Origin of the sequence: Mesorhizobium sp. M1348 (assembly GCF_040317925.1) — a bacterium.
In the GTDB taxonomy this organism is placed as follows: Bacteria; Pseudomonadota; Alphaproteobacteria; order Rhizobiales; family Rhizobiaceae; genus Mesorhizobium.
Genome location: NZ_JAMYLH010000018.1, coordinates 57,672 through 113,409 on the forward strand (window position 1 = coordinate 57,672; position 55,738 = coordinate 113,409).

Annotated in this window: 52 protein-coding genes, 2 tRNA genes and 7 pseudogenes (2 of these 61 only partly in view); 29 read left to right on the plus strand and 32 right to left on the minus strand. The window is 61.7% G+C overall.

The features are described 5' to 3' along the window. Positions 1-435 carry the 3' end of a TM0106 family RecB-like putative nuclease gene (locus NKH13_RS24745; protein ID WP_352719195.1) on the plus strand. The gene continues 2,958 nt to the left of window position 1, outside the view, so 435 of the gene's 3,393 nt are visible here — the last part of the coding sequence; its start codon lies beyond the left edge, outside the window; the stop codon is at positions 433-435. Positions 436-731: 296 nt separating this feature from the next. Next, a tRNA-Arg gene (locus NKH13_RS24750) sits at positions 732-834 on the plus strand. 303 nt (positions 835-1,137) lie between these two features. Here the strand turns inward: NKH13_RS24750 and NKH13_RS24755 are convergent. Beyond that, positions 1,138-1,473 (minus strand): hypothetical protein, encoded by a 336-nt coding sequence (locus NKH13_RS24755; RefSeq protein WP_352719196.1) that lies wholly within the window; start codon positions 1,471-1,473, stop codon positions 1,138-1,140. A gap of 524 nt (positions 1,474-1,997) precedes the next feature. On the opposite strand from NKH13_RS24755, the gene NKH13_RS24760 reads away from it, so the two are divergent. Genes NKH13_RS24760 through NKH13_RS24775 form a run of 4 tightly spaced genes read left to right on the plus strand, consistent with a single transcriptional unit; the run spans position 1,998 to position 6,719 of the window. After that, positions 1,998-2,219 carry a hypothetical protein gene (locus tag NKH13_RS24760; protein WP_352719197.1) on the plus strand — a complete coding sequence of 74 codons (222 nt, stop codon included), beginning with the start codon at positions 1,998-2,000 and terminating at the stop codon, positions 2,217-2,219. Between the two features lie 15 nt (positions 2,220-2,234). Then, positions 2,235-2,966, plus strand: a complete 732-nt coding sequence (locus NKH13_RS24765) for a lasso peptide biosynthesis B2 protein (protein ID WP_352678637.1) — start codon at positions 2,235-2,237, stop codon at positions 2,964-2,966. Beyond that, positions 2,959-4,833 carry an asparagine synthase-related protein gene (locus NKH13_RS24770; protein ID WP_352719198.1) on the plus strand — a complete coding sequence of 625 codons (1,875 nt, stop codon included), beginning with the start codon at positions 2,959-2,961 and terminating at the stop codon, positions 4,831-4,833. The genes NKH13_RS24765 and NKH13_RS24770 overlap by 8 nt, the downstream gene beginning before the upstream one ends. Beyond that, positions 4,830-6,719, plus strand: a complete 1,890-nt coding sequence (locus NKH13_RS24775; protein WP_352719199.1) for a RiPP maturation radical SAM C-methyltransferase — start codon at positions 4,830-4,832, stop codon at positions 6,717-6,719. The genes NKH13_RS24770 and NKH13_RS24775 overlap by 4 nt, the downstream gene beginning before the upstream one ends. A 159-nt stretch (positions 6,720-6,878) precedes the next feature. Here the strand turns inward: NKH13_RS24775 and NKH13_RS24780 are convergent, their stop codons facing one another. The 4 genes and pseudogenes from NKH13_RS24780 to NKH13_RS24795 form a co-directional block, all read right to left on the minus strand. Further along, positions 6,879-7,187, minus strand: coding sequence for a hypothetical protein (locus NKH13_RS24780; protein WP_352719200.1), 309 nt, complete (start codon positions 7,185-7,187; stop codon positions 6,879-6,881). 7 nt (positions 7,188-7,194) lie between these two features. Continuing rightward, positions 7,195-8,619 (minus strand): nucleotidyl transferase AbiEii/AbiGii toxin family protein, encoded by a 1,425-nt coding sequence (locus NKH13_RS24785; RefSeq protein WP_352719201.1) that lies wholly within the window; start codon positions 8,617-8,619, stop codon positions 7,195-7,197. Then, complete coding sequence (locus NKH13_RS24790; protein WP_352719202.1) at positions 8,609-9,487, minus strand: type IV toxin-antitoxin system AbiEi family antitoxin domain-containing protein; 879 nt, start codon at positions 9,485-9,487, stop codon at positions 8,609-8,611. Before NKH13_RS24790 ends, NKH13_RS24785 begins: the two co-directional genes overlap by 11 nt. 157 nt (positions 9,488-9,644) lie before the next feature. Next, a pseudogene (locus NKH13_RS24795) lies at positions 9,645-9,809 on the minus strand (JAB domain-containing protein); the annotation flags it as partial. Between the two features lie 943 nt (positions 9,810-10,752). Between NKH13_RS24795 and NKH13_RS24800 the strand changes: the two are divergent. Continuing rightward, positions 10,753-12,417: a DUF8508 domain-containing protein gene (locus NKH13_RS24800; RefSeq protein WP_352719203.1), complete on the plus strand. Its 1,665-nt coding sequence runs from the start codon at positions 10,753-10,755 to the stop codon at positions 12,415-12,417. A gap of 49 nt (positions 12,418-12,466) precedes the next feature. On the opposite strand, the gene NKH13_RS24805 is transcribed toward NKH13_RS24800, so the two are convergent. From NKH13_RS24805 to NKH13_RS24835, 7 genes are all read right to left on the minus strand, one after another. Beyond that, entirely contained in the window at positions 12,467-12,682 is a 216-nt protein-coding gene (locus tag NKH13_RS24805; protein WP_352719204.1) for a helix-turn-helix domain-containing protein, read from the minus strand. Positions 12,683-12,946: 264 nt separating this feature from the next. Further along, positions 12,947-13,285, minus strand: a complete 339-nt coding sequence (locus NKH13_RS24810; protein ID WP_352719205.1) for an NIPSNAP family protein — start codon at positions 13,283-13,285, stop codon at positions 12,947-12,949. Then, a complete protein-coding gene (lhgD, locus tag NKH13_RS24815) occupies positions 13,285-14,508 on the minus strand; it encodes an L-2-hydroxyglutarate dehydrogenase (RefSeq protein WP_352915017.1) in 1,224 nt (407 codons plus the stop codon). The genes NKH13_RS24810 and lhgD overlap by 1 nt, the downstream gene beginning before the upstream one ends. Before the next feature lie 69 nt (positions 14,509-14,577). Beyond that, on the minus strand, positions 14,578-15,495 hold the full coding sequence (locus tag NKH13_RS24820; protein WP_352719207.1) for a polysaccharide deacetylase family protein: 918 nt from the start codon (positions 15,493-15,495) through the stop codon (positions 14,578-14,580). A 65-nt stretch (positions 15,496-15,560) separates the two neighbouring features. Then, positions 15,561-16,679 carry a substrate-binding domain-containing protein gene (locus NKH13_RS24825; protein WP_352719208.1) on the minus strand — a complete coding sequence of 373 codons (1,119 nt, stop codon included), beginning with the start codon at positions 16,677-16,679 and terminating at the stop codon, positions 15,561-15,563. A gap of 31 nt (positions 16,680-16,710) precedes the next feature. After that, positions 16,711-17,763, minus strand: a complete 1,053-nt coding sequence (locus tag NKH13_RS24830) for an ABC transporter permease (protein ID WP_352719209.1) — start codon at positions 17,761-17,763, stop codon at positions 16,711-16,713. Positions 17,764-17,784: 21 nt separating this feature from the next. Then, entirely contained in the window at positions 17,785-19,305 is a 1,521-nt protein-coding gene (locus tag NKH13_RS24835) for a sugar ABC transporter ATP-binding protein (RefSeq protein ID WP_352719210.1), read from the minus strand. A gap of 140 nt (positions 19,306-19,445) precedes the next feature. Between NKH13_RS24835 and NKH13_RS24840 the strand changes: the two genes are divergently transcribed. After that, complete coding sequence (locus tag NKH13_RS24840) at positions 19,446-20,300, plus strand: helix-turn-helix transcriptional regulator (RefSeq protein WP_352915022.1); 855 nt, start codon at positions 19,446-19,448, stop codon at positions 20,298-20,300. Between the two features lie 22 nt (positions 20,301-20,322). Here NKH13_RS24840 and NKH13_RS24845 read toward each other — a convergent pair whose 3' ends face one another. Then, positions 20,323-21,222, minus strand: a complete 900-nt coding sequence (locus NKH13_RS24845; RefSeq protein WP_352719213.1) for a LysR family transcriptional regulator — start codon at positions 21,220-21,222, stop codon at positions 20,323-20,325. A 98-nt stretch (positions 21,223-21,320) separates the two neighbouring features. Between NKH13_RS24845 and NKH13_RS24850 the strand changes: the two are divergent. Further along, positions 21,321-21,998: pseudogene (locus NKH13_RS24850) on the plus strand (SDR family oxidoreductase); the annotation flags it as partial. Here the strand turns inward: NKH13_RS24850 and trbF are convergent. The 4 pseudogenes from trbF to NKH13_RS24870 all read right to left on the minus strand — a co-directional run. Beyond that, positions 21,999-22,367, minus strand: a pseudogene (gene trbF / locus NKH13_RS24855) (conjugal transfer protein TrbF); the annotation flags it as partial. Further along, positions 22,367-23,026, minus strand: a pseudogene (locus NKH13_RS24860) (TrbL/VirB6 family protein); the annotation flags it as partial. The pseudogenes trbF and NKH13_RS24860, both read right to left, overlap by 1 nt. Continuing rightward, positions 23,010-23,588: pseudogene (locus tag NKH13_RS24865) on the minus strand (site-specific integrase); the annotation flags it as partial. The pseudogenes NKH13_RS24860 and NKH13_RS24865, both read right to left, overlap by 17 nt. Before the next feature lie 175 nt (positions 23,589-23,763). Further along, positions 23,764-23,973, minus strand: a pseudogene (locus tag NKH13_RS24870) (JAB domain-containing protein); the annotation flags it as partial. Between the two features lie 62 nt (positions 23,974-24,035). Between NKH13_RS24870 and NKH13_RS24875 the strand changes: the two are divergent. The 3 genes from NKH13_RS24875 to NKH13_RS24885 all read left to right on the plus strand — a co-directional run bounded on the left by NKH13_RS24875 (position 24,036) and on the right by NKH13_RS24885 (position 25,313). After that, positions 24,036-24,434, plus strand: a complete 399-nt coding sequence (locus NKH13_RS24875) for a hypothetical protein (RefSeq protein ID WP_352719214.1) — start codon at positions 24,036-24,038, stop codon at positions 24,432-24,434. 74 nt (positions 24,435-24,508) lie between these two features. After that, a complete protein-coding gene (locus NKH13_RS24880) occupies positions 24,509-25,084 on the plus strand; it encodes a hypothetical protein (RefSeq protein WP_352719216.1) in 576 nt (191 codons plus the stop codon). Further along, entirely contained in the window at positions 25,077-25,313 is a 237-nt protein-coding gene (locus tag NKH13_RS24885; RefSeq protein WP_352719217.1) for a hypothetical protein, read from the plus strand. The genes NKH13_RS24880 and NKH13_RS24885 overlap by 8 nt, the downstream gene beginning before the upstream one ends. 47 nt (positions 25,314-25,360) lie before the next feature. Here NKH13_RS24885 and NKH13_RS24890 read toward each other — a convergent pair whose 3' ends face one another. Continuing rightward, positions 25,361-26,323, minus strand: a complete 963-nt coding sequence (locus tag NKH13_RS24890; protein WP_352719218.1) for an IS1595 family transposase — start codon at positions 26,321-26,323, stop codon at positions 25,361-25,363. A gap of 102 nt (positions 26,324-26,425) precedes the next feature. Between NKH13_RS24890 and NKH13_RS24895 the strand changes: the two genes are divergently transcribed. Both NKH13_RS24895 and NKH13_RS24900 read left to right on the plus strand, forming a co-directional pair. Beyond that, the gene (locus tag NKH13_RS24895) at positions 26,426-26,662 is read left to right on the plus strand and encodes a DUF6471 domain-containing protein (protein WP_352719219.1); all 237 of its coding nucleotides are present in this window, start codon (positions 26,426-26,428) and stop codon (positions 26,660-26,662) included. A 2-nt stretch (positions 26,663-26,664) separates the two neighbouring features. Beyond that, complete coding sequence (locus NKH13_RS24900; protein WP_352719220.1) at positions 26,665-27,522, plus strand: hypothetical protein; 858 nt, start codon at positions 26,665-26,667, stop codon at positions 27,520-27,522. Positions 27,523-27,552: 30 nt separating this feature from the next. On the opposite strand, the pseudogene NKH13_RS24905 reads toward NKH13_RS24900, so the two are convergent. Both NKH13_RS24905 and map read right to left on the minus strand, forming a co-directional pair. Further along, positions 27,553-28,002, minus strand: a pseudogene (locus NKH13_RS24905) (UPF0758 domain-containing protein); the annotation flags it as partial. 53 nt (positions 28,003-28,055) lie between these two features. Next, positions 28,056-28,883, minus strand: coding sequence for a type I methionyl aminopeptidase (gene map / locus NKH13_RS24910; protein WP_352466984.1), 828 nt, complete (start codon positions 28,881-28,883; stop codon positions 28,056-28,058). Between the two features lie 298 nt (positions 28,884-29,181). Here map and NKH13_RS24915 point away from each other — a divergent pair, with 298 nt between their 5' ends. After that, on the plus strand, positions 29,182-29,478 hold the full coding sequence (locus NKH13_RS24915) for a DUF982 domain-containing protein (protein ID WP_023678889.1): 297 nt from the start codon (positions 29,182-29,184) through the stop codon (positions 29,476-29,478). 126 nt (positions 29,479-29,604) lie between these two features. Here the strand turns inward: NKH13_RS24915 and NKH13_RS24920 are convergent. The 3 genes from NKH13_RS24920 to phaC form a co-directional block, all read right to left on the minus strand. Then, positions 29,605-29,679 (minus strand) — tRNA-Glu (locus tag NKH13_RS24920). A gap of 176 nt (positions 29,680-29,855) precedes the next feature. After that, positions 29,856-30,974 carry a YcbK family protein gene (locus NKH13_RS24925; RefSeq protein WP_352719251.1) on the minus strand — a complete coding sequence of 373 codons (1,119 nt, stop codon included), beginning with the start codon at positions 30,972-30,974 and terminating at the stop codon, positions 29,856-29,858. Between the two features lie 327 nt (positions 30,975-31,301). After that, entirely contained in the window at positions 31,302-33,137 is a 1,836-nt protein-coding gene (phaC, locus tag NKH13_RS24930) for a class I poly(R)-hydroxyalkanoic acid synthase (protein WP_352719221.1), read from the minus strand. 151 nt (positions 33,138-33,288) lie between these two features. Here phaC and NKH13_RS24935 point away from each other — a divergent pair, with 151 nt between their 5' ends. The 5 genes from NKH13_RS24935 to recJ all read left to right on the plus strand — a co-directional run bounded on the left by NKH13_RS24935 (position 33,289) and on the right by recJ (position 39,205). After that, complete coding sequence (locus NKH13_RS24935; protein WP_352719222.1) at positions 33,289-33,621, plus strand: hypothetical protein; 333 nt, start codon at positions 33,289-33,291, stop codon at positions 33,619-33,621. 40 nt (positions 33,622-33,661) lie between these two features. After that, the gene (locus tag NKH13_RS24940; protein WP_023678886.1) at positions 33,662-34,879 is read left to right on the plus strand and encodes an LL-diaminopimelate aminotransferase; all 1,218 of its coding nucleotides are present in this window, start codon (positions 33,662-33,664) and stop codon (positions 34,877-34,879) included. Positions 34,880-34,920: 41 nt separating this feature from the next. Next, complete coding sequence (locus NKH13_RS24945; RefSeq protein WP_352719223.1) at positions 34,921-36,234, plus strand: homoserine dehydrogenase; 1,314 nt, start codon at positions 34,921-34,923, stop codon at positions 36,232-36,234. 142 nt (positions 36,235-36,376) lie between these two features. Further along, positions 36,377-37,360 (plus strand): class II fructose-bisphosphatase, encoded by a 984-nt coding sequence (glpX, locus tag NKH13_RS24950; protein WP_352915031.1) that lies wholly within the window; start codon positions 36,377-36,379, stop codon positions 37,358-37,360. 60 nt (positions 37,361-37,420) lie between these two features. After that, positions 37,421-39,205, plus strand: coding sequence for a single-stranded-DNA-specific exonuclease RecJ (gene recJ / locus NKH13_RS24955; RefSeq protein WP_352719225.1), 1,785 nt, complete (start codon positions 37,421-37,423; stop codon positions 39,203-39,205). 20 nt (positions 39,206-39,225) lie between these two features. Here recJ and NKH13_RS24960 read toward each other — a convergent pair whose 3' ends face one another. From NKH13_RS24960 to folE, 3 genes are all read right to left on the minus strand, one after another. After that, a complete protein-coding gene (locus tag NKH13_RS24960; protein ID WP_352466977.1) occupies positions 39,226-40,197 on the minus strand; it encodes a patatin family protein in 972 nt (323 codons plus the stop codon). A gap of 84 nt (positions 40,198-40,281) precedes the next feature. Continuing rightward, positions 40,282-40,752 carry a phosphoribosyl-AMP cyclohydrolase gene (gene hisI, locus NKH13_RS24965; RefSeq protein WP_352915035.1) on the minus strand — a complete coding sequence of 157 codons (471 nt, stop codon included), beginning with the start codon at positions 40,750-40,752 and terminating at the stop codon, positions 40,282-40,284. A 35-nt stretch (positions 40,753-40,787) separates the two neighbouring features. Beyond that, positions 40,788-41,423, minus strand: coding sequence for a GTP cyclohydrolase I FolE (gene folE / locus NKH13_RS24970; RefSeq protein WP_292660173.1), 636 nt, complete (start codon positions 41,421-41,423; stop codon positions 40,788-40,790). A 240-nt stretch (positions 41,424-41,663) separates the two neighbouring features. Here folE and NKH13_RS24975 point away from each other — a divergent pair, with 240 nt between their 5' ends. After that, positions 41,664-42,110, plus strand: a complete 447-nt coding sequence (locus NKH13_RS24975) for an iron-sulfur cluster assembly scaffold protein (protein WP_352915038.1) — start codon at positions 41,664-41,666, stop codon at positions 42,108-42,110. Here the strand turns inward: NKH13_RS24975 and NKH13_RS24980 are convergent. Further along, the gene (locus NKH13_RS24980; protein ID WP_352915041.1) at positions 42,107-43,021 is read right to left on the minus strand and encodes a LysR substrate-binding domain-containing protein; all 915 of its coding nucleotides are present in this window, start codon (positions 43,019-43,021) and stop codon (positions 42,107-42,109) included. The two genes, NKH13_RS24975 and NKH13_RS24980, sit on opposite strands and share 4 nt — an antisense overlap. Before the next feature lie 91 nt (positions 43,022-43,112). On the opposite strand from NKH13_RS24980, the gene NKH13_RS24985 reads away from it, so the two are divergent. The 5 genes from NKH13_RS24985 (at position 43,113) to NKH13_RS25005 (ending at position 47,844) form a co-directional block, all read left to right on the plus strand. Beyond that, the gene (locus NKH13_RS24985) at positions 43,113-43,280 is read left to right on the plus strand and encodes a hypothetical protein (RefSeq protein WP_352915044.1); all 168 of its coding nucleotides are present in this window, start codon (positions 43,113-43,115) and stop codon (positions 43,278-43,280) included. Positions 43,281-43,358: 78 nt separating this feature from the next. Next, the gene (gene yidD, locus NKH13_RS24990) at positions 43,359-43,733 is read left to right on the plus strand and encodes a membrane protein insertion efficiency factor YidD (protein ID WP_352915046.1); all 375 of its coding nucleotides are present in this window, start codon (positions 43,359-43,361) and stop codon (positions 43,731-43,733) included. 145 nt (positions 43,734-43,878) lie between these two features. After that, positions 43,879-44,679, plus strand: a complete 801-nt coding sequence (blaOXA, locus tag NKH13_RS24995; protein ID WP_352915049.1) for a class D beta-lactamase — start codon at positions 43,879-43,881, stop codon at positions 44,677-44,679. A 168-nt stretch (positions 44,680-44,847) separates the two neighbouring features. Beyond that, complete coding sequence (thrS, locus tag NKH13_RS25000) at positions 44,848-46,821, plus strand: threonine--tRNA ligase (protein ID WP_352915052.1); 1,974 nt, start codon at positions 44,848-44,850, stop codon at positions 46,819-46,821. An 84-nt stretch (positions 46,822-46,905) separates the two neighbouring features. Then, a complete protein-coding gene (locus NKH13_RS25005) occupies positions 46,906-47,844 on the plus strand; it encodes a lysophospholipid acyltransferase family protein (RefSeq protein WP_352915055.1) in 939 nt (312 codons plus the stop codon). 11 nt (positions 47,845-47,855) lie between these two features. Here the strand turns inward: NKH13_RS25005 and NKH13_RS25010 are convergent, their stop codons facing one another. Beyond that, a complete protein-coding gene (locus tag NKH13_RS25010; RefSeq protein WP_352719232.1) occupies positions 47,856-48,821 on the minus strand; it encodes an RgsD C-terminal domain-containing protein in 966 nt (321 codons plus the stop codon). A 32-nt stretch (positions 48,822-48,853) separates the two neighbouring features. Further along, the gene (locus tag NKH13_RS25015; RefSeq protein ID WP_352915058.1) at positions 48,854-48,994 is read right to left on the minus strand and encodes a hypothetical protein; all 141 of its coding nucleotides are present in this window, start codon (positions 48,992-48,994) and stop codon (positions 48,854-48,856) included. On the opposite strand from NKH13_RS25015, the gene NKH13_RS25020 reads away from it, so the two are divergent. Then, entirely contained in the window at positions 48,978-49,562 is a 585-nt protein-coding gene (locus tag NKH13_RS25020; RefSeq protein WP_352719233.1) for a nitroreductase family protein, read from the plus strand. The genes NKH13_RS25015 and NKH13_RS25020 overlap by 17 nt on opposite strands. 20 nt (positions 49,563-49,582) lie before the next feature. Here NKH13_RS25020 and NKH13_RS25025 read toward each other — a convergent pair whose 3' ends face one another. Further along, positions 49,583-50,464: an HpcH/HpaI aldolase/citrate lyase family protein gene (locus NKH13_RS25025; protein WP_352915061.1), complete on the minus strand. Its 882-nt coding sequence runs from the start codon at positions 50,462-50,464 to the stop codon at positions 49,583-49,585. A gap of 3 nt (positions 50,465-50,467) precedes the next feature. Then, on the minus strand, positions 50,468-50,959 hold the full coding sequence (locus tag NKH13_RS25030; protein ID WP_502908456.1) for a MaoC family dehydratase: 492 nt from the start codon (positions 50,957-50,959) through the stop codon (positions 50,468-50,470). A 110-nt stretch (positions 50,960-51,069) separates the two neighbouring features. Between NKH13_RS25030 and NKH13_RS25035 the strand changes: the two genes are divergently transcribed. Next, positions 51,070-52,191, plus strand: a complete 1,122-nt coding sequence (locus tag NKH13_RS25035) for a DUF2336 domain-containing protein (RefSeq protein WP_352719236.1) — start codon at positions 51,070-51,072, stop codon at positions 52,189-52,191. Positions 52,192-52,380: 189 nt separating this feature from the next. On the opposite strand, the gene parE is transcribed toward NKH13_RS25035, so the two are convergent. Beyond that, positions 52,381-54,432, minus strand: a complete 2,052-nt coding sequence (gene parE / locus NKH13_RS25040) for a DNA topoisomerase IV subunit B (protein ID WP_352719237.1) — start codon at positions 54,430-54,432, stop codon at positions 52,381-52,383. 274 nt (positions 54,433-54,706) lie between these two features. Here parE and NKH13_RS25045 point away from each other — a divergent pair, with 274 nt between their 5' ends. Further along, positions 54,707-55,738 carry the 5' portion of a GGDEF domain-containing protein gene (locus NKH13_RS25045; RefSeq protein WP_352719238.1) on the plus strand. The gene runs 138 nt beyond the window's last position, so only the first 1,032 of its 1,170 coding nucleotides appear in the window; the start codon lies at positions 54,707-54,709; its stop codon lies off the right edge, out of view.

Below are 55,738 nucleotides of genomic sequence, written 5' to 3' on the forward strand. Positions count from 1 at the left end.
GAGGAAGCCGACCGTATCCGCAATATTGTGCTGGGGATCCTTGCGTCAGGTGCAGGTTTGCGCGACCGCGAGGGCAACGAGGCGTCGCTCACCCTGGAAGACATCCTGGTTATCGCGCCCTACAACGCCCAGGTCTTTGAAATCCAGGCGCGCCTCCCCGGCGCGCGGGTAGGGACGGTTGACAAGTTCCAGGGGCAGGAGGCGCCCATCGTGTTCTATTCCATCACGACATCCAGTCATGCCGACGCCCCGCGTGGCATGGAGTTCCTCTACAGCGCGAACCGCCTCAATGTCGCCACCTCCCGCGCCAAGGCCCTGTGCATTCTCGTGGCCAATCCGGATGTATTCGAGCCAGAATGTCGTACCCCGCGGCAGATGCAGCTCGCCAACGGCTTCTGCCGCTATCTAGAGATGGCCGAGGTGGTCGATCCATAAGTTCCCTGTAAAGATGATGGATTGGACAGATAGGTTATAAAAAACAAGTAGTTAGATTGCGACGTGCACACGCGGTGCACGCAAGTTTTCCCCTTTCTTTCGTTTCTGTTTCGGCGAAGAGGTGCGCCAGGGCATGCTGGCAACCGACGATTAACGAGGTCGTAGCCGCCTTTGGCCCCGCGACCGCCTGAGTTCGTGGCAAGACGCCAAGGCGCGACAGGGGATGAGGCCTGCTAGGTGTCGGAGAGATTGCTTCTTAAGGCTTGGGCAATAGGGCAGGGGTGCCTGAAGCTGCCGCGCTCCGAAGGCGAAGGCTCCGCGGTCTAATCGCGGCGGGTGCGCCAAGCCTCCAAACTACGAATCTGGGGGTCAGGAGTTCGAATCTCTTCGGGCGCGCCATTCCATCCAATTGAACTCGTTAGTGATTTTTGCAGTAAGCCGACTGCGGCACCGGCTTAATTTTGAGAATTCAGCCGGTTTTTCAGCCGGTTTTGGAGGAACGGACACTCCTTCGAGCCATGTAGCGGCATGGCGCACGCGCGGCCGGGAGGGATGAGGAGTTCAATACGAGCCCAGCATTGTGCGGCTGTCTCCGCCATTCTACCTACTCTGCGTCACATGTCTCGTGGTCGTGGATGGGCTGCGGAAACCTTACCCTCGCGGCGGATATCGCCCACGCGGCGGTGCGCCCTATTTTTCAGATCATGTGCCAGGAGCACCCGTTTCGTAAAGGTCGGCATCCCAGATCTCTGGTTCAGACACCCACGACTCGATTTCTTTCACGGCTGTCTCGAACATCGTTCTATCGAGAGGGAGCACTTTGCCACCCTTCGCCTTAATGATTGTCGCAACCTGCTGGGGCGTCTCTTTCACGTATTGAACCTTGTTCCCAATCAACACCGCAGCATTGGCTTTGGGCGGTAGATCAAACTTGGCACCGTGATATGGCCCGGCCGCCGCGCCGGCATTGAGCCAAATCGGGTTGTCATCCAGCATAGTGAATTGCACGATCTTGTCATTTTCCTTGGTGACCAGCATCGCAGCATCCGCCGGTTGCTCTTGCACAAAATCCAATTCAGTCCAATCAACGCGGCTGTTCCTGCCAGCCATTGGGCGGTGACTAGGAGTACCGTCCGGCTCTGAGTGATCAAGTATTGGAATGTATCGCCGGATCCGGAGCACATCTGCGCTCGTTACCTCGATCCCTTGGCCGACATCTAACGTTAGGCTAGCCATATTGCGTTCTCCTCACCATTGCTCGCGCCTAATTTTGTCTTTCGAAGCGATCAAACGTCACACGCCACGGCGACTGGTTTGACGACCGCCTGCAAAATGTCAGTGCTATCGTTTCAGAAGGATCGAGCAGCATACTGCACCTGTATGTTTGGGATAACAAGAATTTTGGCTTCGGCCTTTGCCTATGCCCTGCGGCGTGGTGGCTAGGGCCGTGAGCCCTAGCAGCGGAAATAAACCTTGCAGTTACTGAAGCCGATGTTACTTTGTAATCGTAGCAGAACGCCGGTAAATGAGCCGCTTTTGAAGCGGGAATGGGGGAGTTGATCATGACTGGTACTGACTCAACGGATACGCCAAGGTACACGAAGCCTGTGGCTTTCCGTGTGGAAAGCGCAGCGAGCCTTATCAACGCCAAACCCGAGGGGGGCGCCACCGACTCGATCAACCTTAAGAAAAAGGTCGTAGCGAGTGTCGGCAAGTCGAGTTCCAAGGCGCCTAAGAAACCTGAGGCGAAGACCAAAACTAAGGCCCCAGTGAAGAAGAAGTAACGCTGGACGGTCTCGATGGCCTTGCTCGAGACCGATGCCATCGATTTCCGTCTAAAAGACAGCGTGATCGTTATTCTGGCCGCCGATGGCAGCGGACGCCTGCTCGATCTCGATGGCGACTTCATAGCCGTCAATCGCACTGCCATGGAGCTGGTCGACTTGGCCGTGCGCGATGGTCCGCGCCACGCGGTAACAAGCATTGCGCGGCACTATCGCCTGAGCGAAGTAGAGGTCGCCGAGGATTTCCGGGCGCTGGTCGAGTTGATGCGCACGCATCGCCTGCTGAGCGGGACTGAGTCCCGGCGCACAGTTTGGGCTCGTGGACTCGCAGGACTGGTCAGCGGCTTGGTTGGTGGCTTGCGGCACAGCCGGCTGCCACTCGACCTGACAATCTGGCTATTGCTCAGCCTAGCGCGTCTGTCGTTCAGACGGCTGAGCTGGGCTCAAGCTATAGATGCCTGGCATCGACATGGCGTAGCGAGCACGGCATTTCTTAGCCGCGACATCAATACGTTGGAGGTTTCGGTGACTACGATCGCGGCCCGCCACCCGATGCGGCCGGACTGCAAGGAAATCGCGTTTTGCTGCTGGGTGCTAGCGGCGTGGACGGGCTCGCCATCCTCACTGGTGCTGGGGGTCAGCCTGAGCCCTCTAGCCGGCCATTGTTGGTGCGTGCGTGACGGCCGCATTGTGTCTGACAGTGTCGAGCGCTGCCGCTCCTACCGCGAGGTTCGGCGCTATGATTGAGGCTGAAGGCAGCCCCGCCTTCCGCCTCGTTGTCGGCGACGAGTCAGTCCGCACGGAACTGGGGGCCGCTACAAGCCTCCTGAATTGCTATGCGGACACAGAGACCGTCGTCCTTGTCCTTGGGCGCATATACTACCGCCAAGCTCTCATGCGCCGTCTGCCGGCATCAACAGTTTCGCGCCTGGTCAACGCAGATCCTGCGCGCCTCGTGGCCGCCGTTTATAGCGAAACCAGTGAGCGCGGCTTAGGCGAAATCGAGGGCGATTTTTGTTTGATCATCTACGACCGCCGCGCCGACATCGTACTTGCAGCCCGCGACCCCTTCGGTGGCTATCCTCTGTACTGGGCGGACACACCGGCCGGGCTGGTTTTCAGCTCGACGGTCGCTGGCGTCGTGCAGATGCTGCCCTGTGCGGAGGTTGACGACGAGTATCTCGCCGACATGATTATGGCGCCAGGAGGCGTTTTCGAGGAAGCGCACAGCGATAGGTGCGCTTACCGCGGAGTGACGCGGGTCCGCGCAGGGGCCAGGGTGCGAATCGAGTGCGACAATGGAAAGGTCGCCACGGCTCGCCGCGACTGGCTCGACCACATTGTCGAGCCAGTCCCTGACGAGCCGCAAGAGGTCTCCGAGCACTTTGCCGCGCTATTGTCGGCGGCTGTTAGCGAACGGGTTCAGGGTGAAACCGCCTGCCATCTATCGGGCGGTTTCGACTCGACCACGATTACGCTGCTCAGCCAGCGCCGCCAGCGCCAGATCGGGGGTCCGCCGATCCACACGCTATCGCTGGTCTTCGACAAGCTCGCTACGCTGCGCTACGAGAGGCCGTTTATCGATGCTGTCCTACATGCTCATCCCGACTTGATACCCCACCCGATTGCGGCCGACGGCTTCGGGGCCTACGTTTCCTATCCAGCGCATGACGAGCCCTGGCCGGCGTTGTTCTGGTCGCGCGCCGAGCTGGCAATGGTCGAGGCGGCAGCAGCGGCCGGCGCAACGACTATCCTCACCGGGCTGGGCGCCGACGAGCAGATCGATATGGAGCCTTACTCAATCGCCGACGCCCTGCGCGGCCTGCGCCTGAGCGAGGCCTGGAGCACCGCGCGCGACTGGGCCGACTCCACCGGGGTCAACATGTGGTCGCTGCTATCCACCTACGGCGTCGCCCAATTACTGCCAGTATCGTTAGTGGCTGGCTTGGGCGAGGAGCCGCGCGCGCGCGTTCCCTCCTGGATCAGGCCGGAGTTCGCGCGGCGCCACGACTTGGTTGGTCGCGGTCGCGCGGTAGTCCGCCGCATCTACCGTAGCCATCGCTCACCGGCGCTGTCGTTGGCTCTGTACGGCATGGAATGCCGCCAGGGTGATCTCAGTCGGTGGTACATGGCGGCGCCCAGGGGCATCCATGAAGCCCATCCCTTCCTCGATCCGCGCGTTGCTGGGCTAGGGCTGGGCATCCAGTGGCGCATGGCGGCCGATCCGCGAGTCTCCAAGCCCATAATTCGCCAGGGCTTCGCCGAGTTGCTGCCCGAGGCCATCCTCGAACGGGCCGACACAGGCCACTTCAATGAATACGTGTTCGCGGCACTGGCGCGCGAGGAGGGCCGGCTGCGCGAGTTAGTGGTCGGTCTCGACAGCGCGTGCCAGGAGATCTTTGATGTCGAGGCGCTATTGTTGGCACTGCAACGCGCTAGCCTCGGGGCCGTGAAGAACGTGTCCAGTCTCGATCGGTTGGTCGTTTCACTTTCGGTGGTCGTCTGGATGACGCATCACCAGGCGTGGTTGGCGCGGCCGATCGTACTTCGTGACGGGCCGTCTCTGACGCGACCACGCGCTGCGGCGCGATTGCCTGCCAAGGCGCTGCCATGAGAACGTCGACGACCACCGTCGCGCTTGTGACCATGCCTTTCGCCTCGATCGGCCCATCGCTGCAGGTTGGGCTGTTAAAGGCGGCGGCGCGGAAGGCGGGCTTCGAGGTCGACGGGTTCCATCTCAATATCGATTTCGCCTGTCAACTCGGCCTCGAACAATACGAAACGCTAGCCGAGCATCGCGGGATCCTGCTTGGCGAATGGCTATTCGCGGCTGCCGCCTTCCGTGACCAAGCGCCGTTGGCAGGCGACCGCTTTATCCACGAGTTTCGCGCGGAACTCGCCGACGTCGCCACCGAGATCGGCATGCCAACCGCCGAGCTTGCGCGTCTGCGCGACGTTGCAGTGCCAGCTTATCTCGACCGTCTAATGGCGGTAGTGGACTGGACACGCTTCGACGTTGTCGGCTTCTCATCCACCTTCCAGCAGAACACGGCTTCGTTCGCACTTGCCCGGCGGATCAAGGAAGCCCATCCAGGAGCGATCATCGTTTTCGGCGGCGCGAATTTCGACGGCGACATGGGGCTGGCATGGCTTGAAGCAATCCATTGGATCGATTTCGCCATTGCTGGCGAGGCTGACGAAGCGTTCCCACGTTTCCTTGCAGCGCTAGCTGATGGGGGCGACCCGCTCTCGGTGCCGGGTGTGCTGGGCCGACTGCGAGGCCGCGCGGTGCAACAGGCTGGCCGTGGTTTCGTCTCCAACCTAGACCAGGTGCCGCTTGCCGATTTCAGCGACTACATCGCGCGCGCCCGCACGCTGGTTACTGAGCCGCCGCTTGAAACGGTGCGGCCGGCGCTGCCTTTTGAAAGTTCGCGCGGCTGCTGGTGGGGGCAGCGCCACCATTGCACTTTCTGCGGCCTCAATGGTCAGTCCATGGGCTTTCGCAGCAAGTCGGCGGACCGCATCCTGGCCGAGCTAGCGCACTATTCGCGGGAATTCGGCGCGTTGCGCTTCGAGGCTACCGACAACATTCTCGATCACCGCTACTTTGATTCAGTGCTCGCGGCTCTAGCCGAGGCCGGCGCGCCATACGATTTGTTCTACGAGGTGAAGTCAAACCTCGACCGGACGGACATCGCACGGCTGCTTGCTGCTGGCGTAACGTCAATCCAGCCCGGCATTGAGTCACTGAGCTCTGCGGTGCTGAAACTAATGCGCAAGGGCGTGCGGGGCATCGACAACGTCAACGCACTGCGCTGGGCCCGCTACTATGGACTTGATGTGAGTTGGAACATTCTATTCGGCTTTCCGGAAGAACGGCAGAAGGACTACGACGCACAATTTGAGATCCTCAGGCGGCTCGGCCATCTTCAACCGCCTATCGGTGCGAGTCGCATCTGGCTCGAACGGTTCAGTCCGCTTTACCAAGTGGCGCGAGCCGACCCTGCATGCCGCGTACGGCCGGAGGCGAGCTACGCGTACGTATATCCTGCTTCCTGCGATTTAGATCGCATTGCATATTTTTTTGATTGGGACGCACCGGCGACGTTACCAGACGAATCGCACGCGGCGATGCAGCGTTGGGTCTGCCGATGGCAGAAAGCGTGGCGTCGCGGCGGATCGAGCCTAGTGTTTTGGGCCGAGGCGGCAGATCGTGTGATCGTGTACGACCGACGCTTCGGCCGCAAGGCGCGTGAGCATTTGCTCGAAGGTCTCGCAGCCGAGCTACATACGTGGTGCAGTGAGCGGCCCGAGAGCGCAGCGCGGTTACGCAAGCGTCTGCCGGCTTCATCGGCTAGCGCCATCTTGGACGGTCTATCGGGCCTGGTTGACGCCGAACTGATGATCCAAGAAAACGACTTGTTCCTCACCCTCGCCTTGCCACATCGTCAGCCGGAAATAATGGAGGCTGGCCTCTGTGCTGAAAGCGCCTCGAGATAATCCGGCTTTACTAAGACTTCTGGCCGTCTTGGTTGCTCAGAGGCCATTAGCCCGCAAAACAAACTCGGCCCTTTTGGGCCTACGGCATGATCTCAGCCGGCTACGTCGCGATTGAGAAGCCGGCAGTCCGCTCGACACCGTGATCGTCTCGCTCGGGTATCAAGGTGCGCGGTTGAACACCATGGCGCCTCTCTCGTCTCCGATCTTAAATCTAAGATCGGATCGGTCCCGGGCATCGTGGTCCGTCATTACCTCATCAATCTCAAGGCCACTGACCTTCGCGACTTCCTCGAACAGTTCGGGCGGGAGCGGCACCGCCGAAGCCTTCAGCTTCTCACGCAAGGCTGCTTCGCGTGACAGCCGCCGGTCATGCGCTTGTGCCACGGCTGCTCGCAGGATTGCCGGGTCGCCGGAAATTCGAGGGTCAGTCATTTGCTTTTTGTTCTGCGGCGGAGATGGCTCGGTCATTACGAACTCAATACTGCGTATCCATCAGATAGCCGGTGCGCCCGCTGCAGGCGTAGCCGGCAGGCGACTGGTGCGGTTTCAGGGAACTGTCGCGCGTCTGACGACGGAATTTTTTCTGACAGACAGGGCACTGATAGACATATGTCGGGCCACTCGACGCGCGGGCCCGCGCCCTGACGGGCTGAGGGCGGTTGACGGTGATGCCCCCGAACGCCCCGCCGCCACGGGCGGGCGGAATGCTTACCGGACCTGACGGTGTAAGTTCCACTGCGTAGCGCGGCACGAACGTTTCGCTCGTCGCGCGCGCTCCGGTGATCCGGTCCACCCGGTAGCTGCGGTGCTCGTTCTTGTCGAGATTGAAGGCATGGAGGACTATGTTCCCCTCGCTCGTGCGACGCAGGGAATAGGGCTCAATGCGCCTCGTCGTGCCTTGATATTCAAGGAGGACGCGTAGCCTGTTTCCGCCGGCAAACCGGATGATCTCAAGATGCGTCTGCGCTGCGTTCGGAATATCCAGCCCGAACGTGCGCCCGTGAATGACAGACTCGCCCGCGGCCAGCGCGTACGCCGGCAGCACGATGGGCGCCTCGCCCCCGGCGAGCCAGGCAAAGAAGTCAGGCAGGACGTCCCAGAAATCGGCGACTGGCGGCAGCGCGGGCAATTGATGCGCCAGCATGTTCTCCCAGCCGCCTTCGAGTCCGTCGCGGTGGGCCGCAAGGTCTTCCAGCTTCGGAACGGCAATGCCCTTGAATTCACATTTCTGGCGCAGGACGTCGAGGAGCGCGGCCGCCTGTGGGCGCGCCTCGCTGTTCCGGAACAGGTTCACGACGTCATAGAGATCGCGCGGCCTCGTTCGCTCGGCGAGGGCCCGTACCTTCTCGCCGAAGGCCTCCTCGTAGCTGTAGGCCAACACCTCAAAGCTGGCTTCCTGCGCGTCGCTATACGCGTGAAACAAGGGCACCCTGACGGGCGGCAGGACGATCCGCTCGTCGGCTGTCAGATCGAGCTTGATGCGGGGCAGGCGGATCACGGCGACGTTTGGAGAGACCGGCCCCTTGTAGCTGAGCTTGCCCTGGCACGAGACGTTGCCGCGCGGATTCTTGAAAAGATCGAAGCTCTGCCCTTCGGTTGGCATTTCGAGGCCCGACCGCTCGTAGACCCACTCGCCGATCTCGGCGAAAACCCGTTTGAGGAATGCCTCGTCAAGGTGCGCCGCATCCGCCAGAGTAAAATCGAGATCCTCCGAAAAGCGATAGGTCTCGAAGTAACATTTCTTAAGGCACGTCCCGCCTTTGAAGACCCATTTCTCCCGCAGTTCGTCGTGAGCAGAGATCCCCGCGAGCGTCCAGCCAAGGACATAATCCTTTTCGACGACGTCCGGCCGCAGGCCGACCTTGGCCGCCGTCTCCAGAATCTCGGCCTTACTGATCATCGCCGGACACTCCGATCCAGTCTGACGGAACCCGAAGCTTCCACCGTGTCACGACGCGTTCGCAGGTCAGCGCAGGGTCGAGTTTGGCGTAGCCCTTCGTCAGGCGAGATCTGCATGCGAGCACCAGCGCCCCCCCGAGCGGATGTCGCTCCGCCAGGAAACCCAGCCTTTTGAATACAGCGCCGTTGGCAAGCTGATCGGCATAGATGATCAACTGATCCGGCTTGCTCTCGTCCTTGCGCAGGTATCGATCAAGACATTCCGTCACATGCTGAATACCGCCGCCGCTTGCCGGATCGTCCAACATGTCCAGCATGGTGCGGTCAACGTCGGAGACGCTGACTTTCGTGTGGCCGCGCCAGACAGCCTTTGTGCCGAATATCCGGGCCTCGGGGATTTGACGCAGCGTGAACAGCGCGCCGCCGCTTTCCTTCGAGCGTTCGCGTATGGGACGCGCGGTGTAGACAACAATGTCGCGGAAAAGCTGCTCGGTCAGATCCCAATATTCGGCGGCTGTGCGGCCCCCAATGTAACCGGGCCCGAACAGCGACGGAACCAAAAGCCACGCATCTGCTACAGCCTGATCGCTGCCGCGCATGTCCAGAGAAACAGGGGCATATAGACCGCTGCCGACCCGCTGCAGCCAACCCTGCGCAGCCCATGCTGACAGGGTTTTGGCTGCCTTGTCCCGGGAAACGGCGAGCACGCGCGCGGCGTCGTCGATGTGAATGACATCGCCAGCGGCTCGTATGACGGCTGTCAGCTTAGGCTGTTTCATAGTACACTGTTGATGCTGTTTTTCAGCTAATAGGCGAATTTCGACATTCTCAGTATACCACAATTGCGACGCAAAGTAACTGCCGAACACTGTAAGCGCAAAAATTCGCGAAAAAACGGAAAAATCGTTACCATAATATACCGACAGGCAGCCTTCGGCGCTTGAGGGCAGGCGTCAGCCGAGTATGGCCCGACGGGCGGAAGGCACGGCACGCGGCGCGCGGTCGCGGCGATGCAGACATTCGCGGTCAGATCAGCATCAGGCCCTTCATGCTGGCGTTTCCCTTGCGCCCGATGATGATGTGGTCATGCACGGCGATGCCCAGCCGCTTGGCCGCGTCGATGATCTCCCTCGTCATCTCGATGTCGGCCCGCGATGGCGTCGGGTCGCCCGACCGATGATGCATCACAACACTGCGACAATAATCATGCTATTTTTCAAATACTTGTGATTCATTCTTAGAACGTTGGTGCCGTTAATGGGACATGTATTGAGTGACCGCCTGTGATATTCCACGTGCCGGCATGATTGCAGTTGCTCAGTACTCCGACGTCCCGATCAACCATGGATTCCGAACGCTCATCTTGCTGGCCAACGCACCTAGGAACGGCTGATCTCCGCGCCGGCGACTGCCGGCGCTCTAAGGAAAGAACGGCGTATAAACCGCAACCCTGCGTGCGTCCGCAACAGCGGACGATTGTCGCGCGCGGGATGGAGGAAATTCGCCTCCGCCGCGGACGGTGAACGGGACAGCCGTAGGAGCGTCAGCATAGCGCCAGCCGCAGGACGGGACGCGGGACCGACTGTCCCCGTCCGCGGTGGTCCGCATGCTGCATCAGGGATGGAAGCCGCCCGGCCGAGACCGGATGCGGGCTCGGTTTACGACAGCCCGGCCACCGATCGGCGGCGATGCTCACTGGTTGCGACCCTTCGCTAAGACACTTCGGCACGGCTCCCGCATCGGCGAGCCTGAACGCAATTTGGCTAAAGAACTCGACAACGCGCCCCAAACTGGGATGGCTAGGCGCTCAATCTTCGTTATTCCTGCCGAAGCTACGCTGCCGTAGTCTCGCGCCCCAGCCGGCGCTTGCCGCCGCGACATAGATCATCGGTCACAAGACCGTAGTAATTCAACGGCAGATTGCGTTTCGTCGCTAGCAACAATATCGTGGCGTCGCTGGACTGAATTTCGCGAGGGGTCGAGAATGTATTTCCGTCTACGTTCTCTCGGTTTAGCCATTGCTGGTGCCACAACAGCTGCGTTTCTTGTCTCGACAATGGCGGTGGCTCAGGAAACGCCGGTGTCCGCGGTACAGGGCGCTGACCACAGATCCCCCGTCGCAGGCGGAGGGGTTTTGACCGTATCAGGCGCGGTGACAGAGCTGTTCGGCGACGGTTTCTTCCTTCAGTCCACGGCACCCGACAACGATCCAGCCACCTCGGATGGCCTCTATGTCTTCCTGCGCAACGTCGCGGGCTTCCCAGCCCATGACGTCGGGAGCCTCGTCACGGTGACGGGACGCCCCGTCGAATTCCAGCCCTTCACCGAAGGCTTTCCGCCCAACCGCACCGTGGTTGCCTGCGGGACGATTGAAACGTCGACCATCCCAAACGAAGACCGAAAGTCTTACCTCACGATTACCGAACTTACCAATGTCACGGCGATGACCGTAAACGGCACCGCTGCCGTTCCCGCGCCGGTGCCGCTCATGCCGCCGGGGGCAACGGCCTCCATCGCTTTTGCTGACATTCCGAACACGCCGTTCGATCCGGCAAATCATCCCCGTGACTACTTTGAATCCCTCGAGGGCATGCGCGTCAGTATCGATGATGCGTTGGCCGTGTCCGCGCGGGACAACAAGATCGTCTATGTCGCTGCACGCGCGAACCTGCAGCCAGGCGAACTGACCGTCGACGGCCTGCCTATCAGTATCCCCGGCCACGTCTTTCCTGAAATCATGCGCGTTCGCTTGCCGGCGACTCAACCAACGATCGTCGTCGATCCTGGAACGCGCCTTGGCGACCTCACGGGCGTCGTCACCTACGAAAATGGCGAGTACATGGTGGCACTCGACCACGTCATCGATCCGGCATCCCTAACACAGCCTGCCGCGCCCGAAGCGCCGCCCGCCCCCGTGCAGGGTTTGCGCATCGCGACGTTCAATGCCGAGAATCTCGACGCGAATGACCCGCCGTCGCGCTTCGCTGGCATTGCTGAGCAGATCGTGGGATCGCTCGGCGCGCCGGATATCCTTGCCCTGCAAGAAGTCCAGGACGACGATGGTGTTGGTGTCACGATGACGGTCACCGCGGGTGCCACCCTCGCGAAGCTAATTGCCGCGATCGGGGCCGCTAATGGCCCTGCTTACGAGATTGTTGCGCTCGATCCACTGGTGCCCAATGCCGATGGTGGTCAGCCTGGTGGCAACATCCGCAACGTCTATCTCGTCAAGAGCGGGGCTGGCGTTGTGGTCGGGGCAGTCGAGCGCCTGTTCGACACAGCCGACCGGTGTGAGGAGGATGTAAATCCGTTCTATCAGTCGAGAAAGCCGCTGCTGGCGACACTCACAGTGAACGGGACGCCCTACGTCTTGCTAAATGTCCACCTGAGCTCGAAGGTCGGGGACCAGGGGCTCTACTCGAATGCGGAAGATCCCGTGCCGCAGTCGTCGGCAGGGCGACGCGCGCAGGCGAAAGCCATCGTCGCTGAGTTGGAGTCACGTTTTGGCACGAACCCGCCCCGGATTATTATCCTCGGCGACTTCAACGATGTCACAGAGGCCGCCACGCTTGCTCCCTTCGAGGCGGGCAGCCTTGGCCTTACTATGCTCCCGGACAGCCGGGGCGAGAACTACACCTTCTCGTCGCAGTTCCACGGCCTGCGGGAGGCTATCGACCACATAGTCGTGGGCGGTAGCCTGTCGTCGAGCGACGTCACCTCGATCACCTACCTGAACCTCAATGCCGACTTCCGTGACCAAACGAGCGACCACAATCCGGTCGTCTTGACGCTCAACTAGCCGCCCGTGTTTGGGGGCCATTCTGTGTGCTCCTGCGTGATCATCGCGCTCACTCACTCGCGTCCATCGTGAGTTGCTTCGATGCACGGCACACCACGATATTTTTGTTGTCCCACCTCTCAAGTTCCTCGATCGGATACAGTACCGCTTTTCCGATTTTGACGTAGGCCGGGCCGATCCTCATGGCTCGCCAGTTTCTCAGCGTCCCAACAGAGATGCTACCGCGGTAGCGTTCCGAGACTTCCTCAACCGTCAGATATTTCATCGGGGCCTCCAAATGTTCGCCGGAGGCTGCACCGCTGGTGGCATCCCAACCGCTGCCTGCGAGCAGGCTCGGGCACGCTCCCGAACCATTGATCATACAGTCGCAAGGCTATGACTGAGGTCTCTGCACGAGAAATGGAAGGCTCGGAGGAGGGGAGTAGTCACAACGGATATGGCCGGATAGAAATCGGATGGCCTGCTGACCAAAATCGAAAGCCGTGAGGCTCGGTCGCGTCGGCTCAGGCTTAACGCGCAACTGCGCTCATTATGGTTTGGACGGATAGGGTATAGGAAACCAGAACCCTGCCGGTTTCAATAGCATGTTGGTCTGCTCGGTTTGATAGCCAAGCTCGGCGCTGCGGGTGCGATAGGCTAGCCAGGCCGGATCCTTATACAGCGCGGCCCGCCGCCTTTCCCGGTCGGCTGCGTCTTCATATCGCCAGATATGCACGTAGGAGTTCACGTCGCCGGTCTCGACGGTGCCATAGAACATCGGTTCGCCGAGATAGCGACTTTGCGTCGGATGGCCGTTGCGCTCGTAATGCTCGAGCTGACCGGCAAGCGTTCCCGGTCGTACACGATAGGTGCGCAGGTCGAACAGCATCAGGCTTTAGCTCCAGGCGCCGGCAGGTCAAACGCGACCGTTGCCTGCTCGGCGATGTGGTTTGCGATCGGCATCGCCGAAGTGGCCGCCGGCGAAGGCGCGTTGCAGACGTGAATGGTGCGTGCGGTCTGCCGGATGAGGAAGTCGTGTATCATGGTGCCATCAGCCATCACAGCCTGGGCCCGTATGCCCGGGCGATAAGGCGTCAAGTCGGACAATTCTAGCTCGGGGCAGTATTTGCGGCAGAGCTCTAGATAGCCGCGGCGGTAGAAGGAATTGCGCATCTCGGTCAGGCCTGACTTCATATTCGCCACGATCAGACGCCGGAAACCCGAGAAGCGTAACATTTCGGCCAGATCGCCGGGGCTGATGTCGGTGCGGGCATAACCATTGCGCGCCAGCGCCAGCACAGCGTTGGGGCCGACGGTGACGTAACCGCCTATCATCCTTGTCAGGTGCACGCCCAGGAAGGGTAGCGCCGGATCGGGGATCGGGTAAATCAGATGCCTGACGATATCGTCCTTGTCCTTCCTCAGCCGGTAGTACTCGCCGCGGAACGGCACAATCTGGAAATCGACAGCCATGCCGCACAGCCGGGCCAGCCGATCGGCCATGACGCCGGCGCAGACGATAACATTCTTGGCGTGAATGATGGTGTCCTTGGCGCCGACCTCGACGCCGTTTGCGACTTCGCGCAGATGATCGACCTCGAAGGAGCGACGCACTTCGCCACCGGCCTCGCCAAAGAGTTCGGCCAGGCGGCGGGTGATCGCGCCATAGTCGACGATGCCGGTGGTGGGCGTGAACAAGGCGCCGACACCGGCGATGCGCGGCTCGCGGCGCTTCAGCTCCGTGGCGTCAAGACGCTCGATTGCGATGCCGTTCTGTTTGCACCGCTCTTCCAGAGCGTTCATCCGCTCAAGTTCCATGGCATCGGTGGCCACAAGCAACTTGCCACACTGCTCGTAGGCGAGCCCGTGATCGCGGCAGAACCCGATCGTGGCATCCACACCCGCCTTACAGAATCGCGCCTTCAGGCTGTCGGGCTGGTAATAGACGCCTGCATGAATCACGCCGCTGTTGCGCCCGGTCTGATGCTGGGCCAGCTCGGGCTCTTTCTCGAGAAGTACCACCGTCATGCCGGGATAGCGCCGCGTCATCTCCAACGCGGTTGCAACACCGACGATGCCGCCGCCGATGAAGGCAAGATCGTATTTGTTCATGCTCCGGCTCATTTCAAAAAAAAGCGCCGGTGACGCACAGGAGCGCGCCACCGGCAGTCTGGGAGGTCGTCAGGCGATGGGCTTGATCTTCTGCTTGCCGTTCTTGCGTTCCCACTCCGCCCACGCATCGTGCTCGTTGATGTCACGCAGCGGGTTGGGGTCAGAATAGATGATGTCGGCAATTGCGTCCTTGCGCAGGAAGGCCACGCCGGGATGCTTGGCCGCGTATTCCAGAAAGCGCCCGAGGGAACGGACGCGATAGGGCCGGCCCTGGATGCGGTCATGTGTCGAGATCGCCATCATACGGCGACGGCCTGCGGCCTCCTCGTAAAGCTGGTCGAACTCGTCCTTGAGCTGAAGCTCGAAGGCCTGCGTCGAGAACCGGTAGGCCTCGAACTGGATGATGTCGTTGAGGTTCAGCGAATAGGGCACGATCGCCATGTCGCGGTCGCGAACCTTGATCAGGAACGGCTCGTCGCGGCTCACGTCGTCGATGAAGTACTTGAAGCCCAGTTCCTGCAGGATTTTGAGCGTGTTGATGGTGCCGCGCATGGCCGCGCCATTGTAGCCGATCGGCGTCTTGCCGGTCGCGCGCTTCACGCTGTCGATATTGTCCTGGATGAACTTCTTCTCGGCCTCGTAGTCGAGATCGTACTGCTGGACCCAGTCGCGCCCGTGCGCCGCCGCCTCATGGCCGCGGTCGACGATTTCCTTGGCGACTTCGGGCGCGCGGTCGACAGCCGATCCCACCATGTGGGACGTGACCTTGATGCCGTACTTGTCCCACAGGTCAAGCATGCGCTGGATGCCTTCCCGATAGCCGTACTTGTACCACGACTTGGTCGGGAAATCCGGATAGGCCGGATCCATGTCGATAAAGCCGGAGAACGGTCCACCCGGCCCGTACGGGGCTTCGCCCCCGGCCTCCATTTGCATCGAAATCGAGATAACCAGACGGATTCCATCCGGCCAAAAGGTGTTGGACATTTTTGTCTCCATGCTTGCTGCAAGCGCGAGAGGCGGCGTTCACCCCCTCTCGCAAAGAAAGACTGTTACTGGATGCCCCAGATCTTCTTGTAGGCGTCGCGGTAACCGTTATCGGGATCGTAGGTGTTCTTCGGACCACCGTCGGAGCCGATATTATCCTTGGTGACCAGGTGCACCGGCGCCACGAAGCCCGACCACTTCTCGCCGGCCAGCGCGCGGTTGATCTCGTCGACAACTTCCCAGCCATGCAAGTTCAGCGGCTCCGCCACCGTCGCGGCTTGGTAGAAATTGTCACGGATGCGCTGGAAAGCCGCTTCGCTGCCGTCGCCGGCAGAGATATTCTGCGGGATGCTGTCCTGAGCGATGCCAGCCGACTGCAGCGACGCCGACATGAAGTCGAAGGTCAGGTCGTTGATGCTCAGCGAGTAGGTCCAGTCGGCGCCGAAGCGCTGCAGCAGCGACGTGGTGAGCTGCGGCATGCGCGTGCTCGCTTCCGCCAGCGGGGTGTCCTCGACCGACAGGAGCTTGCAGCCGCCGCAGGCCTTGATCACTTCGGCCATGGCGTCGGACTTGGCGATGGCGATCGCGTAGACCGAGTCGGTGAAGATGACGACGCCGGCCTTGCCGTCCGACTGCGCGACGGCGTAGGACGCCGCTGCCTTGGCGACATTGGTCGCTTCCGTGGTGATGTTGGCGAACAGGGTGAACTCGTCAGCCGGCCCGGGGGTCGCGGTCGAATGCCAGCCGACGATCTTGATGCCGGCAGCCGAGATCTGCTTCAGCAATTCGGCCTGCTCCTTGGCGTCGATGCCGCCGAGCACAATGCCCTGCGGCTGCAACGCGATGGCCTGCTGCAGAGCCGACGAACGGCCCGAAACCGTGCCCTGCCCGTCGAGGGTACGAACCTGCCAACCGAGCGCGCCGGCCGCCTCTTCGACACCGAGGCCGACGCCACGCATGCCGCCGTTGCGCTGGTCGGCGGAGACGTAGACGATGAACTTGTCTTTCTGAGCGGCCGGGCCGGTGGTCGGGCCGGTCCACGGCGCGTTCGACTTCGCGGCGTCGGCGACGATGGCCTTCGCGGCCTCGACGCCGGCATCCTGCGCCATCACGGCCACGGGAGCGAATATGGCCGTCGACAAGGCAAGCGCCATCAGCCGACGTGAGAGCTTCAGTCTGGTCATTGCAGTTTCCTCCGTTTTGATTTGGTGGTCGCTAGTCTTTCTTCGGCCGCTGCGTGGTTTTGTAGGCAGAACCGAAGGTGCGGCGTCGTTGGGCGTACCCGGCCAGGCCGATGGCCACGAGGAGGGTCGCCCCATTGAAGAGCGGCTCGACATAGAACGCGCCGCCGAATTGCTGGATGCCGGAGATGCCGACGGCGAGGATGATCACGCCGACAACGGTGCCCCAGACGTTAACCCGGCCGGGTCTGATGGTGGTCGAGCCGAGGAAGGCGCCGACAAGCGCCGGCAGCAGGAATTCAAGACCCACGCTGGCCTGGCCGATCCTGAGCTTCGCGGCCAGGATGATGCCGGCAAAGGCGCCTATCAGGCCCGAGGTGACGAAAGCGCCGATGACGAACCGGCGGGTGCGGATGCCGTTGAGCGCAGCGGCTCTTTGATTGGCGCCGATCGCATAGAGCATGCGGCCGATTGGCAGGTATTCAGCGACGATCCACAGCGCCACCGAGATGATCAGCACGTAGAACGCCGCGATTGGCAGCCCGAACAGGTTGGTGGCGTAGATCGAGGTGAATTCCGGCGCCAGCGCGCCGATGACCTGCCGGCCATCCGTGTGCCAAAGCGCCAGGGCGTAAAGCAGCGTGCCGGTGCCCAGCGTGGCGATGAACGAGTCGATCTGGGCGATCTCAACCAGGAAGCCGTTCAGCGCGCCGAGGGCGGCGCCGCAGGCCAGCACGATCAGGCAGGCGGTGAGCCAGTCGAAGCCGAAAGTGGTCTGCAGGCTGATCGCCAGCACGTGCCACATGACGATGCCGTAGCCGACCGTCAGGTCGATACGGCCCGCCATCATTGGCACCATCGCGGCGAGAGCCAGCAGGGCAATGATCGACTTGTCGCCCAGAACGGACCGCAGATTGAGCAACGTCGGAAAGGTGCGCGGCAGGAGTAGCGAGAAGAGGATGATCAGCAACACGGTCAGGATGGGCAGACCGTAGACGGGCACCAGACGGCCGGTGCGCTGCAGAGAACTAAGGCCCGCCAGTTCGCGCGGCGTCGGTTCGAGCGCAGTCGATTTGATCGATTCCATTTCTTCCTCCCGTCTGCTTGACTATGCCGCGGCCGAAAGCGACGCCGCGTTTACCAGTGCCTCGACAGACAGTTGTGATGACTGCATTCCAGCAATGATGCGGCCACTGACAAAGACATGGACACGGTGGCAGATTGCCGTGACCTCCTCGAAGTCCGTGGAAATCAGCAGCACGCCGAGACCGCGGTCGGTTGCCTCACCGATCAGCCGATAGATTTCCGCCTTAGCGCCGACGTCGACGCCGGCGGTTGGGTCTTCTAGGATCAAGAGGCGACCGCCGATGCGCATCCACCGCGCCATAACGACCTTTTGCTGATTGCCACCCGACAGCGTCTCGATGTGAGCGGACGGTTCATTCGGTCTCAACCTCACATTGGCGCCTAGGCGCCGCGCTTCCTCGACTTCCGTACCGGGTGCGCGGAACTCCATCAGACCGCGCCCCGAGGCGGAGGGGTTGAGGAACATGTTTTCGCGGACGCTCATGCCGTGGGCTACGGATTCGGCGTTGCGGTCGCCGGCAACCATCAGCACTCCTGAGCGGATCGCCTCAAGCGGATCGCGCGCTGAATAATCTTGGCCGTCCAGCGTGACCTCTCCGTCGTCGCGGTGTGCAACACCGAAAAGCACCCTGCCGATGGCGTCCTGTCCGGCGCCGCGCAGGCCGACTAAACCGACGATCTCGCCCTTGCCGACAGTGAAGCTTACCGGGCCGACTTCGCCGGCGGTCATGCTCCGCACGTCGAGAACGGTTCCGGGAGAAACAGGAGCATCTGGCCTTACGAACACCTGGTCGTGCGGTCGACCAATGATGGCCTGCACGAGATCTTTCGAATCAAAACCCTTGGTATTGCGGTTGGCGGCCACACGGCCGTCGCGCAGGACCACGACACGGTCGGTCAGCGCATAGACCTCGTCGAGGCGATGCGAGACGTAGATTATGCCGACCCCCCTCGAACGCAACCGGCGGAGCACCTCATGCAGGCGGTCGACCTCCGGCTGCGGTAGGCTGGCCGTCGGCTCGTCCAGCACAACCAGTTCAGCCTTGCTGGCCAGTGCCCTGCTGATTGCCACCAGCGAGCGCTCAGTTCGCGTCAGGTCGCCGACGCGGTCGTCGGCATGGATGTCGCCGCCGACAATGGCCAGCGCATTGGCAGCATCCGCCGCAGCGCCTTTCCAGTCGATAAGGCCGAAACGCCGCTTGTAGCTGGTGCCGAGCATGATGTTTTCAGAGACAGTCATCCACGGTATGAGGCCGAGATCCTGATGGATGAAGGCGATCCTGCCATGCGCCGCGGCGGTATTCAGGAGTTCGCCCTTGAAGCGCATCTCGCCGGCGTCGGCACGGAACACCCCGGCCATTATCTTGATCAGGGTGGATTTCCCCGCACCGTTCTCACCAAGCAACGCGGCAATTTCTCCAGAGTGGACATCGAACGATACGCCACCCAGCGCGATGGTACCGCCAAAGCTCTTCTTGATATCGCGTACCGAGAACAGCGCGCTTTGGCCGGCGTCGGTTAAAGCGTCAAAGCGCCCAGCCATTCCACTCTCCCTTGATGCCTTTCCCCACAGGGCTCTTTCGTCCCTTGCTAAGAATAAAGTGGCACGTTAAGGGAGTGGCCGTCTTTCGGAAAATGGCCATAGATTTGAGATAATCGGCCAAAATGCAGAAAGGTATAGGGATGAATATCGTTGCGCAGGACAACTGCCCGTTTGCGGCGGTTCCGTTCGAGCAGTTCGAAATCGGACCCAAGGATCCCGAGTTCGTCATCCCACTCGGCGCGCCTACGCACACGGTCTTTCTCTCGATGAGAAAGTTCGACGCTAGTTCAGAGGCAGAGCCCGGCGGAATGCTGGTTTGCGTCGAGCAGGGCGAGGTCAGGCTCCTAGGCCCGTCTGGTCGCTGGACGCTGCCTGCCGGCTTTATGGTCTACATTCCCACCATGCGGCCATATCGACTGGTCGCCGCCAATCCAGCAACTGTCACCCTGGTCAAGTTCACGGCTTCGGAAACGGACTGGCGCCATCCCGGCTGCTGGACCGTGCCGATCCCCGTGCTCGCCCGCGAGATGGTCGGTTACTCGCGCCGCTGGAACTGCTTGCGAGACCCTGCCGACGCCCTTGCGAACTCCTTCTATGAAGCCATCGGACGCCTCTTTGCCGACTGGTTCGATCGCAAGCGGGCGATGTGGACACCGTTCGGCAAAGCGCCCGAAATGCAACGTGCGATTTCGTTTGCTCGGGCGAATTTCGACAGCGTGTGCGTTGCTGAGGCGGCATCTGCCGCCGGTATGTCCGAGAGGACGCTTCGCCGACGTTTCAGGGATGAACTCGGTATAAGTTGGCGCGAATTCATAACCGAACTGAAAATGAACAAGGCGATGGAACTGCTGCGCAACAGACAAAGTGTTACTGAAACAGCCTTTGCGGTTGGATTTAGCAGTTCAGGTGCTTTTACCGTGGCATTCGAAGAGTATACTGGAATGCTTCCTAGCTTATTTTCCAAGAACGCTTGCCGCACGTTCCAGCATACCTAACGACCGTCTCACCATTGGGTGATCAAATACCTGCATGAGGCAAGCCGATTCTACGGAGCTTTTGCGCAAGGAAATCGACACATAGCCTTACCTTGGCGGCGGCATGGCGGCTATGCGGGTAAACCGCGTGGATTGGCGAGGCTGGGAGCGGGAACTGAGAAAGGACAGTCACAAGGCGACCGGTTCGCAGATCGTCCGCTACGTCCCAAATCGACTTCAAAATAAGTCCTGCGCCCTGTAGGGCCCAAGCATGTGCGGTTTCCCCGTCATTGCTAGTCAGCACGCCTTTGACCTTGATAGTTTCGCCATTGGCAAAGGTCCAGTGATCCAAGATTGGATTTCCGAATGCGATGCAGTCGTGACGGAGCAAATCTTCTACTGCTGCAGGGCGGCCGCACCGCTCAAGGTATGACGGCGCAGCGCAGATAATCCGGATATTGGGCGCCAGTTGTCGAGCGACAAGACTGGAATCGGGCAAGGCACCAAAGCGGACAGCAAGATCGTAGCCGGCGTCTACAATGTTCTCGATCGTATCGCTGGAATGAAGATGAATCTGAAGCCCCTCATGCATTCGCTGGAATTCGACCAGCAATGGCGCAAGAGTTCGTCGGCCGAAGGCTACAGTCGAGGTGACACGCAGCAAGCCGGACGCTGTCTCGCGGCCGCGCGTTACCTCCAGTTCAGCCTCTTCTATATCTGACAATATGCGCGCACACCGCGCATAAAATGCCGTCCCTTCGTCGGTCAATGAAAGCCGCCGAGTCGTTCGATTGACGAGCCGCATGCCGAGACGACTCTCAAGACGCGACAGGCGTCTGCTCACGACGGCAAGCGAGAGGCTAAGCTTGCGAGCCGCGGCCGAGAGGCTGCCTGTTTCCGCTATGCTGGCAAACGCAACCATATCGATGAGATCGCCAACCATTCTTGCAGATATGACAACAAACTCTGGCGGCCGCAACATATTATTGTGCAATCAGAAACGGGGTAGGTTCCGCGCAATAGGTCTAGGGAGCGAGACAGATGCAGTCCTTGAATAATCAGAAGATATTGATCGTTGGAGGTAGTTCGGGGATTGGCTTGGCAACAGCGCTTCGTGCCGCCGAAAGTGGTGGGGAAGTCACGGTGGCGTCACGCTCGCAAGAAAAACTTGACACTGCCGTTAACTCGAGCTCCGGTAAACTTCAGGCGGTCAAGCTCAATACCGGCGACAACGAGGCCGTCGAACGCTATTTGGACGTTACTTTGTGGGACCATGTCGTCGTCTCCGCAGCACAGACGCCGAGCGGCCCGGTGCGGGTTCTTCCGCTGCCAGACGCAACGAAGGCGATGGAAAGCAAGTTCTGGGGCGCCTACCGTGTCGCCCGCGCAGTAAAGATACGTGACGGCGGTTCGCTGACCTTCGTCTCGGGCTTCCTCAGTGTCCGTCCTTCGGCAACCTCCGTGCTTCAGGGCGCCATCAACGCCGCCCTCGAAGGCTTGGCACGCGGCCTTGCGCTGGAAATCGCGCCGGTGCGGGTCAACGCGGTTTCGCCGGGGCTAATTGCGACGCCGTTATGGTCTGGCCTCGATGCCGAGAAGCGGGAAGCGATGTTCAATGGCGTCGCGCAACGCCTGCCGGTGAAACGTATCGGCCAAGCAGATGACATTGCCAATGCCGTTCTCTTCCTAATGGCAACGCCCTTCGCCACCGGTTCGACTGAGCCAGTTCTGCCGAACGATGATTGCGTCGGCGGGGATCGATCGGACCTGTTCGATGAAGCGGGCGAGGTGCCAGGCGATCTGCGGATCGGTCGGGCGGTAATCGGTGACGGCTGGCTCGACCGCCTGGGCTTGGCCGAGCCGGTCGACTTGAACGACCCAGGGAACGACGGTGCCTCGCGCCGATTGCCAGACCAGCGCCGCCGCGAAGCCGCCGGCGAGCAGCAGCGAGCCAAACGCCATCAAGCGCCAGTTCTTAGCCTGGACACGGGCCGAGCCGATGCGCTCATCCCAGACCTGGGCCGCCTTTTGGTACGGCGTCTCGGGTTCGGGTGTCTTGCCGTAGTGGGTGGAAGGTCGTTTGAACATCAGCGGTCCCCTTCGGAGAGATTGACGGAAGAGCCACCGCCATGGGCGTCGCCCGATCGCACGGCGTGGCTGACGGCCGAGGCCCCATGGCTGACCGACTGGGAGCGCTTCATGCGCTTCGCCCAGGCGGGCGGCGTCGAGGCGCCGGGGGAAGTGGAAGGATCGTTGGCAGCGCCGCCGATCGTGCCTTCAGTCGACGTGCCGCCAGTGGCCTCGAAGGCGGCCTTTGCACCACTGGAAAAGCTCTGCGCCATGCTGTCGGCAGTGCGGGACGCGGCGCGCCGGAGCGACGATGTGGCGGCACTGGCACCGGCGCGGACGACGCCGCCGAGGCCGGAGGCCACGCCGGCCGCGCCTGTCTGGCCGGCAGAGGCGAGGCTGTAGGAAGTCGCGGCTCCACCGGCGAGCGCGGCGCCACCACGCGCAGCCGTCGCCGCACCACCTGTCACAGCGCCAGCACCGCTTGCCGCCGCGCCAAGGGCAGCACCGCCTGCCATCGCGACGCCGCTGGCAGCCAGACCCGTGCCGACAGCGGCTCCAGCGCCGAGCTGGGGTCCGCCGGAGACGAGGCCGTTAGCGATGCCGGGGCCAAAGATGCCAAGGCCGAGCAGAGCGAGCGCTGCGAGAACGATCGCCATGGCGTCGTCGATGGTAGTCGTGTTCGGATTTCATGCCCCAGCTGTAGGCGGCGTGGACATAGCTTCTGACGTGGTCTGCCATGGCGCGGGCGCCGCGCTCATAGATCGGCCGGATTACCTCGACAATTTCCTCTGGGTCGATTTCGCGTGCTAGCCGATGGCGTCCGAGCGTGTGGGCGATCTTGTTGAGACCCTTTTCTGTCTCCTTCCAGGAGGGCTTACCCGCTGCCTTGAGTGCGGTGACGTAGCCTGCGAACAGATCCGCCACGGTGCCCGGTCGGGTATCTGTCGCGATCTTGATGCTGCGGCCCTTCTGGATGATCTTGGCGAAATCGCGGTCGAATATCTCGCGCGCACTGGCGAGAGATATCGATGGGTATGAACCGATCTTCCTTTTGACGCGCCTCTTATCGCGCCACTGTTGCGCCATCCAATCGGCAGTCACGCGGGTCGGCATCGGCTTCAGGATCAAGATGAGCCGGCCGGTGCCGTGTCCTCCGCCATCGACAAGTGTTTCTTGCTTGCCACTATGTTCGATCCGCCTGATTGCGGCGCGTATTTCTCCATCGGAGATGATCGGCATGCTTGTTCTCCCGTTGGGTTGAGAGTGGCCTTTGCCGACGGATGGTAAGTGGGGTTTGCACCCACCGGAAAACTAGGGTCGGCAACTGGGGTCTGTAGGGGTTTTGATCCCCCGAAACCCACCCCGAATCTGCCACACTAACCGGGATTACGACAAGTCAAAAAATGCAGATGAATCAGCGTGATAGAGCGTGAGCCTGCGGGATTGAAATAGGCATTTTGGGATGGTTATGCGCCAGAATAATCGCCGTGGCGGAGAGCTCCAAGGCGCGCCTGACCACCTCGCGCGGATAGACCGGTGTGTGGTCGACCGTGCCGACCTGCTGCACTTCGTCGGCGATCAGCGCGTTTTTCTTGTCGAGGAACAGGATGCGGAACTGCGGTCTTATGTAGCAAACGCACCAACATAGACCAAGCACGCGGCAGCTCGTTCCCCTAGAATCAGGGAATGCCAAGAGTTGCCCCCATTGTCCGCTCCACCCGATACGAGCACGCGATTAACACGCTGGTCGCGAAGCGCGCCGAGATTTCCGGCGCAATCCGGTTCAAGGGTGCGGACCTGGCCGACCAACTTCACCACATTGACGCCGTGCTGCTCATCCTTGGCTATCAGGGCGACCCGACGCTGATACCGGCATTGAAGCGAAAGCCTAACCGGTTTCGCAAGGGCGAACTGTACCGCCTGATATTGATGAATGAAGCGGAAGGCAGCGCGACGAACAAAGAGACAGCGCGCCGCATCGTGCAGGCGAAGGGCTGGGACTCGGCTCTTGTCGAGCCGATTCGGCAATGCGTGAATTCCGCGAAGGTCTGGCGGAAGCGAAAGACCCTAGCAATACCCAAATAAAAGACTTGTGCTAAGCCTTTGGCCGAAATAACAACTTCGCTCGGCAAGAAATCAAGAGGCGAGTCGGCTCGGCTATGTTCGATGAATATAAGTATGGTTACTACCAAGCCCTGCGAACCGAAGCGCGCGGTCGGATTGTGAATGCATTAAACCGGCGCATAAAAACAGCGGAAGACAGAGAGACGTGGCGTGGGATCACGCTAGCTTCCATGAACCAGGAAGCCTACGATTATGCGCGGGTGGAATGGCCTAAATACTATGGTGTGGATACACACGAAGGGCTCCCGTATAGCTGGGAACGGCTCTATTTCAAGTTCATGGCAAAGCCATCAAATTTCAATTTGGCTGTATGGCAGACGCTTGGAGATCAGAAGATCTTGCAGGGGCTGGCCCTAGGCAAACCCTCGTCTGGTAAGACCCATCTGACCGTTAACTGGGTTGAAAGGTCCTTTGGCCCATCATACTTTAGGGGCGGTGTCCTTATGCCCATATTGGCTTGTGCCGAAGAATATGCGAAACTTCTTGGCTGCGAGCGCGTTTTGGTGAAGGATGCGATTGACCCTGCGCATTTTGAAAAATATGGGTACGCGCCGTACGACCATGTGCCCAAAGGGGGCACATACATGGCAAAGGAGTTGGAACATGGCTGATATTGGAAAGGCACCATCGGTTGAATTGACTGATGCGTTGCGGACTGGATTCCTGGATGCCATGGAGCGAGTGAAGTCGCTTAACCTCAATCCGTGTGCAACCTTGGTCGACCAAATTTCAAACGACGAATGGGCCTCTTGGGACGCCTCCAAAGAGGTTGCACTCGTTGTAGATGCAGACGGTATTAATAACGACGATATTGAACATGAGTTCGATATCGCCGCTTAGGAATACGTGCACGGCTTTCGGAAAAGCCCGCTTTCAAGCGGGCTTTTTTATTCTACCCGCTGCCAATAACCCGCCCAAACCCTCGACACAGGATGATTGAGCGCACCGCCAAGCAGGGCGAATGCGTTGCCACCATTTGACCGGCGACGATGATCTTCCAGCCATGCGGCATGATTGGCGTACTGGTAAAGGTAGCGGTGCGAAACGTGGTGGTGCTGGCCGGCGACCATCCGGCGAAGGCGGCTGAAATAGCTTTCCACCATGTTGGTGTGCTTGCCGTGGCCGTCGCTGTAGCTTTCCGAGTGATTGATGCGGGTTGAAGCGTAATCCGCCTCTAGCGCGTCCCAATGGCTGGCTTCGTCTGCAAACAGCTTGGTGCCGGCAAGCATCCGAGCGCGGGCGATCTCAACGCCTTCGGCTTCGCGGCGGCGGATGAACGTCAAGGTACGTCCAGCGCGCTCGCGGAGGGCGATGACAACGCGGCGACGGTCTGACTGGTTCTCCTTCACGCGACGGTCCTTGCGGTCCTCTACGCGGTTCTCAGGGCGCACCACGCCGCCGAAGTAAGCGCCGTCGATCTCGACTTCGCCTTCAAGGGTTTCATTCTTGGTTTCAGCCGACAGGGCTTCGCGCAGCTTGTGGCCGAGCACGAAGGCGGTCTTGTACTGCACGTCCAGATCGCGGGAGAACTGGACCGCCGACATGCCCTTGGCGCCGTTGACGAACAGGCAGATCGCGGCCAGCAGATCGACAAACGCCAGCTTGCGCGAAGCGAAGATCGTGCCAGACGTGACAGAGAACTGCGCACCGCAGGCGGCGCACTTGAACTTGCGACGGGTCGGAATGTCGTAGTGATCCAGGCATCCGCATTTCGGGCAAACAGGCTCGCCTTGCGTCGAAGCCCAGCGAAGGCCCTTGAACGTGTCGTAAGCCTTTTCCTCGCCGCCCTTGTAAATCTCTTTGAGGGAGAGGGAGCGGCTTTCGGCGGAAAGGAGGAAGTGTTGGGCCATTGTCATCATATCCGGTGATATTGTTCACCGTATATGCGGACTTGTATCGCCAAATGCAAGGGGTTATATCATCAGATACGATGATATTTTTGAGGCGACCCTATGGCACGTAAGGACGACCCGGCTACCGTCGAGTATGAGACGCGAGCGAAGAACCTTTTGAAATCCGAATTGAAGCGCAAGGGCGTGACCTATGCGCAGCTCGCAGAAAAGCTTGCCGCCATCGGCGTTCATGAAAATGAAAGAAATCTAAATAATAAGATAAGTCGCGGTGGCTTTACCGCTGCGTTTTTGCTACAATGTTTGGACGTAATACAGGCAACAGACATCCGGCTTTAATAATGGCTGATCTTGAATCAAGACGTGAAGGCGACAGGATTGTAATTCTGCTTAATCCGGGTCAGCCACTAGAGCTTGGCGATCTGTCCGAGAGCTTTTCTGCGCTTGCCCGCATGTATGGGCGTCATTACAGACCGCACGGCGAAACGGCACCCAAGCTGTATGTGACCAAGTTGGAAAGCGGCTCCATCTGGATGGAGATCGCGCCCTATCTGCAAATGCTCGGTCAGGCAGTGCAGCCGGTAGATTCAGTCCTTATCGTCGCCGATTTCACCAATAGGCTTTGGCGAGGCATCAAGGCATTTTCAAGCGGCCCACAGGATACGGTCCGTTTGGACCCGCCATCAGACGACGACGCCCGCGACATCAGGGAATTTGTGAAGCCACTACTCGGCAAGAAAGGCGCAGAACTTGGGATCAAGCACGCTCGCTACCGAAAGACGGATGGCGAAAAGGAGACTGTGGTCGAATACGACTTTGACGAAACCGAATTGAACCGCGCGGCCATAAACATCGACGCGGCGCTAAGTGCAGACCCGTCGCTTTTGGAGGCACCCGATGCGCCACCCGATAACCAGATCAAGCGCGAGGTGATGCTGTTTATGGATCAAGCAAATCGCGGCCCCGGCAAAGAGAAGGGTCGCACTGGCAACAAGGGTGTTATCCCGTCAATTTCGGATAAGGCGCTGCCCGTCTATTTCCGAAAGTCCATCAATGACCTCAAAGGGCAGATCACGAAAGAGGTAAACCCGCTGACCAGTACCTTCGTGGTGGACGTGCTTGTCCAGTCGGTTGCCGGCGAGCCGAAGGGCTATATCGTCACGGACGTCCACGACGCCATTCCGGGCGAAGCCGACTAATTCGGCTTGGTGCGTTTGCTACATAAGACCGCGGAACTGCTCGCGCTCCTCGAAGGCCATCACCGACCGGCAGTATTCGAGAACCTGCGTCCAGGTCGACAACAGCTCGCGGCCGGCGATCTCGCCGCGCGCCATGCGCTGCGCCGTTGCCGCAACCACCTTGAGGTCGAGCGCCACCGCCGGGCCGATGCCCTTCACCTCCTGCAGGCGCTCGACGGGCGCGCCGAGGACCTCGGCCAATGTACCGAAGCGTGCCAGCAATGCCTTGGCGACCGGCTTGGTGTCGGCGCGCGGGATCAGCCGAAACAATAAAAGCTCGAGCAGTTCGTAGTCGGGGAGGGTGTTGGGACCGGCGGCGAAGCGCTCGCGCAAGCGGTCGCGATGGCCGAGATAATGCGGCTTGTCGGCGGCCACCGCCTTGGCGGGCGATCGCACCGGCCTTTCGGGAAAGAAGGCCCGCTCGTCGTCGTCACCGTTCATGGCTGCCCCCACCCAGCATTTGCCGGGCACGGTAACGCCCGATCTGCCAGACACTAGGCCCGCAGGCCGGGGCGGTCGAGGTTTTTTGGCGACAGCGTGAAGATCTCGCAGCCGGTTTCGGTGACGCCGATCGTGTGCTCGTACTGCGCCGACAGCGAACGGTCGCGCGTCACCGCGGTCCAGCCGTCCGACAGCACTTTTACATGCGGCCGACCGAGATTGATCATCGGCTCGACGGTGAAGATCATGCCCGGCCGCATCTCGACGCCTTCGCTGGCGCTGCCGTAATGCAGGATGTTCGGCGCGTCGTGAAACAGCCGGCCGACGCCGTGGCCGCAGAAATCGCGCACCACTGAGCAACGCTCGGCTTCGGCATAGGTCTGGATGGCGGCGCCGATGGCGCCGGTGCGGGCGCCCGGCTTGATTGCCGCGATGCCGCGCATCAGGCACTCATACGTGACTTCGAGCAGCCGCTCCGCGGCACGCTTGATCGTGCCCACCGGATACATGCGCGAGGAGTCGCCATGCCAGCCGTCGAGGATATAGGTGACGTCGATATTGACGATATCGCCATCCTTCAACGGCTTGCTGTCGGGTATGCCGTGGCAGACGACGTGGTTGATCGAGGTGCAGGATGATTTCGTGTAGCCACGGTAGTTGAGCGTCGCCGGAAGCGCGCCATGGTCCATGCCGAACTCGAAGACGAAGCGATCGATCGCTTCGGTGGTGACGCCGGGCGCCACCATCGTCACCAGTTCGTCGAGGCAGCGCGCGGTGAGATCGCAAGCCTTGCGCATGCCGACAAAACCTTCCTCGTCGTAAAGACGGATCTGGCCGGTGTTTCTGAGCGGTGCCGTGGCGGCGTCGAGATAGGTGACCATTTTTATCCGTCTTGCAGAGATGCGAGGCTGGATGAGCCTCCGCGAGAGAAATCTCCCCAGATTTGGCACTGGAAAGCGCAAGGTTCAAGGACGAACTGCCGGCGACGGCCGAAGACCGGCGATATTCATGCCTGGGGGCATTCTCCTTGCCTGTAGCGGCCCATGCATCCGCCGGGTTCATTGGCTACCGCAGTGACGACACATTTCTGGGCGAGAAGCGGCCCAAGCATTAAGCCGCCACGGCAATTTTTTGCGACGAACGGCGTTGCTGCGGGGGCGTCGGTTCGGGAGAGATCGAATGGACAGACTGCAATTCGAGGTGCCGGTGCGGATCGCGCCTGTGCCCGGCCAGCCGGTCGAGGAAATCTACAGTGTCGAGCAGGCGCTCGATTTCCTGCAAACGTGGCCGGTTCGCCGGAAGGGGCCAACCTACCAGGCCGCGTTCAACGCCTGTTTTGGTGCCACGGTGGACATCGTCGAGACCGAAGACGCATGGCGGGCCTTCATGGCGTTTTGCCGGGTGAGCGGCCTCCTTGCCAGGGACATGATGGTTCCGCGCAAGCGGGGCGGCGAGGCGAGGGGACTGCGGGCGTAGGGAGCTTTCGACACAATCCTCAGTCCGTCTTCGCCTCCTCTTGCCGACATCCCCATCAGAGTGGCGGGTCCAGCAAAGCTTGCGCAGCATCACGCTGGCGATAGACATATGCCAAGTTGAAATTGCTGGTACGCCCAAGGGGAATCGAACCCCTGTTACCGCCGTGAAAGGGCGGTGTCCTGACCGCTAGACGATGGGCGCGCTCAGATGTGAGCGCTTATAGTTGCGTCGCGACAAACCGGCAACCCGTCTGCCGCCGGCTGCGACAACTTTTTTCCGTTGGCTCCAAACCGCGTCTTTCCGACAGCCAAGCTGGTTTTTGCAGCATGATGCAACGCCGCCGAGGGGAGCCTTCGCAGTGGCGGAAGAACCTCGCCCTAGCCGCGCCTGCGGCAACGCCAGTTCCAGTCGCGCTCGGGGCCGACATCGACGTGAACGGATTCGGTGTGGCAGTAGGTGCCGACGCCACCGCGGCCCGGCATGGTGCGGAGATAGCTCGCCAGTTCCCATTTCGAGACGCCGGGAACCTGGATGTCAGCGGCGGCGCAGTACATGTGCAGCGAGTTCTTGGCACCGTTGGCGCGGCGGTTGCGGGCCGGATCCCGATAGCCGGAGGTGACCGTCATCTTGCGGCCGTAGTGGCCTTCGATCGTCTTCAGCACGCGAACCAGCGACGGCTTCAAGCAGGCGACATCGACGCTTTCGTTCTGTTTCAGGAGACCGTTGGGTGCCAGCCGGGCGAGGCCGGCGGCGGAGGCGACCTGGTAGGCGCCACCCGAACCTTCGTCCTCGTTGAGGTCGACGTCGCTCTCATCGTCGAGGCCGGATTTGCGCTTGATCTCGAACAGCGCCGTCTGGCGCACGCCTGGCAGCGCATCGGCCGTGAAGTGGCTGGTATCGCCGGTTGACACCAGCTGCACGGGCTTTTCGGCCGGGTTGGCCGAGGCCAGGGTGACGGTGGGTTTTGTCGCAGGCGTCGCCTTGGCCTGCATGACCGTTGGCTGCCCGCCCGATCTGCTGTTGGCCGGCGAAGAAGGTGCCGCCGAAGCAGGCGTGGCGCTGAACAGTGAGGCCAGGAAGTTTTTCTTCGGTGCGTAGGCCTGTGGCTGCGGCATCTCGCCGGCGGTCACATAAACCGGGTTGTTCATCGCCGGCGCGGCGGCCTTGGCGTCGGGCTTCGATGCATCAGCACTGTTCTGTGCCACGGCCTGTTCAGCCGTCTGGGCGTTTGGTTGCAGCGGCTGCGGCGTCTGTCCCGGGATCGTCTCGGCTGCCGTGGGAACGGCGATCGGGAAGCCGGCATCGGGCTTGGCTCCCGGCTTGGCCACTGGCACATAGGCCACCTGCTCGGGAAGGTTGGCGTCGCCGTCGGCATTCATCGTCATTTGTGCGGTTGTCATCTGCGACGATGATGCGGCCGTGCTGGCCTGGGGCGCACCGGCGGCCGTGCTGATTTCGGTAGCCGAGGTATTATAGCCTGGCATGCCGACCGACATGGTCGGGTCGCCGGCCGAGGTGCAGGACGCCAGGAGCACCGAGAAAAGCGCCGCCACAATGGCGCGGCTTTCTCCCTTCGCGAGGCGCGATCCTGCTGATCTCAAAACAAAATTCCCCCTCGATATCCGACCGGTTCGTCATTGGCGCGACGCCGAAACGTCTCGTCGAAATGACCCTTGTTCCCCGAACCGGAAACGAGACCTGTGTCAAATCTGCAAGCCTCAAAGTAATTTGGCGGCTAGAGGATGAATCAAGGCTGCTCAGGGTTGACGGCACCATTTCGCCCGCTTTTGGCGGCGCGTCAACTCACCACACATTACAGATGGTTACACACGCACCTTGACATAGGTGCCGGGGGCTTCGCCTAGAATTTGCATGTGCTCGCCCGGTTTGCGGGCCGGTACCCGGGTATTGTCCTTGGCTTCGATCCAGCGTTGCCAGTGCGGCCACCAGGAACCGGGATGGTCGGTGGCCCCGGCGAGCCATTGGTCGAAGTCGCCGGCCGGCTTGCCGCCGGTCCAGTAGTGATATTTCTGCGCCGCCGGCGGATTGACGACCCCGGCGATGTGGCCGGAGCCGGCCATGACGTAGTCGACCTCGCCGCCGAAATATTTCGAGCCGAGGAATACCGAAAGCGCCGGCGCGATGTGGTCCTCCTTAGAGGCGAGGTTGTAGACCGGAATGGTAACGTCCTTCAGCGAAACCGTGCGGCCCGCCAGTTCCATCATGCCTTGCGAAAGCCTGTTCTCGAGATAGCAATTGCGCAAATAGAAGGAATGGTTGGCCGCGCCCATGCGGGTCGAATCGGCATTCCAGTAGAGCAGGTCGAAGGGCAGGGGATCCTTGCCGCGCATGTAGTTGTTGACGACATAGGGCCAGATCAGGTCGCCCGAGCGCAGCATGTTGAAGGCGGTCGCCATCTTGGTGCCGTCGAGATAGCCTTTCTCGTTCATCGCCTTTTCGACGGCCGCGACCTGCTCCTCGTCGACGAACACTTTTAGATCGCCGGCATAGGTGAAATCGACCTGGGTGGTGAAGAAGGTGGCGGATTTGATGCGATGGTCGCCTTCCTGCGCCATCAGCGCCAGGGCCGCCGCCAGAAGCGTGCCGCCGACGCAATAGCCAATGGCGTTGACGTCCTTTTCGCCGGTGGCCTTTTCGATCGTGTCGAGGCCGTATTGCAGGCCCTCTCGGATATAGGCCTCCCAGCCCTTGGTGCCGTGCCGCTCGTCCGGATTGATCCACGAGATGACGAAAACGGTGTGGCCTTGCTCAACCGCCCAGCGGATGAAGGATTTTTGCGGGTTGAGATCGAGAATGTAGAATTTGTTGATCCATGGCGGGCAGATCAGCAGCGGACGCTTGAGCACGGTCTCGGTCGCTGGATCGTATTGCAGGATTTCGGCGACGTCGCTGCGGCCGACCACCTTGCCGGGCGTGGTGGCGAGGTTCTTGCCGATCTCGAAGGGCGAATAATCTGCCTGCCGCAGCTTCAGGTCACCCTTGCCGGCGGCAATGTCCTCGGCCAGCATCTTCATGCCGCGCACCAGGTTTTCGCCGTTCGAGGCGACGGTCTCGCGAAACAATTCCGGATTGGTCAGGATGAAATTCGACGGCGAGATGGCATTGGACACCTGCCTGACATAAAAGCTGGCCTTGTGGCGAGTGTGCTCGTCCAGACCGTCGGCGTGCTCAACCAGTTCGGCCGCCCAGCGCGAGGTGACCAGATACGCCTGTTTCAGAAAATCGAAGAAGGCGTTGCGGCCCCATTCGGGGTCCTGGAAACGCTTGTCGCCGCGCTCGGGCTTGACCGCGTCCTCGGCGTCCTCGGCGCCGGCGCCGATGCGCTGGACGGCGTTGGCCCAGACGGTCATGTAGCCGGAAAACAGCCGCGTTTGCGCCTCCAGCGCGCGCTGCGGGTCGGAGAGCCAGTACTCGGTGAGCTTGGAGAAGGTCTTCACCATGTCGACGACCGGCTCGGCGACGTGATCGCGCACCTCGCCCTTTTCCCGCGGCTCGGCCCATGCCGAGGCGGCCTTGCCGGCCTGCTCGATCATGCGGGCCATGTTCAGAGCGAAGCGTTCCGGGTCCTTCACCAGATATTGCTCGACGGTCGAAGGTTGGTCATCTTCCGCTTTGCCCGAATCGGGTGTTTTGGACATGGTTCGCGGGGTTCCTCCCGAAGCGTTTTGTTGACATATTACCATGGGATATCGGACAGGGTCCAATGTGCTCTAACCCGGCCGCCAGGAAAACAATATGACGATTAATATTGGCAAGAACGTTTTTTCCGGCACTGGTCGTTTTTGCCGCATGGCGCTCGTCCTGTTGGCGATGGCCGGTTGCACGAGCAGCAACATGGAAGGTGCAGCGCCCGCCACCGGCCTTGTCGGCGCGAAGGACACTGGTTCCTATCCGAACCTGAACATCCCGCCGCAGGTGGCGGCCGAGCAATTCACCGACGAGGAAAAGAACGCCAAGCTTGCCCAACTGAAGGCCGAGGAGCAGAATCAGGCCGCGAAGGGCGGCGGCGTCAAGGTCGCGGACCAAGCAGCGCTGGACCAGCTGGCAAAAAAACACGGCGCCGAGGCGCTGAAGCAGATCGAAGGCAAATGCGACCCCGCTCTCGACCCTAATTGCAAATAAGCTTATACGCGCGACCGCAACCTCACTGTCTGGAACTGCCATGGAAGAATTTCACAAGGTCCGCCGGCTTCCGCCCTATGTTTTCGAACAGGTCAACCGGCTGAAGGCCAGCGCGCGTTCGCGCGGCGCCGACATCATCGACCTTGGCATGGGCAATCCGGACCTGCCGACGCCCAAGGCCATCGTAGACAAATTATGCGAGGTGGTGCGCGATCCGCGCACGCACCGCTATTCGTCGTCGCGCGGCATTCCGGGTCTGCGGCGTGCCCAGGCCAACTACTATGCCCGCCGCTTCGGTGTGAAACTCGACCCGGACAGCCAGGTGGTGGCGACGCTCGGCTCGAAGGAGGGCTTTGCCAATATGGCGCAGGCGATCACCGCCCCCGGCGACGTGATCCTTTGCCCCAACCCGACCTATCCGATCCACGCCTTCGGCTTCATCATGTCGGGCGGCGTCATCCGCTCGCTGCAGGTCGAGCCGGACGACGGCTTCATCCCGGCGTTGGAGCGCGGCATCCGCCATTCGATCCCGAAGCCGCTGGCGCTGATCCTCAATTATCCGTCCAACCCGACGGCACTGGTCGCTTCGCTCGATTTCTACAAGGAGGTGGTGGCCTTCGCCAGGAAGAACGACATCATCATCCTGTCGGATCTTGCCTATTCGGAGATCTATTTCGACGGCAATCCGCCGCCTTCGGTGCTGCAGGTGCCGGGCGCCATCGACGTCGCGGTAGAGTTCACCTCGATGTCGAAGACCTTTTCGATGCCGGGCTGGCGCATGGGTTTTGCGGTCGGCAATGAACGGTTGATCTCGGCGCTGACGCGCGTGAAATCCTATCTCGACTACGGCGCCTTCACGCCGATCCAGGTGGCGGCCGCGCATGCACTCAACGGCGACGGCGCCGACATCGCCGAAGTGCGCGACGTCTACCGCAAACGCCGCGATGTCATGGTCGACGCCTTCAGCCGCGCCGGCTGGACCATTCCGGCACCCGCGGCATCGATGTTCGCCTGGGCGCCGATCCCGGAGCCGTTCAAGCACCTGGGCTCGCTTGAATTCTCCAAGCTCCTGATCGAGCACGCCGACGTCGCGGTGGCGCCGGGCGTCGGCTTCGGCGAGCATGGCGACGATCACGTGCGCATCGCGCTGGTCGAAAACGAGCACCGGATCCGGCAAGCGGCGCGCAACATCAAGCGCTTCCTCGCGTCCAGCGCCAAGCAGCCGAATAACGTCGTACCGCTCGCCGCGCATCGCTGATTTTTCTACACATCAATCGACCGAATGGGGCGTCGCCGGACATGGCTGAAGCGTTGCGTGTTGGAATTGCCGGCCTGGGCACTGTCGGTGCGTCGGTGGCCCGCGTGCTGCGCGACAAGGCGGCCGAACTGACGCGGCAGTGCGGACGCGACATCGTCGTGTCGGCGGTTTCGGCCCGCGATCCCAAACGCGACCGCGGCGTTGATCTTGGCACAGCACAGTGGTTCGACGACGCCGTCAAGATGGCGCAGACCGCCGAGATAGATGTCTTCGTCGAGCTGATCGGCGGCGACGAAGGCCCGTCACGCTCGTCCGTCAAAGCGGCGCTCGAGGCCGGCCGACATGTCGTCACCGCAAACAAGGCGTTGCTTGCCAAGCACGGGGTGGCATTGGCCGAGATCGCCGAGAGGAAAGGCGTGCTGCTCAATTACGAGGCGGCGGTGGCCGGCGGCATTCCGGTCATCAAGACAATGCGCGAGGCGATGGCCGGCAATTCGGTGACCCGCGTTTTCGGCATCCTCAACGGTACCTGCAACTATATTCTGACGCGCATGGAAGCCGAGGGCCTGTCCTTTGATGCCTGCCTGAAGGATGCGCAACGGCTGGGCTATGCCGAAGCCGACCCGACCTTCGACATCGAGGGCCACGACACCGCGCACAAGCTGTCGATCCTGACCAGCCTTGCCTTCGGCACGAGGATCGCCGCCAACGATATTTACATGGAAGGCATCTCCAACATCAGCCAGGCCGACATCCGCGCGGCCGGCGATCTCGGCTACCGGATCAAGCTGCTTGGCGTCGCCCAACGCACCGAAAGCGGCATCGAGCAGCGCGTGCACCCGACCATGGTGCCGACGGCCTCGGTCATCGCGCAGGTGCACGGCGTCACCAACGCGGTCGCGATAGAAACCGACATCCTCGGCGAATTGCTGCTTTCCGGCCCTGGCGCCGGCGGCAACGCCACCGCGTCGGCGGTGATCGGCGACATTGCCGACATCGCCAAGAGCCGGCCTGGCTTCCAGCATGGTCCGGTCTTCGGCCGGCCGGCGAAGGAATTGAAGCCCTACAAGAAGGCGCAGATGCGCAGCCATGCCGGCGGTTATTTCATCCGGCTGACCGTGCACGACCGCCTCGGCGTTTTCGCGGCAATAGCCAAGCGCATGGCCGACAACGACATTTCGCTGGAATCGATCGTCCAGCATGCCGCTGGGCCGGAAACCGAGGCACAGAAGACCGTCATCCTGGTGACCCACGAGACGACCGAGGCGGCGGTGCGCAAGGCCGTCGACGGCATCACCAGGGACAGGCTTCTGACCGACAAGCCGCAAGTCATCCGCATCGAGCGGGCCGGATAGTAGTCTCACATTTTGCGTTTAATCGATTGATATTGCTGCGCTTTCAAAAAGGTCCAGCGCAGGTCTTGCTGTTGTCACGGGGCTTTGACACAAGAAGCGCGTCTCTGGCGGGAGGCCGAGTGCCAACGAGGATTGTCCATCGATGAATGTGGCCCAGAACATTGTCGCCGGCCTCGACCGGATACTGACCATGGAATTGGTGCGCGTCACCGAACGCGCCGCGGTCGCGGCCGCCAGATTGCGCGGACGCGGCGACGAGAAAGCCGCTGACCAGGTTGCGGTCGATGCCATGCGGCAGGAGCTCAACCGTCTTGCCATCAACGGCACGGTGGTGATCGGCGAGGGCGAGCGCGACGAGGCGCCGATGCTCTATATCGGCGAGGAGGTCGGTACCCGAAAAGGCCCGGCTGTCGACATCGCGCTCGATCCGCTGGAAGGCACGACGATCTGCGCTAAGAACCTGCCCAACGCATTGGCCGTTATTGCCATTGCCGAAAAAGGCAGCCTTTTGTTCGCGCCGGACGTCTATATGGACAAGATCGCGATCGGCCCGGGCTATGCCGACGGCATCATCGACATCGATGCCTCGCCGGCCGAAAACATCGCCAGCCTGGCCAAGGCCAAGGGCGTGCCGGTGGCGGAGATCACCGCCTGTATTCTCGACCGGCCACGCCATGGCGCGTTGATCGAAGCCGTGCGGGCGACCGGAGCCGCAATCCGTCTGATCGGCGACGGTGATGTCGCCGGGGTCATCCACACCACCGACCCGGACGAGACCGGCATCGACATCTATTTCGGCACCGGAGGCGCGCCGGAAGGCGTGCTCGCAGCTGCCGCCTTGCGCTGCACCGGTGGCCAGATGCAGGGCAGGTTGATGCTCGACACGCCGGAAAAGCTGGTGCGCGCCGCCAAGATGGGCATCTCCGACCCCAAACGGATCTACCACACGCAAGACATGGCACGCGGCGACGTGCTGTTTGCCGCGACCGGCGTGACCGACGGCAATATGCTGGCCGGCGTCAAGTTCGGCCGCAATTTCATCACCACGCATACGATCGTGCTGCGCTCGTCATCGCGGACCGTGCGCGAGATCAAGGCCAGGCACCAGGATCTGGAAAAGTTTTGATTTCGACTCAGTCAGCCGTTGCATATTGTGCGCAATGACAAATTGCAGACGGCGCGTCACGTGACGGGGGAAAGACGCTTTTTCCTCGATGTCAGGCAATCGGCCACCGGCGTTTCCTGGGAACACCGGCTGACCGAGCGCCAGGACATGGCTGCGCTCGCCATCGCGCAAGGTTATGGCGTGCCCGATATCGTGGCGCGCGTGCTGGCCGGGCGCGGCGTCACCGCCGAGCAGACCGAGCGGTTTCTGGATCCGACCATCCGCAACCTGCTGCCCGACCCGGCATCGCTGACCGACATGGACAAGGCGGCCTCTCGCATCGCCCAGGCGGTGATGGCCAGGGAAAAGGTGGCGATCTTTGGCGACTACGATGTCGACGGCGCCGCCTCGTCGGCGCTGCTCAAGCGCTTCCTCGCACATTTCTCGGTGCCGTCGGAGATTTATATACCGGACCGCATCTTCGAGGGTTACGGCCCCAATCCGGAAGCGATGCGCGAACTCGTCTCGCGCGGCGCGACGCTGATCGTCACCGTCGATTGCGGCACCAATAGTGCTGCTTCCATCGACGCGGCGAAGGCCGCCGGCGCCGACGTCGTGGTGCTCGATCACCATCAGGTCGGCGGGGCGTTGCCGGGGGCGGCTGCGGTCGTCAACCCAAATCGCGAGGACGACCTTTCCGGCCAGGGCCATCTTTGTGCCGCCGGCGTCGTCTTCCTTTGCCTGGTGCAGACCGCGAAGATCCTCCGCAGCCGCTTGCCGGATGCCGCACCGCCGGACCTGCTTGCCCTGCTCGACCTGGTGGCGCTGGGCACAGTCTGCGACGTGGTGCCGCTCACCGGCGTCAACCGCGCCTTCGTGGTCAAGGGGCTGCAGGTGGCGCGGCAGCAGAGAAACGAAGGGCTGGCGGCGCTGGCGCGGGTCTCGCGTATAGGCGAGCCGATCAGCACGTTCCATCTGGCCTTTCTGATCGGTCCGCGCATCAACGCCGGCGGGCGCATCGGCGACGCAGCACTTGGCAGCCGCCTGCTTGCAACCGACGACCCGGTCGAAGCCCGCACCATCGCCGAGACGCTGGATCGGCTCAACCAGGAGCGGCAATCCATGGAGCAGGAGATGCTGGCCGCGGCGCGCTCAGAGGCCGACGCGGAGCTTGCCGGCGGCAATGGTCCGGCCATCGTGGTCACAGCCAGCAGCAACTGGCATCCGGGCATTGTCGGCCTGCTTGCCTCACGGCTCAAGGACCATGCAAGACGGCCGGCCTTTGCCATCGCCTTCAACGCCAATGGTGTCGGTACGGGGTCAGGCCGTTCGGTGTCGGGCTTCGACCTCGGCCGGCTGGTGCGCGAGGCTGCCGATGCTGGGCTGATCGTCAAGGGCGGCGGCCACGGAATGGCGGCCGGCATCACTGTCGAGCGGGCGAAGCTCGGCGAACTCAGGGCTTTCTTCGAAGAGCGCGCGGCTGTGGATGTGTTCCGCCTGCAAGGCGAGGAGAGCCTGGCGATCGACGGCGCGCTTGCCGCCGAGGGCGCGACGCTTGCGCTGCTCGATGCGCTTGAGAGGGCAGGGCCGTTCGGCGCAGGGCACGTCGCGCCGGTGTTCGCGCTGCCGCGCCACCGGCTTGTCGATGCGCGGGCGGTCGGCAGCAACCACATCCGCGCCGAACTGCAGTCGGAAAGCGGCGGCCGCATCCAGGCGATCGCCTTTCGCGCCGTCGACACGGCTCTTGGCGAATTCCTGTTCAAGAACAGGGGCAAGCCGGTGCATGTAGCCGGCTCACTGTCGGGCAACCACTGGAACGGCAACCGCACGGTGCAATTTCGTATCGTCGACGCGGCGCTTGCCTGAGAGCTCGCTGACCGCTCTGCCTAAGCGAGGACGGTCTGCAGCCGGGTCAGATCGCCGATCTGCGCCATCGTTGCCTGGTAGCCGATACGGATCGCTTCGTCGGCGCGGTGGAATTCGGTCAGGCCGATATGGCTGAGCTTCGGCTGCAGCGATATGTCCGGCGGGTCACCGGCCAGCCTGGCGCGCGAGATGCGGTCTTGGATGATGTTGAAGGCTTCGACCATGACGCCGGTAATGCCGAGCCGCGTCTCGCGCGACTGACGTTCGGGATCGGCGTGGCCGGCCCGCGGCGCGTCTTTCTCGATGACCAGCTCGCCGGCACTGTGCTTGATCACCGCGGCGCGGCCGAACAGATCGTAGTGAAGGTTCACCGCAACCACGAGCGGCTGCTCGTAGGCACGGCAGACCGAGACCGGCACCGGATTGACCAGGGCGCCGTCAACCAGCACACGCCCATTGCAGGCGACCGGCTCGAACACGCCGGGCAGCGCGTAGGAGGCGCGCATGGCGGTGCTCAACGAGCCGCTCGACAGCCAGATCTCATGGCCGGTGCGGATTTCCGAAGCGACGCAGACGAATGGTTTTGGCAGGTCCTCGAAGCGGATGCCGGCTATGTGCTCGCGCAGCCGCGCATCGAGCTTCATGCCACCGAACAGGCCGCTGCCGCGTAGATTGAGGTCGAGAAGACCAAAAATGCGCCGCCTGGTCAGGCTGCGCGCGAATTCTTCCAGCTCGTCGAGCTTGCCGGCAACATAGCAGCCGCCGACCAGCGCGCCGATCGAGGTGCCGGCGATCATCGACACTTCGATGCCGGCTTCGTCAAGCGCGCGCAGCACGCCGATATGCGCCCAGCCGCGCGCACAGCCGCCACCCAATGCCAGCGAAATCCCTGTTTTGCCCGGGGATTTGGTTTCGGATGCGCCCGCGGCCGAGGAGAGGCCATTGGCCTCCCGAACGTCAGGTCTGTTGCGCAATGACGCCCAGTCGAGCATCACAATCTCCCTTGTCCCACGGTCATCCTACAGGCGGGCCGTATCGAAATCATGAATATACGTGGCTGAAGTGCTGCGAATGGTTCATATTGATGGTGTATTGGGCTTTCGATAGGTTTTTTCCGCATCGAACAGCGGCTTGCTGCCGTCGCTGGCAAGCGTCCCTTTGCCATCGCTCAGCCCCACCGTCCGATAAAAGCATGAACGTCGGCCGGTGTGACAAGTTGCTTCGTGACCCTGCACTTTGACGCGCAACCATATCGCGTCCTGGTCACAATCCGTGAGCATCTCGACGACCTGCTGGACATTGCCAGAGGTCTCGCCCTTCTTCCACAGCGCATTGCGCGAACGCGACCAGTAGTGCGCGACGCCGGTCTCGAGGGTTAGCGCCAGCGCCTCGGCATTCATATGCGCGACCATCAGCAGCATGCCGTCTTCGGCATCGGTGACGACGACGGTGACGAGGCCCCCGGAATCGAAGCGCGGTGAAAGGACCCTGCCTTCCTCAAGCGCCTTTTTGTCTGTTGGAGCTTTCGGGAATTCCAATGCCGACATTCGCCGGTCCTTATCTAGCGAAGCCGGCAGGCCGATCAGATCCTGCCGCCGCGCACCATGGTAACGAAGCGGACCTGCTCTTCGGGTGTGTCCTTGAAGACGCCGGTGAAGGTTGAGGTCAGCGTGGTGGAGCCCTGCTTGCGGATGCCGCGCATGGCCATGCACATATGCTCGGCCTCAAGCATGACCGCGACGCCGCGCGGATTGAGCACGTCCTGGATGACGCCGGCAATCTGCGCGGTCATCGCTTCCTGGGTCTGCAGGCGATGGGCGAAGATGTCGACGACGCGGGCGATCTTGGACAGGCCGACAACCTTGCCGTCAGGCAGATAGCCGACATGCGCCTTGCCGATGATCGGCACCATGTGATGCTCGCAATGCGAGTGGAAGGATATGTCCTTGACGAGGACGAGGTCATCATAGCCGGCGACTTCCTCGAAGGTGCGGCCAAGTTCCTCGGCCGGGCACATATCATAACCGTTGAACATTTCGCGGAACGCCTTGGTGACGCGCTTCGGCGTGTCGATCAGGCCCTCGCGGTCAGGATTGTCGCCAGTCCAGCGCAACAAGGTGCGCACCGCGGCTTCGACTTCGGCCTCGCTCGGCCGGTCGGTGACCGGCTTTTCCATATAGGCGGACCGCGGCATGAGTTTCTTGATAACGGCGTCCATAAAGGCGTCTCCCGTAGTTCCTCTCTCAGGAGGAACGAGTTGAACGGACCACGACCTTTCGGGTGTTAGAAACTCGCCCGGTTTCCAGCCCGTAAGTGGCGTGAACAGAATTGGGCATGACGAGGTTTGTGGTCGCCTTGTCGATACCCGACTACCGCCATTATATATGTTCGTGCCGAGCGAAAGGAAGACGCCAGAGCGGCAATGACTGTTCGCTGGGCGGCGACGGATTGGAAAAATATGATCGACGATGTCTACAATGCGAAAATTCTGGGTTTTGCCGGAAACATCGCACGGATCGGCCGGCTCGACCGGCCCGACGCAACCGCACGAGCACATTCCAAGCTGTGCGGCTCGACGGTGACCGTCGATCTGAAGATGGATGACGGCGTCGTCAGCGATTTCGCGCATGACGTGAAGGCCTGTGCGCTTGGCCAGGCGTCGTCTTCGATCATGGCGCAGCATGTCGTCGGCGCCAGCGCCGAAGAATTGCGCAGCGTGCGCGAGACGATGCTGAAGATGCTGAAGGAAAATGGCCCGCCGCCCGAAGGCCGCTTCGCCGACCTGAAATACCTGGAACCGGTGCGCGACTACAAGGCGCGCCACGCCTCGACCATGCTGACCTTTGACGCAGTGGTCGATGCCATAGGCCAGATCGAGAAGAAGCAGGCGGAAGAGGCGGCTTAAACCTTGGCGAGAAAACGCCGGCTTTCGGCGAATTCCGCCCGGACCCAGTCGGCAAAAGCCCTGGCCGGCTCTGAAAGGTCATTCAGCCTTCTGGCCACTAGCCAATAGGCGCCCGACGCGACGTCGATGTCGAAAGGCTTGATCAGCGCGCCGGACGCAAGTTCTTCGCCGATCTGCAAAAGATCGCCCAGCGCGACACCATGTCCAAGCAAGGCTGCCTGCTTCGAAAGCGAAGCATCCGCGAGCATCGGGCCGCGCGCAGGCACGGCATCAGCCGTCACGCCCGCCGCTTCGAACCAGCGCGCCCAAGCCTGACGGTTTTCTTCGTGCAGCAATGTATAGCGACCAAGGTCGATCGGCTTTTCCAGAGCTGGGCCGGATGCAAGAAGTGCCGGCGACAGAACTGGGGAATCGACGACCGCGGCAAGCTGTTCGGCTTCGCTGCGTGGCCATGAGGTGGCGTGCGCACTGAAGCGTAGGGCAAGTTCGGGCTGATCGCTGCGAAACTCTATCAACCTCGGGTTGACCTCAAGGGAAACGTCGATATCGGGTCGCAACTCGCGAAAGCGGTTGAGCCGCGGCACCAGCCATACGGATGCAAGCGATGGCTCGACGCTGACACGGACCACGGACTGCGTCGGGGTCGCCGTCAATTCCGAAAGCAGCCTGTCGATGCCCTCGAAACTTCTGACCAACTGGTCGAGCAGCCGCCGGCCGGTGTCGGTCAACTCGACGCGGCGATGATGGCGGAAGAACAAAGGTTGGCGCAGGAAGGCTTCGAGCTCGCGGATCTGGCGGCTGATCGCCGCCTGCGAAACATAAAGCTCCTCGGCCGCACGGCTGAAGCTCAGGTGACGACCGGCTGCTTCGAAGCTTCTGAGAGCCGTCAGGGGGAGGTGTCCGCGCCTCATTCGCATAACTCAGAGTTATCTGACGTGGACGTTATACTCGTTTGAACAGCAAGGCCAGCGGCGCTCTAATCGGCGCTCAAGGAGGGCTGCCATGATCCAGTTTCTCAACATTCTGGGCGATGTCGTGCGGATCGCGACGTTTCAATGGCACGACGAGAAACCGCATAGGGATTGGTGCGAGGAGAGGCCGCCGACCGGCGTCGCCGTATGTCGGAAGCCGACGCCCGACCGCTACCCGGCTCGCCGTACCAGGCCATGACGGGATTGCCAGACGGCATTGCGTTCCTGGCCCGATGCGCACATCTATCGTGCGGGAAAACGTGATGTGGAGACTGCGGTGGTTGGCCAACATCGGCATGCGCACGGCGCCAGGCCGATTCGACAAGGACGCAACTGGCCCGGCCCATGGCGCAAGACGCCAGGCCGCGTCCTCGGCACGGCGCTCGTCCGGTTCTACCAGTTGACGCTGTCCGGCTTCGTCGGCAATTCCTGCCGGCATCTGCCGACCTGTTCCGAATACGCGCATGAGGCGATCGCCCGCCACGGGCTGTGGGCCGGCGGCTGGATGGGGTTTTTCCGGGTGCTGCGCTGCGGACCGTTCGGAACGCACGGCATCGATCGCGTGCCTGAGGCACTGGCTGAGCGCTATGTCTGGTTCGCGCCATGGCGGTACTGGCTGATCGGGAAAAAACGTGGCGACCTGGACAGTTGACCGCAACTGTTCGGTGCACAACCGGACCGCTTTTACGATCTGGTAGGGTTAACCGCAGCTTGCGCTGACATAGCGCATTTGAGACAAAATCGAGACAAGACACCTCACTAAGCCGCTCCTGACACCCTTCAGGAGAGATTACCAAATGCGCCGGATAGATCGTCTTCCTTTCGTTTTCGCCGTGGTTCTCTATGTCCTGGCGTGGCTGTTGGGTTTTCCGATCCGTGCGCAGTCGGCGCCCCTCGGGGACGTCGAATGCACGCTGATCGTCGACGCCGCCAGCGGCGAGACGCTGTATCGCCAAGGGACCTGCGACCAGCGCTTCAGCCCCGCCTCGACATTCAAGGTTCCGCTGGCGCTGATCGGCTATGACGCCGGAATCCTGAGTGACCAGCACATGCCGAGCTGGGAGTACAAAGCGGAGTTCAACGCGCCGAAACGGGACCGCAAAACCGTCGACCCGACGATCTGGGAAAGGGATTCGGTCCTTTGGTTCTCACGCGAGGTTACGCGCCGGCTCGGCAGCAAACAGTTTGCCGGCTATGTGTCCAGATTGGACTATGGCAACACCGACGTCTCCGGCACGTCCGGCAAGAATGACGGCCTCACCCATTCCTGGGTGAATTCTTCGCTCGAGATATCGCCGGTCGAGCAGGTCGATTTTCTGCGTAAACTGCTGGCGCGGAAACTGCCGGTGTCGGACAAGGCCCATGCGATGACCAGTGCGATTGTCCCGGCGGCTGGACGGTGCAGGGCAAGACCGGAACGACCAGGGTTGGCGAGCGCCGACAAGCGCTCGCTTGGCTGGTTTGTCGGCTGGGCGCAGACGGATGCCCGCAAGATCGTCTTTGCCCGCCTGGTAGTCGATACGAAACGTTCCGACACGCCAAAGGGGCTCAAGACGCGGGCGATGTTCCTGAAAGAGCTGCCGAATCTCCTCAGGTGACCTACATCCGGCTTTACGGCGCCGAGAACTGTCCATAAAAGACCGCTCGCCGCCGGACGCATCCGGCTCTTACTGATGCATGTCTTAGCCCCAAAAACCGCTAAGCAGTTTTGGGCGACATGCATTTCACCACCCGCGCTCGTTTGCGGGACTGGATAGGAGAATTTTATGCTGAATTCCGTTTCCCTGACATTTCCCGATGGCTCCGTCCGCGACTACGACGCGGCGATGACCGGCGCCGGCCTGGCGGAATCGATCTCGAAGTCGCTGGCCAAGAAGGCCGTTGCCTATTCGATCGACGGCACAGTGCGCGACCTTTCCGACCCGATCGGCAAATCGGGCAAAGTCGAGATCATCACCCGCGAGGACCCGCGCGCGCTGGAGCTCATCCGCCACGATGCGGCGCATGTGCTGGCCGAAGCCGTGCAGGAACTTTGGCCGGGAACGCAGGTGACCATCGGGCCGGTGATCGAGAACGGATTCTACTACGATTTTGCCCGCAACGAGCCTTTCACGCCCGACGATTTCCCGGTGATCGAGAAGAAAATGCGCGAGATCATTGCGCGCAACAAGCCGTTCACCAAAGAGGTGTGGTCGCGCGATAAGGCGAAAAGGATCTTTGCCGACAAGGGCGAGCGCTACAAGCTCGAGCTGATCGACGCCATCCCCGATGATCAGGATCTCAAGATCTATGCGCAGGGCGACTGGTTCGACCTTTGCCGCGGCCCGCATATGGCCTCGACTGGCCAGATCGGCAGCGCCTTCAAGCTGATGAAGGTCGCCGGCGCCTATTGGCGCGGCGATAGCAACAATCCGATGCTGACCCGCATCTACGGCACGGCCTGGGCCGATCAGGCGCAGCTCGAAGCCTACCAGACGATGCTGGAGGAGGCCGAGAAGCGCGACCACAGGAAGCTCGGCCGTGAGATGGACCTGTTCCACTTCCAGGAGGAAGGCCCCGGGGTCGTGTTCTGGCACGCCAAGGGCTGGAGGATGTTCCAGAACCTGGTCAATTACATGCGTCGCCGCCTCGACGAGCAGGGCTATCAGGAAGTCAACGCGCCGCAGGTGCTCGACAAGAGCCTGTGGGAGACGTCAGGCCACTGGGGCTGGTACCGGGACAACATGTTCAAGGTGACGGTTGCTGGCGACGACACCGACGACGACCGGGTGTTTGCGCTGAAGCCGATGAACTGCCCCGGCCACGTCCAAATCTTCAAGCACGGGCTGAAGTCCTACCGCGATCTCCCGGTAAAACTTGCGGAATTCGGCAATGTGCATCGCTATGAGCCGTCCGGCGCGCTGCACGGGCTGATGCGCGTGCGCGGCTTTACCCAGGACGATGCCCACATCTTCTGCACCGAGGAACAGCTCGCCGACGAGTGCATCAAGATCAACGACCTGATCCTGTCGACCTATGCCGATTTCGGCTTCGACGAAATCACCGTCAAGCTGGCGACCCGCCCCGAAAAACGGGTCGGCACCGACGCGATGTGGGATCATGCCGAGGGCGTGCTGCAGGACGTGCTCGACAAGATCGCGGCGCGGTCGGGCAACCGGATCAAGACGGGCGTCAATCCGGGCGAGGGCACGTTCTACGGGCCGAAGTTCGAATATGTGCTGAAGGACGCCATCGGCCGCGACTGGCAATGCGGCACCACGCAGGTTGATTTCAACCTGCCGGAACGGTTCGGCGCCTTCTACATCGGCTCGGATTCGGAAAAGAAGCAGCCGGTGATGGTGCATCGCGCCATCTGCGGCTCGATGGAGCGTTTTCTCGGCATCCTGATCGAGAATTATTCCGGCCATTTCCCGCTCTGGTTCGCACCGCTGCAGGTGGTGGTGGCGACGATCACTTCCGATGCCGACGATTACGCGCGAAAGGTCGTTGCGCAGCTGAAGACGGCCGGGCTGATCGCCGAAGCCGACCTGCGCAACGAGAAGATCAACTACAAGGTCCGCGAGCATTCGCTTGCCAAGGTCCCGGTCATCCTTGTTTGTGGCAAGCGCGAGGCCGAGGAAGAAACGGTCAATGTCCGCCGTCTCGGGTCGCGCGACCAGGAATCGCTCGGCCTCGCAGCCGCCGTAAAGCTGCTTGCCGACGAGGCGGTGACACCCGACCGCAAGCGCCGCGCGGCGTGAGCCAGCCAATCAGCAACGAATGGCGGTGGAGCGATCCACCGCCATTTTTCATATGCCTGTCACGCCAATTATGTAGCGAGCCCCATGCTCAAGCTGAAGATGCGCGAAAGACCATTTCCAGAGCTCTCCTATGCCAGTCCGCATCAGCCGGCGCTGACGCGCTGGTTCATCCAATCGGTCGAAGGCCTATCGGAACGCGATCGTTTCGCGGCACTCTATGATTTCTGGCGCCGGCACGTGGTGCCGAGCGGCGAGCGCGTGTTCAGCCACATGCTGGAGCTGATCGACGTCCGGGTGAGGACCGCCGGTCAATGGCCGCCGGCAAACCTGCCGGATATACCGCTGGTGATCGTTGCCAACCATCCGTTCGGCATCGGCGACGGTATTGCCGTGCTGTCGCTGGCGGAGCAACTCGGCCGGCCGTTCCGCGTCATGATCCACAAGGATCTGCTCAAGATCCGCGAGATGGAGGCCTATTCGCTGCCGATCGACTTTTCCGAGACCAAGGACGCGCTGAAGAACAACATGGCAGTGCGTCATGAGGCAGTGAAGCTGCTCAAGCAGGGCGTCACCATCGTTGTCTTCCCGGCCGGCGGCGTGGCTACCGCGCCGAAGGGATTTGGCCGGGCGCGCGATTTGCCGTGGAAGATGTTTCCGGCCCGTCTCGTTCAGGATGCCAAGGCATCGGTCATCCCGATGCATTTTTCCGGGCAGAACGGGCGGCTGTTCCATCTGGTCAGCGGGCCGATGAACATGGCCGAGCGCGACGGGCGTGTCGCGAAATTCGTCGGCAAGGCCTCGCTGACGCTGCGCACATCGTTGCTCATCCGCGAATTTGCGCGGCTATCCGGCAAATCGATCGACGTGCGCGTGGGCGATGCGCTGGGGTGGGACCAACTGGAGCCGCTGCGCGACCGCAAGGCCTTGCTCGACCGCCTTCAGCGTGGCGTCTTCGACCTAGCGCCGGTCGAGGCGCGTGGCCGCGTGCCGTTGCTGGCGCGACGCATGCGCAAAGCAGCCTAGAGGGGCGCGGCTTAGTCGGCGCCTTCCTCGGAATCGATAGCGGAAGCCTCGGTGGCCAGAACTTCGATGTCCTGATTGTGCCCGGCCACCACCGTAAAATCCTTCTGGTAGATGCGGTCGCGATTTTTGGCGATGATGGTGTAGTCGCCCTCGGCCAGCACCATCGAGGCAAAGGCGCCGACGGTTTCCTTGATCGGATCGCCGGATTCGTTCAGTAGCGACCAGGAGGTGTCGGCGATCGCCTCGCCGCCCGGTTCGCGCACCAGCTTCATGGTCATCTCGGCGGCACGGTGCTCGACCGTCGCTTCGGTGAGCTTGCCGGCCTCGACGCGGATGTCGGAGCGGATGACCGCGTTCACCGCACCATAGGTCGACACGACATGATAGGTGCCGGCATTGAGCCGCACGACGCTGTTCGGCTCGACATCGGGTATGATCAGGGCGCGATCGCCATCGGCCGCGGCGTGGCTCTCATAGATCGAGAAGCGCAGCTTCTTCGGCGGTATGCGTACCCCGCCGGACAGCACGGCATCAAGCTTGAGGCCACCTGCATCGAGCACGAGGCTCTCGCGCTTGGCTTCCTTGCCGACGGTGATGCGCTTGGTGGCGCCGGCCCGTCCGTAGGAGGCGTGGACCAGATACGAACCCGGCTCGAGCTGGAATACGGCCGTGCCGCCATGAGCCGAGGCGACCATCGGCAGCTTGCCGTCGCTGGCCGATTCGGGCTTGAAAACGCGCCAGACGATGCCGCGCGTAATGTCGGCGCCCTTGTCGGTCAATTGCGCCGACAGCGTGATCGCCCCGCTGCTCCCCAACGCCAGCGATGTCTCGCTTTTCGGAGGCGCATAGCCCGAAATTCCGGGAAGTTTCAGATCGCCGAGGCCGTCCACTTCCTGGGCGACGGCAAGCGAAACCGGCACCATCAACAGCGCGACAGCGAGCCATACCAGGAAAAGACGCAATGTCCCCTCAAACATGCCTTGCGTTGAAGCCCAAGGCGGTGGCAATTTCAAGGCTTAAGAGTCCGGTCGGCTTTTGCTGCAGGGCTGTTTGTCCGGCGCGCCGCGCCAATGCCCAAGCCGCCCGATGTCCCGATGGTGCGCTTCAGCTCAAATTCCAGGAGACTTGCGCCCATGGCGTCGCCGATCATCGATTTTCTGCTGACCCGAAATTCCACGCCGATCCCGGATTTGAAAGAGCCGGCGCCGAGCGATGCTGAGATCGCGACGATGATCGCCGCCGCCTCGCGGGTGCCGGACCACGGCCGGCTGGAGCCGTGGCGTTTTATCCTCTATCGCGGCGAGGCTCGCGTCGAGATCGGCAAGAAGCTGGCGGCACTTGCCGAGCAGCGTGAAGGACCGCTGCCGGAAGGCCGCCGCAACCAGGAATTGGCGCGCTTTTCGCGCGCGCCGCTGGTCATCGGCGTGATCTCGATCCCCAGGGAAAATCCAAAGATCCCGCAATGGGAGATGTTCCTGTCCGGCGGCATGGCGGCGATGAACCTGATGCTTGCCGCCAATGCGCTGGGCTACGGCACCAACATGATCAGCAACTGGTATTCCGACGTGCCGGAGGGCAGGGCGATCCTCGGCTTGGCGCCGCATGAGCGGGTCGTCGGTTTCGTCCATATCGGCTCCTATCAGGGGCCGGCGCCGGAACGGCCGCGGCCAGATCCGGCAAAGCTCTATGCCGACTATTCGGGGCCGTGGGTGGGATAATTTCGGAGCGGAACAGACCCCTAAGGATCAAGCCCCGATGCCTTGGCTCGCGCCAGGAGCCGCTCTGCGAGCTTGAGATGCGGCCGGTCGTACATCTTGCCATCCATGCCGACGACGCCGGGATTTCCTGCCGCCTTGAACGCCTCGACGATCGCAAGGGCGCTTTTCACCGCTTGCGCCGAGGGCGTGAAGGCGGCGTTGATGACCGGCACCTGCGCCGGATGGATCGCCAGCTTGCCGGTGAAACCGTCGCGCTCGGCCTCGGCGCATTCGCCCTCGAAACCGGCCATGTTGCGAAAATCCGGAAAGACGGTGTCGATTGCGGCGACTTCCGCGGCACTTGCGGCGAGGATGGTCATGGTGCGGGCGAAGCGGAATACATCCGTGTAGCGGCCGTTCTCGTCGCGCGTCGCGCGCGCGCCGATTGCCGCCGACAAATCTTCCGCCCCCCAGGTGACGCCGACAAGCCGCGCGCTTGCACGGGCGTAGGTCGCTGCGGCCAAGACGCCTGCGGCCGTTTCTGTGATGATCGGCAGGATCTTTATAGCTCCATCCGGCAGGCCGCTTTCAGCTTCGTGCACCCTGAGCTTGGCCGAGAGATGCTGAACATCCAGTCCGCTGTTCGACTTAGGCAGCATGATGCCGTCTGGTTTTGCTGGCACGAGCGCCGCCAGATCGTCGTCGGTCAGTCCGGTCGAAAGGTCATTGACGCGCAGATAGATCACGGAGTTGGTTCGGTGCCTGTGCTCGGCGATGAAATGCGCCGCTGTGTCGCGCGCCAGACCCTTGTTCTGCGCGGCAATCGAATCCTCGAGATCGACGATGACCACGTCGGCGCCCACGCCAAAGGCCTTTTCCAGCTTCTTTTCCGAATCGCCGGGAACGAAGAGCAGGGAACGCATCGGCTATGCCTTTTTCATCATCATCGCTTGCCTCGTGCATTTGGCAACCAGGACGTCGTTCTGGTTATAGGCGCGATGCTCGAACTCGACGACGCCGCGGTCCGGCTTCGACCTGGATTCGCGCACCGAGACGACAGTGGTCTCGACGCGAATGGTGTCGCCATGGAAGACGGGGTGCGGAAACACCGTCTCCTTCATGCCGAGATTAGCGATGGTGGTGCCGACGGTGATGTCGTTGACCGAGATGCCGATCATCAGGCCAAGCGTGAACAGCGAATTGACCAGGGGCTTGCCCCATTCGCTCTTGGCGGCGAAGTCGAAATCGATGTGCAGCGGCTGCGGGTTCAGCGTCATCACCGAAAACAGCATGTTGTCGCTTTCGGTCACGGTCTTGCGCAGCGTGTGCTTGAACTCATGGCCGACAACGAACTCCTCCAGATAAAGTCCGGCCATTGTCGATCTCCTCCGCTGCTTAAGGGTTGATAGGCGTTGCAAACCGGGCTCGCAAGCCAGTTAACGAACATGGTGAACCGTTCGTAAACCATTTGTGCCTACGGTCTCCACAGGGGCCAGAAGCGTTCTGGCAAAGGGCGTAAGCAGGCGACATGGTCGTTTCGCATTTCCTGAAATGGATTCACACGGCGAAGGTGTCGGAGCGCGTTGCGGCGGCAAGCGCACTTGCCCGCGCCTATGTCGACTCGGACCTGCCTTTCGAGGACCGCTGCGCTGCGGAGGCGGCGCTGACGTTGCTGCTCGATGACGCATCGTCGAAGGTGCGACTGGCGATCGCCGACGCGCTTTCCATGAGCCATCATGCGCCGCCGCAGATCGTCAGCGCGCTGGCCTCGGACCAGCCGGAAGTCGCAGCCTTGGTGCTGGCGCGGTCGCCGCTGCTTACCGATGCCGACCTGATCGATCGGGTTGCCGGCGGCCAGAAAGCGACGCAGAAGGTGATCGCCGACCGGCCGCGCGTCTCAATGTCGGTTGCGGCGGCGATCGCCGAGATCGGCGAGCCGGAGGCCTGCGCCACGCTGCTCGCCAACAGCGGCGCCGACATCGCATCGATCAGCTTTCGGCGCATGGCCGAGCGGCACGGCCACCTGCCTCTGGTGCGCGAGGCGCTGATTGCCGACGTGCGCCTGCCCGCCGATTGCCGCCATTTGCTGCTGGTCAAAGTGGGCGAGACGCTCAAGGGCTCAGCGCTGGTGCTGGCGCTGATGGGCGCCGCCAGGGCCGAGCGCGTCACGCGCGATGCTTGCGTCAAGGCTTCGGTGACGCTGATCGAAGGCACGCGAGCAGAGGAACATACCGCACTTGTCGAACATCTGCGCCTGCGCGGCGACCTGACCGCAAGCTTCATCATCCGCACCATCGCGCACGGCAAGGTCGACTTCTTTGGCTCGGCGCTGGTCGCGCTCAGCCAGCAGTCCGAGCAACGGGTGAGGGCACTGCTGGCCGGCGGGCATGACATAGCGTTGCAGGCACTGTTCCGCAGCGCCGGGCTTGCCGCCGCCACCCACGCCATCATCCTGCGCGCGCTGAAGGTCTGGCGCGAGGTCGCCAATGGCAAACGCCTCGCCGGCGTCCAGGAAGTCAGCTGGCTGATGCTGAAGGAATTGGGAGGGCAGTCCGCCGAAGGCGATCTCGCCGGGCTGGTCAAATCGATCCACCTCGACGCGCTGCGCGAAAACGCACGCGGGCACGCGCTGGCGATCGCCGCTGCCTAAAGCAATTCCAGGAAAAGTGTGAAACGGTTTTCCATCCGGAATTGCGTCAAAACAAAAAGATAGAGCGGTTCGGCGTTTCCGTGAAACGCTGAACCGTTCCAGACCTCATCTTGCGCGAAAAATCCGGAAAGTCTTGCGAACAGTGACAGCCGCCGTCCGCGGCTCGCCACCTCGCCTGGCAGAAGACGCTCAGATATCCAGCACTTCCGTCTCGGCGAATTCCGCGCGTTCCTGGATGAAGCGGAAGCGGGCCTCGGGCTTGGTGCCCATCAGTGCGTCGACAGCATCCTTGGTCGCCGCCTCGGCGTCGATCACATCGACCCGCAGCAGCGTGCGCTTTCTCGGGTCCATGGTGGTTTCCTTGAGCTGGGCAGCCATCATTTCGCCCAGCCCTTTGAAGCGGCCGATTTCGACCTTGCCGCGCCCGGTGAATTCGGTGCGCAGGAGTTCGTCCTTGTGCGCGTCGTTGCGGGCATAGGCGACCTTGCCGCCTTGCCGGATCGAATAAAGCGGCGGCACCGCCAGATAGAGATGGCCGCCGCGGATCAGGCTTGGCATCTCCTGGTAGAAAAAGGTGATCAGCAGCGAGGCGATATGGGCGCCGTCGACGTCGGCATCGGTCATGATGATGACCCGGTCGTAACGCAGGTCCTCGTCGCGATATCTCGAGCGCGTGCCGCAGCCCAGGGCCTGGATGAGGTCGGATATCTGCTGGTTGCCGGCAAGTTTGTCGCTGCCGGCGCTGGCGACATTGAGGATCTTGCCGCGCAGCGGCAGCACCGCCTGGCTGGCGCGGTCGCGCGCCTGCTTCGCCGAGCCACCGGCCGAATCGCCCTCGACGATGAAAAGTTCGGCACCGGCGGCGGCATTCTGCGTGCAGTCGGCGAGCTTGCCGGGCAGGCGCAGCTTGCGCACAGCACTCTTGCGCGACACTTCCTTTTCCTGGCGGCGGCGCACCCGCTCGTCGGCACGCGCGATCACCCATTCGAGCAGTTTCGAAGCTTCCTGCGGATTGTCGGCCAGCCAGTGGTCGAACGGGTCGCGGATGGCGCTTTCGACGATGCGGATCGCCTCGATCGTCGCCAGCCTGTCCTTGGTCTGGCCGACGAATTCCGGTTCGCGGATGAACACCGACAGCATGCCCGCCGCCGAGATCATCACATCCTCGGAAGTGACGATCGAGGCGCGCTTGTTGCCGACCAAATCGGCATAGGCACGCAAGCCGCGCGTCAGAACGTTGCGGAACCCGGCCTCATGCGTGCCGCCCTCCGCGGTCGGGATGGTGTTGCAATAGGAATTGATAAAACCGTCGCCGCCGAACCAGGTCACCGCCCATTCGAGCGAACCGTGGCCGCCCTGCTTCTCGCTCTTGCCGGCGAACATTTCACGGGTCACCTGGAATTCGTCGCCGAGCGAGGCTTTCAAATAGTCCTTGAGGCCGCCCGGAAAATGGAATTCTGCCTTGGCCGGCGTCGTGTCCTTTTCCTTGATCAGCGAGGGATCGCAGGTCCAGCGGATTTCGACACCGCCGAACAGATACGCCTTTGACCGCGCCATGCGGTAGAGCCGCGCCGGCTCAAAAGCCGCGCCCTTGCCGAAAATCTGCTCGTCTGGATGGAAGCGGATCTTCGTGCCGCGCCGGTTGTGCACCTCGCCGAGCTGCTCCAGGCCGGTCACAGGAATGCCGCGCGAGAACTTTTGCCGATAAAGTTTCCTTCCCAGCGCGACCTCGACCTCGAGATGGTCGGACAGCGCGTTGACGACGGAAACGCCGACACCGTGCAGGCCGCCGGACGTCTCGTAAACCTTGCTGTCGAACTTGCCGCCTGAATGCAGCGTCGTCATGATGAGTTCGAGCGCCGGCTTCTTGAATTTCGGGTGCGGATCGACCGGGATGCCGCGGCCATTGTCGGTAACGGACAGGTACCCATCGGCGGAAAGCTCGACATCGATGAAGGTCGCATGGCCGGCGACCGCCTCGTCCATCGAATTGTCGATGACCTCGGCAAACAGATGGTGCATCGCCTTGTCGTCGGTGCCGCCAATGTACATGCCCGGGCGGCGGCGCACCGGCTCCAGGCCCTCCAGCACCTCGATGTCGGCGGCACTGTAGCTCTCGCTGGCGTCACGGGCCGCCGGCCGCTTCGCCGCCTGCACCAGCGGGTCGGCTGGGCGCGCGGCGGCGCGAGCCGGTTGCGGCTGCTTGCCCAAATTGGCAAAAAGATCGTTGTTGTCGTCCATGCTGGTTCTGGATTCCGATGCTGCGAATCACCACCCGATACTGCCACGCTTTTCGCGGGCAGGCGACGGAGGTTCCTGTTACGTTCGAGGATAGAGCCTCTTACTGCAAAACCATTCGACAACCAAGCGGCGGAAATGGGGTCGAAGCCTGGAGCATCGACGTTTTGTAAACCCTGTCCGAAGGTTACGCCGGAAGATTGGCTGAAAAAACGGTATTTGCGGACTGTCGCTGATCTAGAATGCAGCGGAACCCTCATGAGGCTGTCGCTTAAGCATGTTGGATTACAGTTCGCTCCTGCTCGCGGCGGCGCTGTCGGGCACGTGCCTTAGCATCACCATGTTTGCGATCTGGTTCACCGCGCCACAGGCACGCTTTGTGCTGACGGTGGCGTGCGGCATTCTCGTGCTCGTCGCACATGTAGTGTTGTTCTGGCATTACACCAGGGATCCAAGCGCCTGGCTTTGCCAGATCGTGCTTGTGCTTCTCAGCCTCGGCTTCCTGATTATCTGCCTGTCGGCCATGCAATATCTCAGCATAGGCGACTACAGGCGAGCCATCTTGCCGACCTTGGTTGCGATGGCTGTTTGCGCGGGCGCGACGTATCTCGGGTTTGATGGTGTCGGCTTTATTGTCACCTACGCGACGGTAACGGCGCTGCTCTCGCTCATCGGGGCGATGTTCTGGATTGAGGGTGGTCACGATCGCCGGATATTGCTGGTCGTCTCGTTCCTGAGCGGCGTCTGTGCGCTGTCGTTCGGACTTTGCGGCGCGGTCCTGCTGGTCAAGGGCCAATGGGTGCTCGGTGTAGCACCGGACAATTGGGCCGAGCGGGTGAATTCCGTCGTGGCCGTCGCCTGCATGACCGGGCTCGGCGCATTGACGCTCTCCCTGCACCATTTGCAGGCGCAGATCGAACTTAAGGCCGAGACGATGACCGATCCATTGACCGGGCTGATGAATCGGCGGGCGTTGACGGCACTCTACGGCGAGCGGGTCTTCGGTCCGTTCATGTCCGTCGCCATGTTCGATCTCGACCATTTCAAGAGGACGAACGACGTATTCGGTCACCCGGTCGGCGATCAGGTCCTGCGCCGCTTCGCAGGGGTCATCAGGAAATACGCCAGAACCGGCGTCGACGCCTTCCGACTGGGCGGCGAGGAATTCGTCCTCGTCATGTCGCGGATGACGGAAGAGAAGGCCTATGATGTTGCGAGCAAGATCAGCGTCGCCTTCGGCACGGAAGTCGTGGCCACCCAGCTTGGTCCGTTGCGAAGCACAGTCAGTGGCGGCATCGGCTTTGGCGGA

Excerpts from the sequence above, each read along its gene's own strand:
- NKH13_RS24755 (WP_352719196.1), bottom strand. The coding sequence starts at position 1,473 with ATGCTGGTCACCAAGGAAAATGACAAGATCGTGCAATTCACTATGCTG.
- NKH13_RS24760 (WP_352719197.1), top strand. The coding sequence starts at position 1,998 with ATGACTGGTACTGACTCAACGGATACGCCAAGGTACACGAAGCCTGTG.
- NKH13_RS24765 (WP_352678637.1), top strand. The coding sequence starts at position 2,235 with ATGGCCTTGCTCGAGACCGATGCCATCGATTTCCGTCTAAAAGACAGC.
- NKH13_RS24770 (WP_352719198.1), top strand. The coding sequence starts at position 2,959 with ATGATTGAGGCTGAAGGCAGCCCCGCCTTCCGCCTCGTTGTCGGCGAC.
- NKH13_RS24775 (WP_352719199.1), top strand. The coding sequence starts at position 4,830 with ATGAGAACGTCGACGACCACCGTCGCGCTTGTGACCATGCCTTTCGCC.
- NKH13_RS24780 (WP_352719200.1), bottom strand. The coding sequence starts at position 7,187 with ATGACCGAGCCATCTCCGCCGCAGAACAAAAAGCAAATGACTGACCCT.
- NKH13_RS24785 (WP_352719201.1), bottom strand. The coding sequence starts at position 8,619 with ATGATCAGTAAGGCCGAGATTCTGGAGACGGCGGCCAAGGTCGGCCTG.
- NKH13_RS24805 (WP_352719204.1), bottom strand. The coding sequence starts at position 12,682 with ATGAAATATCTGACGGTTGAGGAAGTCTCGGAACGCTACCGCGGTAGC.
- NKH13_RS24810 (WP_352719205.1), bottom strand. The coding sequence starts at position 13,285 with ATGCTGTTCGACCTGCGCACCTATCGTGTACGACCGGGAACGCTTGCC.
- lhgD (WP_352915017.1), bottom strand. The coding sequence starts at position 14,508 with ATGAACAAATACGATCTTGCCTTCATCGGCGGCGGCATCGTCGGTGTT.
- NKH13_RS24820 (WP_352719207.1), bottom strand. The coding sequence starts at position 15,495 with ATGTCCAACACCTTTTGGCCGGATGGAATCCGTCTGGTTATCTCGATT.
- NKH13_RS24825 (WP_352719208.1), bottom strand. The coding sequence starts at position 16,679 with ATGACCAGACTGAAGCTCTCACGTCGGCTGATGGCGCTTGCCTTGTCG.
- NKH13_RS24830 (WP_352719209.1), bottom strand. The coding sequence starts at position 17,763 with ATGGAATCGATCAAATCGACTGCGCTCGAACCGACGCCGCGCGAACTG.
- NKH13_RS24835 (WP_352719210.1), bottom strand. The coding sequence starts at position 19,305 with ATGGCTGGGCGCTTTGACGCTTTAACCGACGCCGGCCAAAGCGCGCTG.
- NKH13_RS24840 (WP_352915022.1), top strand. The coding sequence starts at position 19,446 with ATGAATATCGTTGCGCAGGACAACTGCCCGTTTGCGGCGGTTCCGTTC.
- NKH13_RS24845 (WP_352719213.1), bottom strand. The coding sequence starts at position 21,222 with ATGGTTGGCGATCTCATCGATATGGTTGCGTTTGCCAGCATAGCGGAA.
- NKH13_RS24875 (WP_352719214.1), top strand. The coding sequence starts at position 24,036 with ATGCCAAGAGTTGCCCCCATTGTCCGCTCCACCCGATACGAGCACGCG.
- NKH13_RS24880 (WP_352719216.1), top strand. The coding sequence starts at position 24,509 with ATGTTCGATGAATATAAGTATGGTTACTACCAAGCCCTGCGAACCGAA.
- NKH13_RS24885 (WP_352719217.1), top strand. The coding sequence starts at position 25,077 with ATGGCTGATATTGGAAAGGCACCATCGGTTGAATTGACTGATGCGTTG.
- NKH13_RS24890 (WP_352719218.1), bottom strand. The coding sequence starts at position 26,323 with ATGGCCCAACACTTCCTCCTTTCCGCCGAAAGCCGCTCCCTCTCCCTC.
- NKH13_RS24895 (WP_352719219.1), top strand. The coding sequence starts at position 26,426 with ATGGCACGTAAGGACGACCCGGCTACCGTCGAGTATGAGACGCGAGCG.
- NKH13_RS24900 (WP_352719220.1), top strand. The coding sequence starts at position 26,665 with ATGGCTGATCTTGAATCAAGACGTGAAGGCGACAGGATTGTAATTCTG.
- map (WP_352466984.1), bottom strand. The coding sequence starts at position 28,883 with ATGGTCACCTATCTCGACGCCGCCACGGCACCGCTCAGAAACACCGGC.
- NKH13_RS24915 (WP_023678889.1), top strand. The coding sequence starts at position 29,182 with ATGGACAGACTGCAATTCGAGGTGCCGGTGCGGATCGCGCCTGTGCCC.
- NKH13_RS24925 (WP_352719251.1), bottom strand. The coding sequence starts at position 30,974 with ATGTCGGTCGGCATGCCAGGCTATAATACCTCGGCTACCGAAATCAGC.
- phaC (WP_352719221.1), bottom strand. The coding sequence starts at position 33,137 with ATGTCCAAAACACCCGATTCGGGCAAAGCGGAAGATGACCAACCTTCG.
- NKH13_RS24935 (WP_352719222.1), top strand. The coding sequence starts at position 33,289 with ATGGCGCTCGTCCTGTTGGCGATGGCCGGTTGCACGAGCAGCAACATG.
- NKH13_RS24940 (WP_023678886.1), top strand. The coding sequence starts at position 33,662 with ATGGAAGAATTTCACAAGGTCCGCCGGCTTCCGCCCTATGTTTTCGAA.
- NKH13_RS24945 (WP_352719223.1), top strand. The coding sequence starts at position 34,921 with ATGGCTGAAGCGTTGCGTGTTGGAATTGCCGGCCTGGGCACTGTCGGT.
- glpX (WP_352915031.1), top strand. The coding sequence starts at position 36,377 with ATGAATGTGGCCCAGAACATTGTCGCCGGCCTCGACCGGATACTGACC.
- NKH13_RS24960 (WP_352466977.1), bottom strand. The coding sequence starts at position 40,197 with ATGCTCGACTGGGCGTCATTGCGCAACAGACCTGACGTTCGGGAGGCC.
- hisI (WP_352915035.1), bottom strand. The coding sequence starts at position 40,752 with ATGTCGGCATTGGAATTCCCGAAAGCTCCAACAGACAAAAAGGCGCTT.
- folE (WP_292660173.1), bottom strand. The coding sequence starts at position 41,423 with ATGGACGCCGTTATCAAGAAACTCATGCCGCGGTCCGCCTATATGGAA.
- NKH13_RS24975 (WP_352915038.1), top strand. The coding sequence starts at position 41,664 with ATGATCGACGATGTCTACAATGCGAAAATTCTGGGTTTTGCCGGAAAC.
- NKH13_RS24980 (WP_352915041.1), bottom strand. The coding sequence starts at position 43,021 with ATGAGGCGCGGACACCTCCCCCTGACGGCTCTCAGAAGCTTCGAAGCA.
- NKH13_RS24985 (WP_352915044.1), top strand. The coding sequence starts at position 43,113 with ATGATCCAGTTTCTCAACATTCTGGGCGATGTCGTGCGGATCGCGACG.
- blaOXA (WP_352915049.1), top strand. The coding sequence starts at position 43,879 with ATGCGCCGGATAGATCGTCTTCCTTTCGTTTTCGCCGTGGTTCTCTAT.
- thrS (WP_352915052.1), top strand. The coding sequence starts at position 44,848 with ATGCTGAATTCCGTTTCCCTGACATTTCCCGATGGCTCCGTCCGCGAC.
- NKH13_RS25005 (WP_352915055.1), top strand. The coding sequence starts at position 46,906 with ATGCTCAAGCTGAAGATGCGCGAAAGACCATTTCCAGAGCTCTCCTAT.
- NKH13_RS25010 (WP_352719232.1), bottom strand. The coding sequence starts at position 48,821 with ATGTTTGAGGGGACATTGCGTCTTTTCCTGGTATGGCTCGCTGTCGCG.
- NKH13_RS25020 (WP_352719233.1), top strand. The coding sequence starts at position 48,978 with ATGGCGTCGCCGATCATCGATTTTCTGCTGACCCGAAATTCCACGCCG.
- NKH13_RS25015 (WP_352915058.1), bottom strand. The coding sequence starts at position 48,994 with ATGATCGGCGACGCCATGGGCGCAAGTCTCCTGGAATTTGAGCTGAAG.
- NKH13_RS25025 (WP_352915061.1), bottom strand. The coding sequence starts at position 50,464 with ATGCGTTCCCTGCTCTTCGTTCCCGGCGATTCGGAAAAGAAGCTGGAA.
- NKH13_RS25035 (WP_352719236.1), top strand. The coding sequence starts at position 51,070 with ATGGTCGTTTCGCATTTCCTGAAATGGATTCACACGGCGAAGGTGTCG.
- parE (WP_352719237.1), bottom strand. The coding sequence starts at position 54,432 with ATGGACGACAACAACGATCTTTTTGCCAATTTGGGCAAGCAGCCGCAA.